This window comes from bacterium, assembly GCA_036382775.1.
Lineage (GTDB): Bacteria > Hydrothermota > Tepidihabitantia > SM23-42 > JAOAFX01 > DASVHD01.
The window spans coordinates 1-57671 of the sequence record DASVHD010000028.1 but is presented as its reverse complement, the minus strand read 5'-3'; the positions used below and the strand labels follow the sequence as shown (position 1 = coordinate 57671).

46 protein-coding genes and 1 other RNA gene (1 of these 47 running past the window's edge) are annotated in these 57671 nt (G+C 50.8%); 32 read left to right on the top strand and 15 right to left on the bottom strand.

The genetic code is table 11. The annotated features are described in order from the left end of the window. Positions 1 to 500, top strand: the 3' portion of a protein-coding gene (locus tag VF399_04960) for an NAD-dependent epimerase/dehydratase family protein (GenBank protein HEX7319689.1). 586 nt of this gene lie to the left of the window's left edge; the window shows 500 of its 1086 coding nt (coding positions 587–1086); its start codon lies off the left edge, out of view; it ends in the stop codon at positions 498 to 500. A 54-nt stretch (positions 501 to 554) separates the two neighbouring features. Here the strand turns inward: VF399_04960 and VF399_04955 are convergent, their stop codons facing one another. Then, positions 555 to 1466, bottom strand: a complete 912-nt coding sequence (locus VF399_04955; GenBank protein ID HEX7319688.1) for an Omp28-related outer membrane protein — start codon at positions 1464 to 1466, stop codon at positions 555 to 557. Positions 1467 to 1936: 470 nt separating this feature from the next. On the opposite strand from VF399_04955, the gene VF399_04950 reads away from it, so the two are divergent. The 3 genes from VF399_04950 to miaA are packed head-to-tail and all read left to right on the top strand — an operon-like array spanning position 1937 to position 4056. Beyond that, entirely contained in the window at positions 1937 to 2365 is a 429-nt protein-coding gene (locus VF399_04950; protein ID HEX7319687.1) for a hypothetical protein, read from the top strand. Then, positions 2362 to 3132, top strand: a complete 771-nt coding sequence (locus VF399_04945) for a prepilin peptidase (GenBank protein HEX7319686.1) — start codon at positions 2362 to 2364, stop codon at positions 3130 to 3132. The genes VF399_04950 and VF399_04945 overlap by 4 nt, the downstream gene beginning before the upstream one ends. A gap of 21 nt (positions 3133 to 3153) precedes the next feature. After that, positions 3154 to 4056, top strand: coding sequence for a tRNA (adenosine(37)-N6)-dimethylallyltransferase MiaA (miaA, locus tag VF399_04940; protein ID HEX7319685.1), 903 nt, complete (start codon positions 3154 to 3156; stop codon positions 4054 to 4056). Between the two features lie 68 nt (positions 4057 to 4124). On the opposite strand, the gene cmk is transcribed toward miaA, so the two are convergent. Next, positions 4125 to 4820 carry a (d)CMP kinase gene (gene cmk / locus VF399_04935; GenBank protein HEX7319684.1) on the bottom strand — a complete coding sequence of 232 codons (696 nt, stop codon included), beginning with the start codon at positions 4818 to 4820 and terminating at the stop codon, positions 4125 to 4127. Between the two features lie 365 nt (positions 4821 to 5185). On the opposite strand from cmk, the gene VF399_04930 reads away from it, so the two are divergent. The 10 genes from VF399_04930 to VF399_04885 all read left to right on the top strand — a co-directional run bounded on the left by VF399_04930 (position 5186) and on the right by VF399_04885 (position 16235). Next, entirely contained in the window at positions 5186 to 6403 is a 1218-nt protein-coding gene (locus VF399_04930; GenBank protein ID HEX7319683.1) for a tetratricopeptide repeat protein, read from the top strand. After that, positions 6404 to 7396: an ABC transporter substrate-binding protein gene (locus tag VF399_04925; protein ID HEX7319682.1), complete on the top strand. Its 993-nt coding sequence runs from the start codon at positions 6404 to 6406 to the stop codon at positions 7394 to 7396. 10 nt (positions 7397 to 7406) lie between these two features. Beyond that, positions 7407 to 7745: signal recognition particle sRNA large type (gene ffs, locus VF399_04920), an RNA gene on the top strand. A 91-nt stretch (positions 7746 to 7836) separates the two neighbouring features. After that, entirely contained in the window at positions 7837 to 9303 is a 1467-nt protein-coding gene (dnaX, locus tag VF399_04915; GenBank protein HEX7319681.1) for a DNA polymerase III subunit gamma/tau, read from the top strand. A gap of 10 nt (positions 9304 to 9313) precedes the next feature. Continuing rightward, positions 9314 to 9601, top strand: coding sequence for a YbaB/EbfC family nucleoid-associated protein (locus tag VF399_04910; GenBank protein ID HEX7319680.1), 288 nt, complete (start codon positions 9314 to 9316; stop codon positions 9599 to 9601). A 212-nt stretch (positions 9602 to 9813) separates the two neighbouring features. Next, on the top strand, positions 9814 to 10404 hold the full coding sequence (locus tag VF399_04905; GenBank protein ID HEX7319679.1) for a hypothetical protein: 591 nt from the start codon (positions 9814 to 9816) through the stop codon (positions 10402 to 10404). 11 nt (positions 10405 to 10415) lie between these two features. After that, on the top strand, positions 10416 to 11687 hold the full coding sequence (locus tag VF399_04900) for a TolC family protein (GenBank protein ID HEX7319678.1): 1272 nt from the start codon (positions 10416 to 10418) through the stop codon (positions 11685 to 11687). 4 nt (positions 11688 to 11691) lie between these two features. Next, the gene (locus tag VF399_04895) at positions 11692 to 12573 is read left to right on the top strand and encodes an efflux RND transporter periplasmic adaptor subunit (protein HEX7319677.1); all 882 of its coding nucleotides are present in this window, start codon (positions 11692 to 11694) and stop codon (positions 12571 to 12573) included. A gap of 9 nt (positions 12574 to 12582) precedes the next feature. Continuing rightward, positions 12583 to 15657 (top strand): efflux RND transporter permease subunit, encoded by a 3075-nt coding sequence (locus tag VF399_04890; GenBank protein HEX7319676.1) that lies wholly within the window; start codon positions 12583 to 12585, stop codon positions 15655 to 15657. Next, the gene (locus VF399_04885; GenBank protein HEX7319675.1) at positions 15654 to 16235 is read left to right on the top strand and encodes a TetR/AcrR family transcriptional regulator; all 582 of its coding nucleotides are present in this window, start codon (positions 15654 to 15656) and stop codon (positions 16233 to 16235) included. Before VF399_04890 ends, VF399_04885 begins: the two co-directional genes overlap by 4 nt. 10 nt (positions 16236 to 16245) lie before the next feature. Here VF399_04885 and VF399_04880 read toward each other — a convergent pair whose 3' ends face one another. The 8 genes from VF399_04880 to VF399_04845 are packed head-to-tail and all read right to left on the bottom strand — an operon-like array spanning position 16246 to position 25281. Next, positions 16246 to 16797, bottom strand: a complete 552-nt coding sequence (locus VF399_04880; GenBank protein HEX7319674.1) for a 4Fe-4S binding protein — start codon at positions 16795 to 16797, stop codon at positions 16246 to 16248. A 1-nt stretch (position 16798) separates the two neighbouring features. Continuing rightward, complete coding sequence (locus VF399_04875) at positions 16799 to 18724, bottom strand: transketolase (GenBank protein HEX7319673.1); 1926 nt, start codon at positions 18722 to 18724, stop codon at positions 16799 to 16801. A gap of 54 nt (positions 18725 to 18778) precedes the next feature. After that, the gene (locus tag VF399_04870; GenBank protein ID HEX7319672.1) at positions 18779 to 20251 is read right to left on the bottom strand and encodes an Rne/Rng family ribonuclease; all 1473 of its coding nucleotides are present in this window, start codon (positions 20249 to 20251) and stop codon (positions 18779 to 18781) included. Next, positions 20251 to 22677 carry a TIGR03960 family B12-binding radical SAM protein gene (locus VF399_04865; GenBank protein HEX7319671.1) on the bottom strand — a complete coding sequence of 809 codons (2427 nt, stop codon included), beginning with the start codon at positions 22675 to 22677 and terminating at the stop codon, positions 20251 to 20253. The genes VF399_04870 and VF399_04865 overlap by 1 nt, the downstream gene beginning before the upstream one ends. Before the next feature lie 10 nt (positions 22678 to 22687). Then, entirely contained in the window at positions 22688 to 23224 is a 537-nt protein-coding gene (locus tag VF399_04860; protein HEX7319670.1) for a 2-oxoacid:acceptor oxidoreductase family protein, read from the bottom strand. After that, a complete protein-coding gene (locus tag VF399_04855) occupies positions 23221 to 23973 on the bottom strand; it encodes a thiamine pyrophosphate-dependent enzyme (protein HEX7319669.1) in 753 nt (250 codons plus the stop codon). The genes VF399_04860 and VF399_04855 overlap by 4 nt, the downstream gene beginning before the upstream one ends. Continuing rightward, a complete protein-coding gene (locus VF399_04850; protein HEX7319668.1) occupies positions 23970 to 25019 on the bottom strand; it encodes a 3-methyl-2-oxobutanoate dehydrogenase subunit VorB in 1050 nt (349 codons plus the stop codon). Before VF399_04850 ends, VF399_04855 begins: the two co-directional genes overlap by 4 nt. Before the next feature lie 52 nt (positions 25020 to 25071). Next, on the bottom strand, positions 25072 to 25281 hold the full coding sequence (locus VF399_04845; GenBank protein ID HEX7319667.1) for a 4Fe-4S binding protein: 210 nt from the start codon (positions 25279 to 25281) through the stop codon (positions 25072 to 25074). A 361-nt stretch (positions 25282 to 25642) separates the two neighbouring features. On the opposite strand from VF399_04845, the gene VF399_04840 reads away from it, so the two are divergent. From VF399_04840 to dapF, 8 genes are all read left to right on the top strand, one after another. Then, positions 25643 to 26416 (top strand): S8 family serine peptidase, encoded by a 774-nt coding sequence (locus VF399_04840; GenBank protein HEX7319666.1) that lies wholly within the window; start codon positions 25643 to 25645, stop codon positions 26414 to 26416. A gap of 564 nt (positions 26417 to 26980) precedes the next feature. After that, a complete protein-coding gene (locus VF399_04835) occupies positions 26981 to 27613 on the top strand; it encodes a Crp/Fnr family transcriptional regulator (protein ID HEX7319665.1) in 633 nt (210 codons plus the stop codon). Positions 27614 to 27695: 82 nt separating this feature from the next. Further along, positions 27696 to 28760 carry a peptide chain release factor 1 gene (gene prfA / locus VF399_04830; GenBank protein HEX7319664.1) on the top strand — a complete coding sequence of 355 codons (1065 nt, stop codon included), beginning with the start codon at positions 27696 to 27698 and terminating at the stop codon, positions 28758 to 28760. After that, a complete protein-coding gene (locus VF399_04825) occupies positions 28732 to 29544 on the top strand; it encodes a HemK/PrmC family methyltransferase (protein ID HEX7319663.1) in 813 nt (270 codons plus the stop codon). The genes prfA and VF399_04825 overlap by 29 nt, the downstream gene beginning before the upstream one ends. A 2-nt stretch (positions 29545 to 29546) precedes the next feature. Then, positions 29547 to 30329 (top strand): NAD(+)/NADH kinase, encoded by a 783-nt coding sequence (locus tag VF399_04820; GenBank protein ID HEX7319662.1) that lies wholly within the window; start codon positions 29547 to 29549, stop codon positions 30327 to 30329. Continuing rightward, positions 30322 to 31980, top strand: a complete 1659-nt coding sequence (gene recN / locus VF399_04815; GenBank protein ID HEX7319661.1) for a DNA repair protein RecN — start codon at positions 30322 to 30324, stop codon at positions 31978 to 31980. Before VF399_04820 ends, recN begins: the two co-directional genes overlap by 8 nt. Next, positions 31977 to 32600, top strand: a complete 624-nt coding sequence (locus VF399_04810) for a CDP-alcohol phosphatidyltransferase family protein (GenBank protein HEX7319660.1) — start codon at positions 31977 to 31979, stop codon at positions 32598 to 32600. Before recN ends, VF399_04810 begins: the two co-directional genes overlap by 4 nt. A gap of 64 nt (positions 32601 to 32664) precedes the next feature. Next, a complete protein-coding gene (gene dapF, locus VF399_04805; protein HEX7319659.1) occupies positions 32665 to 33468 on the top strand; it encodes a diaminopimelate epimerase in 804 nt (267 codons plus the stop codon). On the opposite strand, the gene rocD is transcribed toward dapF, so the two are convergent. The 4 genes from rocD to VF399_04785 form a co-directional block, all read right to left on the bottom strand. Beyond that, positions 33465 to 34667: an ornithine--oxo-acid transaminase gene (gene rocD, locus VF399_04800; protein HEX7319658.1), complete on the bottom strand. Its 1203-nt coding sequence runs from the start codon at positions 34665 to 34667 to the stop codon at positions 33465 to 33467. The genes dapF and rocD overlap by 4 nt on opposite strands. A gap of 29 nt (positions 34668 to 34696) precedes the next feature. Then, positions 34697 to 36997 carry a YfhO family protein gene (locus tag VF399_04795; GenBank protein HEX7319657.1) on the bottom strand — a complete coding sequence of 767 codons (2301 nt, stop codon included), beginning with the start codon at positions 36995 to 36997 and terminating at the stop codon, positions 34697 to 34699. Positions 36998 to 37219: 222 nt separating this feature from the next. Next, positions 37220 to 38140, bottom strand: coding sequence for a lysylphosphatidylglycerol synthase domain-containing protein (locus VF399_04790; protein ID HEX7319656.1), 921 nt, complete (start codon positions 38138 to 38140; stop codon positions 37220 to 37222). 8 nt (positions 38141 to 38148) lie between these two features. Beyond that, complete coding sequence (locus tag VF399_04785) at positions 38149 to 38835, bottom strand: methyltransferase domain-containing protein (protein HEX7319655.1); 687 nt, start codon at positions 38833 to 38835, stop codon at positions 38149 to 38151. A gap of 136 nt (positions 38836 to 38971) precedes the next feature. On the opposite strand from VF399_04785, the gene VF399_04780 reads away from it, so the two are divergent. The 5 genes from VF399_04780 (at position 38972) to VF399_04760 (ending at position 49715) form a co-directional block, all read left to right on the top strand. Then, a complete protein-coding gene (locus tag VF399_04780; GenBank protein ID HEX7319654.1) occupies positions 38972 to 41071 on the top strand; it encodes an FG-GAP-like repeat-containing protein in 2100 nt (699 codons plus the stop codon). Positions 41072 to 41123: 52 nt separating this feature from the next. Beyond that, entirely contained in the window at positions 41124 to 42926 is a 1803-nt protein-coding gene (locus tag VF399_04775; protein HEX7319653.1) for an FG-GAP-like repeat-containing protein, read from the top strand. After that, positions 42923 to 46936 (top strand): FG-GAP-like repeat-containing protein, encoded by a 4014-nt coding sequence (locus VF399_04770; GenBank protein HEX7319652.1) that lies wholly within the window; start codon positions 42923 to 42925, stop codon positions 46934 to 46936. Before VF399_04775 ends, VF399_04770 begins: the two co-directional genes overlap by 4 nt. A gap of 31 nt (positions 46937 to 46967) precedes the next feature. Next, positions 46968 to 48701, top strand: a complete 1734-nt coding sequence (locus tag VF399_04765) for a PorV/PorQ family protein (protein HEX7319651.1) — start codon at positions 46968 to 46970, stop codon at positions 48699 to 48701. Between the two features lie 201 nt (positions 48702 to 48902). Beyond that, entirely contained in the window at positions 48903 to 49715 is an 813-nt protein-coding gene (locus VF399_04760) for a methyltransferase domain-containing protein (protein ID HEX7319650.1), read from the top strand. On the opposite strand, the gene VF399_04755 is transcribed toward VF399_04760, so the two are convergent. After that, positions 49699 to 51117 (bottom strand): T9SS type A sorting domain-containing protein, encoded by a 1419-nt coding sequence (locus VF399_04755; GenBank protein ID HEX7319649.1) that lies wholly within the window; start codon positions 51115 to 51117, stop codon positions 49699 to 49701. The two genes, VF399_04760 and VF399_04755, sit on opposite strands and share 17 nt — an antisense overlap. Positions 51118 to 51334: 217 nt before the next feature. On the opposite strand from VF399_04755, the gene VF399_04750 reads away from it, so the two are divergent. From VF399_04750 to VF399_04730, 5 genes are all read left to right on the top strand, one after another. After that, on the top strand, positions 51335 to 52741 hold the full coding sequence (locus VF399_04750; GenBank protein ID HEX7319648.1) for an aminotransferase class III-fold pyridoxal phosphate-dependent enzyme: 1407 nt from the start codon (positions 51335 to 51337) through the stop codon (positions 52739 to 52741). Continuing rightward, positions 52738 to 54087, top strand: a complete 1350-nt coding sequence (locus tag VF399_04745) for a phosphomannomutase/phosphoglucomutase (GenBank protein ID HEX7319647.1) — start codon at positions 52738 to 52740, stop codon at positions 54085 to 54087. The genes VF399_04750 and VF399_04745 overlap by 4 nt, the downstream gene beginning before the upstream one ends. An 84-nt stretch (positions 54088 to 54171) precedes the next feature. Continuing rightward, positions 54172 to 55878: an agmatine deiminase family protein gene (locus tag VF399_04740; protein ID HEX7319646.1), complete on the top strand. Its 1707-nt coding sequence runs from the start codon at positions 54172 to 54174 to the stop codon at positions 55876 to 55878. Between the two features lie 25 nt (positions 55879 to 55903). Next, positions 55904 to 56740, top strand: a complete 837-nt coding sequence (panC, locus tag VF399_04735) for a pantoate--beta-alanine ligase (protein HEX7319645.1) — start codon at positions 55904 to 55906, stop codon at positions 56738 to 56740. Positions 56741 to 57032: 292 nt separating this feature from the next. Further along, a partial coding sequence (locus tag VF399_04730) for a hypothetical protein (protein ID HEX7319644.1) occupies positions 57033 to 57671 on the top strand: 639 nt, incomplete at its 3' end.

Below are 57671 nucleotides of genomic sequence, written 5' to 3'. Positions count from 1 at the left end.
ACGGCCGGTACTTTAACATGAAGACGGTTTGTTTCCGCGGCGGCTGCCTGACCGGTCCGGCGCATTCAGGCACAAGGCTGCACGGTTTCCTTTCGTATCTGGTGCGGTGCGGCATCGCCGGGATAACGTATCATGTATTCGGTTACAAAGGTAAACAAGTCAGGGATAACATCCATTCATACGACTTGGTGAACGCGTTCTATCATTTTTTCCGCAAACCCAGGGTCGCCGCGGTCTACAACATGGGCGGCAGCCGGCATAGTAATTGTTCGATCCTCGAAGCCATCGACGATATCGAGGAGTTATCCGGCAAGAAGCTTGTCTACAAGTATGAGGATAAGAACCGGATCGGCGATCACATCTGGTACATCAGCAGCGTGAAAAAATTCCAGCATGACTATCCCGGCTGGCAGTACACCTATGATATCAAGCGGATGATCAAGGAGATCTACGAGTTCCAGAAAGAGCTTCCGCTGGATCAGGTGCTGTCAAAAGAATAAGGCACAGGATCTGGATCCCTGTGCCTTAGCCGAAAAATAACTGCGATCAGCCGATCAGCGAACGACGATCTTCCCGGTTGCAGCGCTGTTGCCGCTGTCAAAACGATAAAAATAAACGCCCTGAGCCACGGCATCGCCATGTTTGTCTTTAAGGTTCCAGTACACGCGTTCCCGGGTATCGCGCGCGGTGCCGGTGTAAGTCCTGATCTCACGTCCAGCAATGTCAAAAAGACGGATCGAGTAGCGCTCGCCCGGCGCCAGGCTGAACAAGAACGACGTGCCATCCACGCAAGGATTCGGCGCCGGCTGCAGGATCGACCGCGCCGCCGGTGCTCCATGCTCAGCGATCCCGAGTTCAACGAGTTTTACAATGGCGCTCTGCCAGATTTCTTTTGTGGAGTCGGGCTGCTCGATATCGTTCTGGATCCAGGCCAGCAGGTTGAGATTGGCATCGACCCAACCGGAACTTGCGATGATAGCCTGCGTTACGGTGACCGAATCACCGGCCGGGATGGTGACGGTCGTTCCGCTGTCGTCCGGGATATAATCCCTGGGCACGCTGTTGTGGACCATCACTCCATTGGGAGCCGCATAAACAAGGCTATCTTCGGTGATGACGATGATCACGCGTCCGGAGATCTCTGCCGTCGAATCATTCCGGATATTCACGAAAACCGTACCGGTGTCATCGCCGGTCGAATAAGCACCGTCCATGGTTATGGTCACGGGCGCTTCTTCGCTCATGCGGTCTACGATGAGTGATTCCCAGATCGAATAATCCATGCTGCTGTGGTTGTTACCGTCGAACCACATCCATGGCGGCACGTACATGCCGGCGAACGGCGGTGGATAGTATTGAATTCGTTCGGTCGCTTCCTGCAGGTAGAAATGATTGCCGGCCGGGTAATGCACGTCAACGGCGGCGATCTGACCGGGATGGTTCCATATGATCTGGTCTAGTGCCATACTGGCACTGCCGCACGCTGTTCAAGTTTCGTCCGTGATCATTTCCACGGCTACGACGCGCTGGGCAGCAAAGGTCAAGCACAGCAAAGCCGCCAGCATGATAATAACATTCAGAAGATTGACAGAATTTTTCATACCGCTCCTTTTTTATATCTATATTTAATATAATAAAAAAGACCTGTTTGTCAAGACCCGCGAGGCGCCAACAAAAATTTCTGGATTATCTGGAAATCTTAAAATAGTTCTTGACAAAATATGAATGATGATTATACTATTGCATAAAGGAGGTATAATGAAAGCGTGCGGTGCAAAGAAAAAAACTAAGAAGAAAACAACAAAGAAGAAAAAGAAACGGAAAAAGTAATTTATAGCTAAAGGGGGAGGTTAATCCTCCCCCTTTTGTTTTTTTAAACCCCCACTCCGCTTGGAACGCATTGACAAGGGCTCTTTATCACATATAATTAGCGTAAATGAACCTCGGTATATCAAGGGCGCAGTACGACAGAATGCTGAAAAATATTGAAGAGATCAAAGCCACCATAAAAAAACCACCGGAAATGAATTCTCCCCAGAGTGTGAAGGTGATCGAGAAAGTGAAATATCTTTTTTACGGTATGATCAAATCCCTGGTTGACATGGGTAACAGGATCATTGAGGAAAAAGAACTGAGAAGACCGCGAAACAACGCCGATGTTTTCATCAGCCTGGCCGAGCATGATATCGTTGCTTCAGCGCTTGTCCCGGGATTGAAGAAAGCCGTATTTTCCATGCCCAAGATGAGTCACTGTTCATATGAGGAAGTGCTGGCAACCATTGGTGAGAGCATCGAGGCGGTCCACAAGTGCCTGGATTCCTATACGGTCTATTTCGATTTCCGGTTGCAGAGCCCGAAAAAGTGACGATTCTCTACACGGTTTTTTCCTTTATATTCGGGCTCGTCTTCGGTTCATTTTTAAACGTGCTGATCTACCGGCTGCCGCGGTCGGTGTCGATCATCCGTCCCAATTCGTTCTGCCCCCACTGCCGCAAGCCCATCCGCTGGTATGAAAATATCCCGCTGCTGAGCTATGTCTTTCTGGGCGGAAAATGTGCGCATTGCCGAAAACCGATATCATGGCAGTATCCGCTGGTCGAACTTCTCACCGGTTTGGCGTTTTTGTTCTTATACCATCAGTACGGTTTCAGCCTGGCATTGATCTTTTACCTGGTCTTCATTTGCAGTCTGATCGTCATCTCGGGGATCGATTTTACCCACCAGATAATACCGAGCATTATTTCCCTGCCCGGGATCCTGCTGGGATTGGTGTTCCAGATTTTGTATGGCAATTTCTGGCTTGGTCTTATCGGCGCGTTCTTTGGCGGGGGGCTGATACTGCTCATCCGCGTGCTGGGCGGCTGGGCATACAAAAAAGAGGTCATGGGCATGGGCGATGTGTTCCTGACCGCTATGATCGGCGCATTCATCGCCTTTCCCCGTATTATCATCGCCGTTTTCATCGGCGCTATTGCGGGGTCCTTATTTGGCATTGTCTACCTGCTGGTCACTAAAAAACACCGCGAAAGCCCTATCCCATTCGGCCCTTTTTTAAGCCTGGGCGGGCTGGTAATGGCGCTATTCGGCGACCGCGTCATACTTTTTCTTAGAATGCTGGGCGTCTACATTTAGCAGCCGTCCAGGTCCATAGCATTGAACGATCCAGTCATAACGATAATCGGTCCCACCGGAGTCGGGAAGACACGGATCAGCATCGCCCTGGCAAAGGCTGTCGATGCCGAAATCATTTCCGCGGATTCCCGCCAGGTTTACAAATACCTTGATATCGGCACGGCGAAGCCGACGCGCCTAGAACGCAGTGAGATCCGATTTCACCTGATCGATTTCCTGGAACCCGATGAATCATACTCATGCGGGCAATTTGCGCGGGACGCGCACGCATTGCTGAGCGATATCCCCGGACGCGGATCGGTTCCGGTCGTATGCGGCGGTACGGGTCTGTATATCAAGGCTCTTTTTGAACCCCTGCACGAACTGCCGCCATCGCAGAAGGTCGTCAAAGAGCGGCTCACCCGTGAACTGGCAGTGCTCGGGACCGCCGGTATGTACGAAAGGCTGGAGCGCATCGATCCGGCATGGGCAAGGGCGATTAAACCTGCTGATAAACAGAGGATATTACGCGGGCTCGAAGTCTACGAGATCACGGGTCGGCCATTGAGTTCATTCATAGGCGGGAAGAAAGCAACTGCGCCATTTAGACCGCGGTACATCGGATTGCACTTGCCCCGGGAAGTGCTTTACCGGAGGATCGACCAACGTTTTGACGCGATGATCCAGGCGGGTCTGGCGGATGAGGTTACGTCGCTTTCAAAAATCGGCTATCCCTGGACATTAAGCATATTCAAGACCATTGGTTATAAGGAGATCATTGACCATCTCGAGGGACGGCTGACGCTGGAACAGGCGATCACGGCGGCAAAACGGCGAACCCGGAATTTTGCCAAGCGGCAGATCACCTGGTTCAACCGCGTGCCCGGGGTCGAATGGTATGATGCGGATAAAATAGACATAGATCACATAGTAAATGGCAATTAGTAATTAGGTTATTAGTAGATTGAAGGAAATGTAAAATTCATTATATTTGATTTTTTATACACTAATTACTATTTACTATTAACTAATAACTTCAGTTTGTTTTTTACGATCTTTTCCACCAGCGAAATCTCTTCTTCGATCGTCAGGTCCGTGGTGTCGACCACGATCGCATCATCAGCTTTTTTAAGCGGCGAATGGTCGCGGCTGGAATCATACTGATCGCGATACGCCAGGTTTTCATACACCCTAGCCAACTCGACCTTGATGTTCTGTCCTGCCATTTCTAGCGCCCTGCGCCGAGCCCGCACTTTCAAATCCGCCTGCATGAAGATCTTTACTTGGGCGTCGCGAAAAACCACGGTACCGATATCCCGCCCCTCGCATACGACATTTTTTCCCTCGGCGACGGCGCGCTGCTTTCCGACCATCCAGGCTCTGATCTCTGGAACTGCCGATACTGGTGAGACAAGTTCGCTGACCGCCAGCGAACGGATCTCGGCCGATACGTCCCGGCCATCCAGGAACACGCGGATATCACCGTTGGATCTTCGCAGGTCGATCTCGGTATGAGCGATGATGTCCTTTATGATTTCCATGTCCATTGAAGACGGATCGCCTTTTTTCATGATGTATTTAAGGGCGGCGGCGCGATACATGGCGCCGGTATCGAGATAGAAAAAGTCAAGGCGTTTTGCGACTCCTTTCGCCGTCGTGCTCTTGCCCGACCCGGCACCCCCGTCGATAGCCACGATAAACCGCGCCATCCAGTATTTTAATCAGCGCTTTTCCGTTGTCAATGAGATGACTCCTTTCCTTAATACCTTCACCTTGATGACAGCATTACCATTTTTTTATCCTCCCCCCTAGTGAGGGAGGGCAAGGGTAGGGGGATAATAATTGGTGCCCCGTTAGGGAGGGAGGATGAAGGTGGGGTTGACGGTTGTATAATTTTATTGGGTTTTTAGTATTAATCACCCTCCCCTTTATTCCCTCCCATCTTAGGGAGGGAATTTATTGTAGGACAATGCAGACAAAAGTGAAGAGAAGTTATGTTGATGAAACCGAATGGGGCTCTTAATTATTGACTTTTTTAAAAAATTATATACAATTGGAGCATAAGGAGGCTTCAATGAAAAAACGTTGGTTAAGTGTGTTGCTGCTGGCGGTGCTGTTCGTTGGATGCCCGCCGACACGGAAGAACGCCACAAAGATATATATTACTCAAAATCAGTATGAAAAAGCCAAAGAACAATGTCTGCTCGGCATCGAAGAGGCGCCAGCTGATTTTGAATATCGCTGCCTCTTGGGACAAATCGAGATCCAGCTGGGTAACTCGCAGGCAGGAAGCAAGGCCTTTCAGAATGCCTTTAAAATAGACACGGCGTTGACCATGAAGTGGTTCACGGTAACCGAAAAGAACAACCTGACTGCATATTGGGGGACTTTTATTAAGGTCGCTTCTGAATTGCTTTTAGAAAAGAAATATGACGAAGCGCTGGTCAATCTGCAATTAGCCAGGAAACTTGATCCCACCGCTGCCCAGCAATTTATAATCGAGGGGCATGTCCGGACCGAGATGGGCGATAAAGAAGGGGCGACCGCCGCCTATAACAGGGCTTTGTCCATCGATCCGGAAAATCCCGAAGCTTACTTTAGCATAGCGGGTACCATGTTCGAAAAAAAGGATTATGAAAAGGCGATCGATCAGTTCTCCAACGCGATAAAATATTTTATCAAACGGTATGATCAGCAGAAGGGTGGTTTGTTCCAGAATGTCGCGTTCGACCGGGCAGTGGCAAATGAGATCGTGACGCTGTACAACGATAAAAAAGAGGAAGAGTTGAACCGGGTGCTCAAGACCAAGCTCGGCATTGAACAACCCGAAGCCCAGAAACGAAACGTCGAGAGGTTCGCCATTACCACGGAGTATCTGGGCATGAGTTATTATCACCGCGGGATATCGAATTATAACCTTAAAAAAGACAGCCTGGCGCTCAACGACTGGAATGCCACGCTTGAAATCCAGCCGAACAACTTGAACGCCATGTTCTCTGTTGCCGAAATACTCGTTAAGTTTAAAAAATACGATGAGGCTCGTTCTTACTATGAAAAGATCATCACCCTGAAAGGCGATGACTTCGCGGCGTGGTTCATGATCGCTGTCTGTTATTCCCAGGTCAAGAATTTCCAGAAGGCGATCGAAATATACGAGGACAAAGCGCTCAAGCTTGAGCCGAAGAATATCGATGTTTTGACCAACCTTGCTTACGCATACCGGGAACTGAAAAACACCAAGAAATCGCTTGAGTATTTGATGATGATACAGGAATTGGAGAAGGGCAAATAATTGAACCGTAGAGTCACGCAGGGAATGTTGAATATCCTGATATTCCTTGCGGTACTGGCATTGATCGCTGTTGTTGGTTTTCCTCAATACCGGGAATTAAAGCCGTCGTCCGTACGGATCGGCGTTGAAAGGGCGTTCGGCGGTCTGCCTTTCTACCTGGCCGAACTTGACACCTCGCGTCAGTACTACAAACTGGAAAAGGTCAAACCGCTGTTCGTAGATATCGAGAGCGGGTCGCTGGAGAAGCTCAAAAGCGGCGAGTGTGACATAACGTCCGTATCGTGGTATGACCTCCTGCTTTCGCCCGTGGTCGATAATGACACGATCAAGGTGCTCGGTTCCCTGGAGCTGCGCGCCGCCGCAGATGCCATCATCATTCCCAAAGATTATGGAAAAATAAGGTCGCTGAAAGATCTGGCGGGAAAGAGGCTTGGATTTCTTGCCGGCGATGAATACCTTGTGAATATGGTGCTGCAGAAAATGGAGCAGAAGGATGAAATAAAGAACATCACCCGGATCCCTCTGCGGGCCGGCGAGATCGCGACCGCACTGAAGGATAACAAGGCTGACGCGCTGTTCGTACTGGATCCCTACCGCAGTTATCTGTTTTACCTGGGCTGCAGCGTGCTGCTGGAAGGTCTGGTTAACACTTATCTGATGACGGGATTCCCTTATCAAGCCGTCGTTATGAAGAAAAGCTTTGTGGTCAAGAACAAAAAAGCGGCCTTGCGCATGAAAAATACTTTTGACGCGGTGCTGGGGTTCATAAAAGTGCATCCTGAAGTCGCAAGGAGCGCTGTGGTCACGAAAAATGAATGGCCGCTTGACGGCACCATGCTGCTGAACATCAAATTACCGGAATATTTAAGGCTTTCCGAGATCGACACGAAGCGGGTCGAACAGCTGCAGACATTAATGGTACTCTCGGGTGCAGGATCCTGCGGCATGAACGTGCAGGATCTGATCTTTAGGGCGGAAGTTTTCAAAAACTGAAAAATACCGGTCGTGCTAGATGGGGAGCCAGCGGTGCCCTGAACCCCGCACCTAATAATGACCGTAAGACATTATCTGAAGGAAGGCAGGAATTGAGATGACTGTTAAGGTGCGGGGGGACCCGAAATCCGCTATAGCGGGATTGAATGCCCTGTTGAGTCAGGATTTTCAGGGGCGACAGCCGGATGCAAAAGGCGTTGACGATTGGGCCCTATGATAGCACCGGCTACAAACCCCGCCAGGTCCGGAAGGAAGCAACGGTACGTAGCAAAGGACTGGTTATGGGAAAACCTGGTCCGAGTCTTTTCCTCTTACTGTTCCTGAAGGCATTGGCGAAGAGGGCGCACGACCGGAATTTAAGCAATGGACATTGTTTGCTAGAAAATAGAAAACAGAGAATGGAAAATAGGAAAAACAGGAAATAAGGAATAAAGAATATTATGTCGCATAAGGTAATATCGCTGAAGCACCGGCCGCAGAGCTTTGACGAGCTGACCGGGCAATCCCATGTGGTGCTGGCGCTCAAGGGCGCGATCAAGAGCAATGCCATCGGGCACGCTTTTTTGTTCGCCGGTCCCCGCGGCGTTGGTAAAACCACGACCGCTCGGGTCTTTGCCAAAAGCGTTAACTGCATCGAAGGGCCGACCGTAACGCCATGCCAGAAGTGCCAGGCGTGCGTTGAGATAACGGCCAGCCGCAGCATCGATGTGGTCGAGATCGACGGGGCGTCAAACCGCAAGATCGATGATATCAGGGACCTGCGTGAAGGCGTTCGCTATGCCCCGCTCCACTGTCGTTACAAGATCTATATTATTGACGAGGTCCATGCCCTTACCGATGACGCTTTTGATGCCCTGTTGAAGACCCTTGAGGAACCGCCGGCGAATGTCATTTTCATTCTTGCCACAACAAATCCTACCGATGTGCCGGCTACCATCCTTTCCCGCTGCCAGCGGTTCACTTTCAAGAGGCTTTCCTTGAACGAACTGACCCAGCGGTTGAGCGCGGTTGCCCAAAAGGAAAATATCAAGATCGACCGCGATGCTTTGCGTTACCTGGCAGTGCGCGCGGACGGGAGCGTCAGGGACGGCGAGAGCATCCTGGAACAGCTGGGTTCTTTTATCGATGGCACGATAACCAAGGATGATATCTTCAAATTCGTCGGTTTCCTGGGCAGTGATTTTTACCGCGACCTGCTGGGAAAGATCATCGCCCGCGATCTAACCGCAGTTCTCATGGGTCTGAACAAGGGGATCGAAGACGGCGGTGACCCGCTGGAAATATACCGTGAACTGGTCGGATATTTAAGAAATTTGCTGTTGCACAAAGCCGGTCTCAGGGAGGAGTACCTGGAGCTGAGCCAGGATGAACTTGCTTTGCTGGATAAGATCCCGGTGTCGCGCGAGAACCTGATCGACATGATCGAGTACTGCTTGAGATCCGAAAATACTATCCGGCGTTCGGTCAATCCCAGGGTGGCGATGGAACTCCTGCTGAGCCAGCTCGTAGTACAGGGATCGACCCGGATTCCCTCTTCAAACCCGGGATCCGGTCAAGACGCGCAGGACGTATTGGTTGTGAAGGACAGCGCCGCCGATGCGGCGCCGGCGACCCTGGACCTCAGACAGGGGATGCTCGATGCCCTCGCTAAGAAAAGCCCGAGGCTGGCAGGTACGCTTACCAAGGCCGAAATTTCCCGGGAAGGAAAGGCGGTTGTGATCAAGGCCGACACGGAATTCTCCAAAAAGGAACTGCAGCAAAATCAAAAGATCTTGCTGGAGATAATTAAAAAGTTGGCAGGAGCTGACTTCGAGCTGTCGATACGGCGGGAAGACGCGGGGAAGAAGGATATCGACACAATGACCCAGAAGATCAAGACCATGTTTGACGGTGAAGAAGTAAGATAGGCAGAACCACGTGAAAAATCTCATGCAGGAGGCCATGAAACTGCAGTCAAAGCTGCTGGAACAACTCAGGCAGATAAAAGTGGAAGGGAGCGCCGGCGGCGGCATGGTGAAGATCGAAATGGACGGCGAGCAGAACGTCGTCGCCGTCAAGATCGAACCGCAGGTGCTCGCCGATAAGGACGTCAGCATGCTTGAGGACCTGATCATGGCCGCCCTGGCCGATGCCCGCAAGAAGGTTTTAGAAAAAACGCAGGAAAGTTTTCAAAACATCACCGGATTCCCGATACCGCCTAAATAATCTGATTTGCATATATCCTGAGTAATCTCCATTGTTTGTCTTTTTTCTACAACAAATATCCTCCCCCTAACGGGACACCAGCTGTTATTGAATGCTGATTTATAATGCTGCCATCGAGGAAGGGGATTCAGACAAATACCCCCTTGACAAAGAGCACTTTACATATATAATGACTGACCAGTCAGTCATTATTTCTAATTAAAGGAGGCTGTATGAACGTACTGCTTATGGCAGTTTCTTTATGGGCAAGTTTGAATTATAAGCCGCTATCCCCGCAGGTTTACGCGGGTCCCGATTACGGTTTTTATAAATTATATCAGGATTCGCTCGAAACCGGGTCGCGCTGGCAGTTCGGCGGGGAGATCGGTGTTGAGAATATTATCCCGAATATAGGGATCCGGGTCCACGGCACGTACCTGCGATATGAAGTGCCGATGGCCGGTATGGGAACGTATGTTTATGACTATATCCCGATCTCGTTCTGCACCGAATTCAATATGCTCCCTTTTATCCGCACCCGGCGCGCAGCGATCTATCTGGTGACCGGTCTTGGCTGGTATCTGTGGAAAGCGTCATTCGATGGCGAGACGATCACCCTCCCGTCCGGCGGGAAAATGGAAGAAAAGGATCTTGGTTTTATCGGTGGGATATCGCTCCGGATCAAACTGCTGAAAAACGTAGGAGTGGAGGCAGTGAGCCGTTATCATTATATGGCGAGCGCCGATCTCGATAAATATGGATATTTTGATAAGGATGATAAATTATGGGAAAACGGCTTCAGCCTTAAATTCCTGTTTCCTTAAGGGAGGATGACATGATATCTTATGCGATTCTGATCCTAATGTCACAAGCATTACATGATACCGTTCGCTTTGACCGCGGTGACGCTATTGAATATGCGCTGCTGAATAATCCCGAGATAATCCAGCTGCAAATCGATATTGATAAGGCTGAAGCCGGTATCGGCGAAGCAAGGTCCTCATTTTATCCGACACTTTCACTAAGCGGATATTACGCATACATTACTGATGTTTCGGTCTTCATGATGGACAGCATTCCGATCCCGATCGGTCAGCATGAAAACTATGACCTGCAGGTATCGTTGCAGCAGGTGCTATTTACCTGGGGCAAGGTCTATAATGCCTACCGGATCGCCGGTTTGAGCCGCGATATCGCGTTCATGTCCCTGGATAGGAAAAAGCAGGAGGTCACGTATTCCGTGACCACGGCCTTTGACGGCCTGCTCGTGCTGGAAGAAATGGTGAAACTAATGCGCGAAAGCCTTGACCAGTTGCAGCGGCATGAAGAAGCCGTGCAAAAGCGCTATGCGGCCGGCCTGGTTTCGCAATTCGAGCTGCTGCGCGCTGGTGTCCAGGTGGCTAACTTCAAACCGACAGTGATACAAACGGAAAACGGGTTGAACCTGGCGCGTGAGGGTTTCAAGATGCTGCTGGGTTTGCCCCTTGACCGGGAATGCGTGGTGGATGGAGAATTGCAGTACACTGAACAGGCATATGATCTTGAGGAACTCACGACCGCAGCGCTGGCAAGCCGAGCCGAGATCAAAAATCTGCAGAGTGTCGAAAAAATTGCGCTGGCCGGCAGGTCAATAGCGCAAACCGCGAACTTGCCTTCGATCGTGGCGGGCGCGACCTATGACCGGCAAAAGCCATTTGGACTGGGCGGCAGCGAGTGGGGTTCAAATATGACGTTCTCGCTCGGTTTCCAGTTGCCCTTGTTCAGCGGGTTTAAGAGCCTGTACGCGTACAAATCAGCTGCGTTAAAACTCAAGGAAGCGCGGCACGCGCGGGAAAATCTTGAAAAGGCGATCAGCCTTGAGGTCAAGCAATCCTATCTGAATTTTCTTGCCTCTCAAGAAGCGCTCAGTGCCGCGCAGGAGAACGTGAACCAGGCGACCAGGGCGTTCGAGATCATGGAAACGCGGTACAAAAGCGGCCTGGCAACGAACCTGGAGTTCATGGATGCGCAGCTGGCGGCGACCCAGGCAAAAACGAATTACTTGAATACGTTGAAGGAATACCACGCGGCAAGCGCGGGAATTCGCAAGGCAACAGGAAAGGAGTGATGCGATGAAGAAAAAGTTGATCATTATAGGCCTGATTCTGATCGTGTGCGTAGGCATCGTGCTGCGTGTTTTCGTGTTCAAAAAATCTTCCGGCGCGGACCGCACCAAGGTCAACAGTTCGGTCGAATATGTCGTGGCGCAAAAAACCAATGTGATAAAGTCTTGCGAGATGATCGGCGCGATCATGGCGGATAAGACCGCGCAGGTTTTTCCGGAAACCATGGGCCGCGTGCTGAAGATCATGGTATCCGACGGCTCGCGGGTAAGCAAGGGTGACCGGCTGATGGTGATAAAGAACGAGACCGTAGGTTTTGATTTTGAAGAAGCGTACGTCACCTCACCGATCAGTGGCGCCGTCGCCCGGATCTTCGTGGATATCGGCTCGATGGTTACCCCCCAGGCGCCGGTCATGCAGGTGGTTGACTTCGCCCGTGTCAAGGTCGCTTTCAATGCCGCCGAAACCGAGGCGGGTTGCTTCAGCAGGAATAAAAAAATAGTCCTGTCCGTAGATGCCCTGCCGGATCAGTCCTTTACCGGCTCGATCACGGAGATCAGCCCGGTGATCGACCCCATGACACGGACCGTCAGCATAAAAGCGGCTATCGAAAATCCGCGGCTGGTTCTGAAACCGGGGATGACCGCCCGGGTATTGATCACCGTGGCCGAACGCAAGGATGTATTGGCCCTGCCCCCGGACGCGATAATCAATGATTTTTTATTCATAGTGAACGCGGACAGCTCAGTTACGAAAAGAAAGGTATCTACCGGTCTGGTCGGGGATGATCAGACCGAAATCCTTTCCGGACTGGCTGAGCATGAAATGGTCGTCGTCGTGGGCCAGCAGCGTCTTGCCGATGAAGAAAAGATCATTCCGGTGAAAAGGTAAGGTTTAAAAATGAAGATAACCGAGACTGCAGTTCGCAGACCGCTGGCAATATCCATGGTGTTCCTGGGGCTTCTTGTTTTTGGCGTTGTTTCGCTCAGCAAATTGACCGTGGACCTGTTCCCCAATATCACGTTCCCCATGATGGTCGTGCTTACGACTTATCCTGGTGCCGGACCGCAGGAAACAGAACGCCAGATCACCGAACCGTTCGAGAAAGTGCTGGGCACGCTCAACAATATCGAAGATATCACATCGACGTCATCGGAGAACACGTCAATGATCATGCTTCGTTTTGCCTGGGGATCAAACCTTGACGCCGCGTCAAATGATGTGCGGGACCGCCTGGGCATCGTGCTCCCTTATATTCCGGATGACGCGGACCAGCCGTTGATCTTCAAGTTTGACATATCCCAGCAGCCGGTAGTGATGTTCAGCGTAAGAGGAGACATTGACCCGCTGGAACTGGATAAGATAACGGAAAATATCGCCGACCGTATTCAGCGCGCGGACGGCGTTGCCGGGTCCTATGCCCAGAGCAATACCTTTACCGAGATCCACGTGACCTTCAATCCCGAGAAACTGGTAAGCACCGGGATAACGGCTGACCAGGTGGTCAGTGTCCTGCAGGCTCAAAATCTCAATTACCCGTTGGGTTCGGTCGAAAGCGGCGATAAGACTTACAGCCTGAGGATCATCGGCGAGTACAAAAATCTTGACGACATACGCAAGACCATCGTCGGCAACAGTAATGGCGTGCCGGTCGCGCTTGGCCAGCTCGCGGACATCCGGCTGGAACCGTCGGATGCGGCCGTTTATTCCCGCACTAATGGCGTTTCATCGATCTGGGGAATGGTGCAGAAAAGGTCTGACGCCAACACCGTTAGTGTGTGCGGCAACGTGATGAAGGTCATCGGCGAGATCAGAAAAGAACTGCCGGCTGGGATCGCGATCGATATTATCTTCAATCAGGCGGATTTCATCAACCGCTCGGTGAAAAGCACGGCGGACACGCTGTGGATGGGCGCGCTCCTCGCGGCGATCATCCTCTTCCTTTTTCTGGGCAATCTGCGCGCCACGGTTTTTGTCGGCGTAGCCATGCCCATTACGATATTTTTCACGCTATTCCTGATGTTCATCTTCAATATGAGCCTTAACATCATTTCGCTGGGCGGTTTGACGATCGCGATCGGCATGGTGGTCGACAACGCGATCGTGGTTTTTGAGGCGATATACCGCCACCGCCAGGAAAAGAAAGAGATGCCGGATATAGCCGCGATCGTCGGCACAAAGGAAGTCGGCATGGCGATCACGGCTTCGACCCTGACCACGGTCGCGGTCTTTTTGCCCCTGCTCCTGGTGCGCGGGTTCGCCGCGATCTTCTTTACCCAGCTCGCCCTGACGGTCACGTTCGCGTTGATATCATCGTTGATCGTCGCGATCACGATCGTCCCGATGCTGATGTCAAAATTCCTGCAGATCAAGGAAACCGGACTTTCAAGAACCATGAAAATATTCTACACGAGACTGGAGAACTATTATTCAATCCTCATTAAGTGGGCGCTGACACACCGCAAGACCGTAGCGTGGACAAGCCTTGGTCTTTTCATAATCAGCCTGGCATTGTTTCCGTTCATCGGCGCGGAGCTGAGCCCGAATGTCGACCAGAATGAAATTCAGGTCGAGGCCGAAATGCCGATGGGCACCAAACTGGCGATTACGGATTCAGCGGTCAGCCGGCTGGAAAAAATCATCCAGCAGGAGGTACCCGAATTGGAGAATTCGTTCGTGACCGTAGGCACTGGTTCAGGGTTTACCGCGCTGTTCGGCGGCGGCAGCGGACAGCACACCGCGACTATCTGGATCGGGCTGGTTGAACGCGAACAGCGCAAGCGCTCGGTGACCGATATCCAGCGTGACCTGCGATTAAAGATGAACGGGATCCCCGGGATGGTGACGCGGTTCACTTCTGACCAGTCGATGCTTTTTGGCAGCGAGAAACCGATCGAAATAAAGATCATCGGTTATGACCTCGCCAGATCCAAGAAGATATCAGACCAACTCATGGACATGCTCAGGGGTATTCGCGGTGTTGTCGATATTGAGAGCGATTTCAGCGAAGGCCGGCCCGAGATCCAGTTCATCGTTGACCGGTACAAGGCCGCCCAGTTCGGCTTGACCCCGTACCAGATCGGAAGCATCCTGCGCAGCCGGATCGAGGGAACCGTCGCCACGCAGTACCGGATCGAAGGCGATGAATATGACGTCCGGGTCAGGTTCGGCGAGAAATACCGCGACGCACCGGAAAAAATACGGTCCATGACGGTCACCACGCCGCTGGGCGAGGTTCCATTAAGGAATTTTCTTAATGATACCACGACGGTCGGTCCGGCGCAGATAGAACATGAAAATACGAACCGCATCGTCAAGGTCAGCGCGAACGTTGAAGGCCGGGATCCGAACGGCGCGGCGCGAGAGGTGCAGAAAAAGCTAAAAGATTACCCCAGGCCATCGGATTTTGAGATCAAGCTTTCCGGCGGTTTTGAGGAGATGCAGAACACTTTCCGCGATATCGGCCTGGTCATCGTACTGTCGTTGTTCCTGGTGTATATCATCATGGTCGGCCAGTTTGAATCATTAAAGGAACCGTTCATCATCATGTTCACGATCCCGCTGGGGATCATCGGCGTTCTTTGGATGCTGTTCTTTACCGGGACGACGTTCAATATGCAGAGCCTGCTCGGCGTGCTCATTTTGGGCGGTGTGGTCGTGAACAACGCCATTGTGTACATCGATTACGCGAACCAGTTGCGCCGGAACGAAGGGCGGTCATTAGTTGATGCGCTCGTTGAAGCGGGCCGGGTTAGGATGCGGCCGATCCTGATGACCGCGTTGACCACGATCTTCGGTCTGATCCCGATGGCATTGGGTATTGGTTCGGGTAATGAGATGCGCGCGCCCATGGCGCGTTCCGTGATCGGCGGCATGATGGTGGCTACGTTCCTGACCTTGATCGTGATCCCGGTGCTGTACGCGATGTTCGAGCGCAAGAGCGAAAAAAAAAGGCTCAAACCTGATACGCGATGAAAAATCTTGAAGTACGGAAAAAAATAATCGGCGCGGCGGTGAGGGTCTTTACTCAACGCGGGTTTTTTGAAACCCGGGTCGAGGATATAGCACGCTGCGCCGGGATCGCCAAGGGCACGGTCTACCTGTATTTCAAGGACAAGCCCTCACTTTACGCCGGTATCATTGACGAGTACTTCAACGGCGCGGTGACCATGCTCAAACAGACAGTCAGCGAAAATATTTCACCGACCAGAAAGCTTGAAAAGATCGCCAAAGACTGGGTCCGTTTCATGCTTAGATTCAAGGGCGGGATCGGGCTGGAAATGATCGATAACATGAACCTTACGAGCCGCATCATGAAAGCGATCCACCGTCAGGCGATAGCGAGGGTCGATGAGATCGTCGCATTGATCAGCCGTATCATCAGCGAGGGCGTTGAAAAGGGTGAATTCAGAAAAACCGATCCGCGTATCGGAGCGTACTTTTTCTTGAACGCGGTCCGGGCGGCCTTTTCACTGCATTTTTTCATACCCGCGGTGGCAGGCAAAGAGCAGGAGATCATCAGGATCACGCTGGATGGTTTGAAAAGACGCTGAGGAAAAAGTTTTACCTTTTGGATATTTTTACGGCCTTGGCCGGACAAACCCGGATACATAAGCCACAGCCATAGCATTTGGACCGCGTGATCTTCAGGCGGCCGCCTTTGAGCCTGCGCGCCTTGAAATAGCATACATCAACGCAGCTGCTGCAGCCGGTACACAGCTTCATGTCGGTCTTTTCCACATATTTCCCCTTATCGCAGATCTCTGTGGGATCGAGAAAATAACCGCAGCAGTCATTACAGCAGAAACATATGCCATCGACGATCTTTTTATTTTTATCATTGCGGAACGGACGGCTCACAAGCCATTTGTCATATGCTTCATGCAGAATGCCTTCGGCAAACCGGCGCGTCTTTTTTTTCAGTTCTGATCCGCTGCTGCCGACGTCACCGCGGAAAAAAAGGCAGACATCGATGCGGGAGCGCCGGCATTTACCTTTTTCACGGCTCTCGCGGCAACCACAGTTGCAGACCCAGAAATTCTTGTGCTGCCGGATCAAGTCGGCGGCTTGTTCGAGCGTGCTCACGTAGTGGATCGGTATGGTTTTGTTTGCCATGTTACAGGTTCTTTTTTATTGTCTCGGCCACGGACCCTGCGTCAAGCGAATATTTTTTGTATAAAACATCGGCCTCGTCCGACCCGGCATACTGGGTCACGCCGACTTTTGCGAATTTTGTCCCGCTCTGGATATCGGCCAGGCCATGAGCGATCGTGCAGCCGAGTCCGGTCATGGGGTTGTGGTCCTCATAACTCACGACCAGCCTGGTCGAAGCTGCGGCTTTGATGATAACTCTTGCGACCTCAAGCGGTGATGAGACCGCATATACCCTCGCTTTAATGCCGTCCTTCTTGAGAAGGGCACGGGCCTCGATCGCCTGATCGACCATGGCTCCCGTTGCGAAGATCGCGCAGTCTGATCCTTCGCGAACAATATCCACGGCACCGTAAGCATAAGCATAGCCACCGCCGAATAACGGCTTTCTGGCTTCATCCGTGATAACCGGGAGTTTGGTACGGCCAAGGGCCATTACGAAATTGCCGGGTTGCTGCAGCATGAACCTGGCAATACGGTCAGCCTGGTTGGGATCGCAGGGTACCACGACCTTAAAACCGAATAAATTCCTGAGCAGGCCCAGATAGTCAATGCAGTGGTGGGTTTTACCGTCCGGGCCGACATTATACCCGCAATGGGTGGCGACGATCTTGAGGCTGGTATTATTGATATCATTGATCCGAAGCTGGTTATAGACCTCGTCGACGGCAAAAACGCCGAAGTCGGCCCAGATCGAACACACGCCGTTCAGGGACAACGCGCCGGCAATGGTCGCCGTGGTATGTTCGCTGACCCCGGCTTCAAAGAAATTATGCGGCCTGATGCGGAAAAAAGTCATGGTGCCGACCGATTCAGCAAGATCGCAGTCGAATACCGCGAAGGTATTTTCCGGGTTGGCTTTGGCCATGTCTTCCAGGGCATTGCCCCAGGCCAGCCGCAGATCGGTTTTGTCGGTGTAAGTCCGCGCTAGCGCTTCATGGATAACAGGCAGCGGCATATCTTTGCGGTGAAATCCTTTTATCACGCGATTTTTTGCGTCCGCGGTCAACTGGTCGATCGTGTCCTCAACCCCCAGTTCTTTCAGCGCCTTCGCGCATTCGTCGCGTTTGAGGGCCTGGCCGTGGTAGAACGCCTGGCTCAGCGGTTCGCCCGGGTACTTTTCCCGGTTCTCCATGAACGAAACGCCTTTGCCCATGATCGTGCGACACAAGATCATACGGGGGTTGTTCGCATCAGAACGCGCCCGTCTGATCGCTTCGTGCAGCTGGGCAAAGTCGTGCCCGTCAACCTCGTCGACCTGCCAGCCGTCAGCCAGGTAGTTTTCCTTGATATTTACCGGCATGATATTGCGGGTTCGTCCTGATATCTGGAATTGGTTATAGTCGATAAGCACCGTAAGATCGGTCAGACCGTATTTTTTCGCAAAACGCCTTGCTTCCGCGACCTGGCCTTTCGCCTGTTCGGCATCGCTCATGACCGCGTAGGTGTCGTACTTCAACTGCTTGATCTTCGCGGCCAGCGCAAACCCGCATGCCGCGGACAGACCCTGGCCCAGGTTGCCGGTCGTCCATTCCACGCCGGGCAGGTGGCGCTCGATGTGGCCCTCATAGGGGCCGCGGATACGGCGAAATCCGGTCAGGAGATCTCCATGGTCAATGAAACCAAGACGGGCAAGGCAGGCATAGACGCCAGGCGATGTATGGCCATGGCTGACGATGATCCGGTCGCGCTGCGGGTCATCGGCATTTTCCGGTGAGCTGTTGGCGCAGGAATATAGCGTGAGGTATATGTCAAGCGATGACATCGAGCCGCCGGGGTGTCCGGAACCGGCGATGGTCGTCATGACCAGGATATCGCCGCGGCATAGACGGGCAAGCTCTCGCAGGTGGTCGATCTCTGGTCCGGAAATAGGGCGGTTGAAATCCGGCATGATCAGTTCATTATAATCATTTTCAGCCCTTTGTCACGTCCTCAAGAGCTGCTGCTAAGTGACCAGCATTTTGAAATCATCCTCGGGCACAGCGTAGTCGGCTTTTAACCTGATGATAAGGTTGCCTTCCTTGCCGATCTTGGCCAGCGTGTCAGAATGGTATAAGCTCAGGTAATCGATCACTCTCGGAGAGGCGCGCAGTTCAATGACTTTGTTCTTGATCGTTTTCGCGTTATTCATGAACCATCGTTCGATATTACCGATCATGCTCGACTTTGACAGGATCCGGCCGCGTCCCCGGCAGATCGGGCAGGCTTCGCCGAGCTGATGCGTCAGGCTCGTGCGCGACCGTTCACGGGTGAACTGCAGCAGGCCGAATTCGCTGATCCCGCCGACCCGGTAACGGGCGCGGTCCTGGTGGATCATGCCCTTGAATTCCCGGAGCATGCGGTCGATGTTCTCCTTTTTTTCCAGATCGATAAGGTCGACGACGACCAGTCCGCCGATGTCCCGCAGCCTCAGCTGGCGCGCGACCTCCTTGAGGGCCTCAAGGTTGGTCAAGAGCGCGAGTTTTTCCGCCTGTTTTTCCCTGGACGATTTACCCGTGTTCACGTCGATCGCGAGGAACGCTTCGGTCTGATCGATAATGATGTATCCGCCGCCTGGCAGCCAGAGCTTCCTTTCAAAGATGTCTTTCAGCTGATCCTCGACCCCGTATCGGACGAAGATCGGTTCGTTGTCGCGGTACATCTTGACCCGCGACCTTATGCGCGGCGAGACCTTGCTCAGGTAATCATTGATCAAGCGGTATTTCAGGTCGTTGTCCACGATCAGGTTGCGAACCTCATGATTGAACAGGTCCCTGACGATCTTGATCGTGGTGTCTGGTTCGCGGTAGGCGAGTAACGGCGCCGGCTTCTCCGCTAGGTGCATGCTTTTTTCGTATTCGTTCTTCAAATAGCGCACCTCGTTCTTGATTTCGTCGGGTTTTGCCGATGCCGCGGCCGTCCGGATGATCAGCCCCATGCCATGGGGCCTGACCTCCCGGCCGATCTTGAGCAGTATTTCCCGTTCATGCCGGTTCCGGATCTTCCTGGACACGCCGACATTGCGGGCATTGATGAGCAGCACGATATACCGTCCGGGGATCGAGATGTACGACGTGACCCGGGGGCCTTTGATGCCGTAAGCATCCTTGGTGACCTGAACGACCGTTTCCTGTTTTTCTTTGAGCTTTATGGTTTCCGGGCGGTAGGCCGTGTCCATCTCGACTTCGTTCTCAAAAAGATCGGAGAATTCCTGGAATGGGATCTCATCGAGCGGCAGAAAACCGTTCTTCTCCATGCCGAGGTCCACGAACGCGGCTTTAAGTCCCGAGATCATATTCAATACTTTGGCCTTGTAGATGTTCCCGACCAGACTGCCCTGCTCTGGGCGCTCAACATGATATTCCACGAGCAGGTCGTCTTCCATGATGGCGATCCGGGTTTCCATGCCGGAAACATTTATGACGATATCTTTTTTCATTACGTTACCTCCATTGGTGAGGCGAGGAGACCTTCTTTCTTGATGAACATCGCAGTCCGTGTTATCTTGCATGCCTTGACCTGGTCCACAGGTTCACCGGTCAAGTAGGAAAGAAGATCATACACATTTATCATACCCGGTCCGAAATAGAGACCACAATTCAATGTCTGTTGCTGCACAGAAATGGTTTCGATGGATTCCCTGATATTCTTCGATCCTGATTTGGTCGGGACATACAGGGGCCTTGGATCGTTCATATCGATCGGATTTTTCAATCTTTCGGGCGCGATGCCGATCTCAAAGTAGATCACGTTGATCGAACTGCTGAGCGATGGTGTTTTATGAGGGAGCGAGCGTACGTCCAGGACCCTGATCCCCGGCGGAAAACGGCTGTTAAGTTCCCTCGATATATTCGAGAAATAATCACCGACCAGATAGCAGTCGAAAAAATCGCCTTTGGACACGATGCCCACGCTTTTTGGGGGTGAGAATGAGACCCGGGGCAGGGGCGAATAACCCTGGGTGTATTCAATGGGCAGGTCTGACCGCCGGAGCGCCCGGTAGATCGTGCGTGTTATGTCAAGATGGGAAGCGTACCTGAATTGCTCGCCGACTGAATATTTGACGCGGAACGCCTGCGATGATATGTCCCGTTTCGGGTAGCGGCCGTAGTTCAGATATTTTTCCGGCAACGTTTGCTCGCTGTGCCGCGGTATATTCTGGCCATCAGGGCACGCGCCGCACGGCGTACAGCCGTGATAAAAACAATTGTCAGTCGCTTCCCCGGCCGACGAGCGGGTGAGTTCCTGCTTGAGAAAATCCTTGGTTACGCCAACGTCAATGAAATCCCATGGATAGCGGTCAAGCGGCTTCAGGTACGCCTGGGGATCGACGCCGGTTTTCTCAAAAGCTTGCTGCCAGCGCTGAAAATCGAATTCCTCGCGCCATTCCTCGAACCGGCCGCCGCGCTTATATACCTCCTCGATGACCTCAAAGCCCCTGTCGTCGCATCGGGAAAGGAACGCTTCGATGAACGAGACTTCGGGTGACTGGTAATTCAGTTCCAACCGGGGTTTTTTCAACCGGCGGATGGAATTTATCTTTTCCGTCAGCTCCGCGACCGGCAGGAAGCCGGTCGATTCGAAAGGCGTATGCGGTTTGGGGATGAAGGGAGATAACGAGAGTTTGATCGTGCCTTTCGGGAACGCCTTGAGGATATCGGTCACCAAATCATTGATGGCCCGCACGTCCTGGTCGTTTTCACCGGGCAGCCCCACCATGAAATAGAGCTTGACCTGTTTCCATCCCTGACGGTTAGCGATATTGATGGACGATATCATTCGCTCGTTGGAAAATGATTTATTGATCCGCTTTCTAAGGTCATCGCTGGCTGTTTCCGGGGCAAAGGTAAGACCGGTTTTTTTTACTTCTTTGAGCAGGACCGCAAGCTCTTCACTGAACAATTCGCCGCGCATGGCCGGCAGCGATATGCAGATGTTCTTTTTTTTCAAGATCTCGTTAAGCCTCCGTACGAGATTCAAGAGACCCGGGTAATCCAGGATGGAAAAGGATAAGAGCGATACCTCCTCCCAGCCGGTTTCGCGAATGCCGCGCTCCACCGCCCGGATAATGTCATCGGCCGGGCGTATCCGCAGGGGACGGTTCACATAACCCGACTGGCAGAAGCGGCAGCCCCAGGTGCATCCGCGCATAACTTCAATCGCCAGCCGGTCATGGGTTATATCGCTGATCGGCAGGATCGCCGGCGAAGGCAGTGCGTCGTCGGTCAATTCCGGGACCACGCACTTCTTTATGACCTTGGACTTGCCGTGGATCTGTGGCACCCATATGCCTTCGATGTTCGCGAGCGCCGAAAGCCGTTCATGTTTTTTGATCTTAGGGATACCCAGCAGTACTTCGGAGATCCGGAGAGTGACTTCCTCGCCGTCCCCCAGCACAAAGGCATCAAAGACCGGGCTCAAGGGATTCGGATTGAGAGCCGCCGGCCCGCCGGCGATCAGGAGCGGGTGTTCGGCACCGCGCTGCGCCGCCCGGAAGGGTATCTGTGAAAGTTCCAGAACGTACAGGACCGTCGTATAGCTCAATTCGCTCTGCAGGCTGAAACCCAGCAGATCGAATTCCTTGACGGATTTTTTTGACTCCAGGCCGAAGATCGGAATGTTGCGGGTTCGGCACTGCTCACCGAAATCAGGCCAGGGGGCAAAGATCCTTTCGCATTGGATGTCCGGTACTTTGTTGAAAAGGTGATAGATGATCTTTATGCCGAGGTTCGACATACCGATCTCGTAGATCTCGGGAAAGACGATCCCCACGTGAACGGGGGTACTGGATTTCAGGGTTATGTTGTATTCGCCCCCTGTGTATCGAATTGGTTTTTTTACGAGCGGCAGGATTTCGTCGAACATTACGGGGATCTTACTTAATTAACTCATATCCCTTCGCCAAAGCTTTTTCGTTCAATTTCAACTGCTCTTCGGTCGCCCGGCCGAACCTTTTGCGCTGGGCCTTATAAAGCGTCTCAAGTTTCAGCAATTGGGTCTTTTTGACCATTGAACCCAGCATTACCATGTTGGCGATGCGTCCCGTGCCGAGCTCTTCCGCGATCGCGTTGGCGTCGATGGCGAACACTTCGATGTCGGTCCTTTTCGGCTGGGATTTGATGAGCGTGCGGTTGAAGAACAGCAATCCGTTCGCTTTAAGCATGGGTTCGAATTTCAAAAGCGAAGGTTCGTTCATGATAAGCACGATGTCGGGGTTAGCTACGACCGGCGACGCGATCGGTTCATCGGCAACAACGACCGAGCAGTTGGCGGTGCCGCCTCTCATTTCGGCGCCATAGGAGGGGAAGAAGGTCACGTGCTTGTTCTCGAGCAGGCCAGCATAGGCAATTATGATGCCGGACGAAACGATCCCCTGGCCGCCGAATCCCGATAAGATTATTTCCCTGGTCATTTCTTCTCCTCCTTACCGCGGTTCCGAACTTCCCCGACCGGATAATATTTCATCATTACATCGTTGATCCATTTTTTTGCCTGGACCGGCGTAACACCCCAGCCCGTGGGGCACATTGACAGGACCTCGATGAGCGAAAAACCCTTGTTCTGAAGCTGATAATTGAAAGCGGTCTTCAGGGCTTTCTTGGTCTTGATGATGTCCTTGGGCGTGTGCACGGTGGTGCGTTCCAGGTAGATCGGTCCATCCAGCGCGTTGATCAACTCGACAACCTTGATGGGGTACCCCTGTTTGGCGATATCCCTGCCCTTGACCGAGGTCGTTGATTTCATGCCTGGCAGTGTCGTCGGCGCAAGCTGGCCGCCGGTCATGCCGTAGATCGCGTTATTGATGAAGATCACGCTGATATTTTCGTTGCGCGCTGCGGCATGGATGGTTTCCGCAGTGCCGATCGCCGCCAGGTCGCCGTCGCCCTGGTAACTGAAAACAAAGCACTCGGGCCGCGCGCGTTTTATACCGGTGGCGACCGCGCAGGCACGGCCGTGCGGGACCTGGATCATATCGCAGTTGAAATATTCGTCGGCAAAGACCGAACAGCCTACCGGCGCAATGCCCACGGTTTTTTCCCGGACATCCATTTCCACCAGCAGTTCACCGATGAGCCGGTGGACGATGCCGTGCCCACAGCCGGGACAGTAGCGCTGGTTGACGGATGTCAATCCCTTGGGACGTATGAACATCGGCTTCATTTCGCACCCCGCGGTAATGAGATCAGTTTATCGCAGATCTCCTGGGTCGTGGGTATGCCGCCGCCCGGCCGGCCGTGGAAATACACGGGTACGCGGCATTCGATGGCCAGTTTCACATCCTCGATCATCTGGCCCAGGCTCATTTCGACCACCAGGATATTTTTAGCGCGTTTCGCGATGGCATTCAGGGCGACGGCCGGAAATGGCCATAGACTGATCGGCCTGAACAAGCCCGCTTTGATACCTTTGTCGCGCGCCATCTTAATGCCGGCAGCCGATACCCGCGCCGAGGTGCCGTAAGCGACGACCACGACTTCCGCGTCGTCACACTGGATCGCCTCATGCCTTTGTTCGTTCTTTATAATGGCCTGGAACCTTTCATTGCGGCGCCAGTTCCATTCTTCGAGCTTGCCGGGTTTCAGGTCATAGGAACGCACGACCCGGCGTTCGCGACCCTGGCACCCGGTAAGCCACCAATCTTGAGGGGGAAGGTTCTTGGGATCAACCGGCTTGAAGCTGAATACGATCGGTTCCATTATCTGCCCCAGCAATCCATCGGCAAGAATGACCGCGGGCACGCGGTATTTCTCGGCCAGCTCAAACGCCAGTTTGGGGAACTCGAACAGTTCCTGGGCTGAATTGGGTGCCAGGACGATCGTGTAATAATCGCCGTGTCCGCCGCCCCTGGTCGATTGGAAATAATCCGATTGCGCAGGCGCGATATTGCCCAGACCAGGACCGCCGCGCACAACATTGACGACCAGGACCGGGATGTCAGAACCGGCGATATAGGACAGACCCTCTTGCATCAAGCTGATACCCGGCGACGACGACGAGGTCATGACGCGCGCGCCGGTTGCGGCTGCTCCGAACAGCATATTGATCGCCGCGAGTTCGCTTTCCGTTTGCAGAAATACACCGCCGACTTCATTCATGCGGATCGACATGTATTCGGGGACTTCATTCTGGGGGGTTATGGGATAACCGGCAAAGAACCGGCAGCCCGCCGCGATGACCCCTTCCACGATCGCATGATTACCGTACATCAATTCTTTTGCTGCCACTGTGCCTCCTAAAGAATGGGAATTAGGTTAGGGTTCACTTATATACCTCGACCGCCGGTTCAGGGCATACAATGTAACAGTATCCGCATCCGATGCACTTGCTCATGTCAGTCACTTCAGCCGGGTGATAACCGCTTGAATTTATCCGGTCGGGCGACAATCTCAGGATCTTCACCGGACAGATATCATCACAACAAAGACCACAACCTTTGCAGATATCTTCCAAAAATTTCGCTTCGGGCATTAATCCTCCTTGGATCGACCCGTATTGATCGCAGTTGGACAACTCTGCGCTATTTCAATTGTATTGTTATGTTCATGTGAAGTTGATTGTAAACTGCCGGTTTGAAATCGTATAATGGACATGCTGGATCTTGTTATTATACCCAGGCGGGGGTAAATGTCAATAGAAAACATACTTGTTTCTATCAACTAATTATTTGGTCATTCTATAATAACCATCCTCATTTGATGATGAGGATATACTTAGTATCAAACTGAAAAACGGTAGCAAGTCAGTATAATAAACCCTTGACAAATATAAAGATCGACGATATAACGTCAAAAGGCAATAAATGTATACAATTTATGTTTTTAGCCTGATTATGTTATCAACTATACATCCTGATTTATTGGAAAAACTGTCGTGCATGGATGAACATCAAAAGATCGATATTATCGTGCACATGAAAAACCAGATGATGTTTTCTCAGGCTCCTGTCAATCTCGCCACCGCGATGAAAGTCAAATTGCTACAAGATCATGCGCAAACATGTCAGGAAGATATATTAAACTACCTTGCCGCGTTTTCTGACCAGGTCGAGGATATCAAGTCTTTTTGGATATTCAATGGATTATCAATGAAAGCCACCAGAACTATAATTGAAATGATGGCTGAACGTGAAGATGTCGCATTCGTAACACTCAATGACAAAATCTACCTTGACGATGACAACACATACACGCCAGTCGAGGGCGTAAGGACACCGGAATGGAATATCAGCAAGATCAAAGCGGATTCATGCTGGCTGGAAGGTTATACGGGTACTAACATCATTATAGGTACTTTAGACAGCGGCGTTGATACTTCTCATGTTTCTGTCAAGGGAAAATGGATCATCGGCGGTTGGTTTGACGCAGTCTACGGATATCCTTACCCTTACGATGATCAGGGGCATGGTTTATTCACGACGGGGATAATCTGTGGCGGCGATGGAACAGGACCAATGGCCGACGATATCGGCGTAGCACCGGGTGCAAAATTCATTTGCGCAAAGGCATTTGACTATTCGGGGTCTGCAACTATCTCGGCTATTCACAGTTGTTTTCAATGGTTCGCCACGCGGGAAGCTAAGATCCTGTCAGACGGCACTTTATAAAGTGGCTATCATAGATTTAGGAATTACCAACGGATCCAGTGGGATAACATTCGATCTCGTTATTGATAGTATTTATATTCGCACATATAAAAACAATGCTGGGGGATATGTCCTTTTTGGACAATCGGATATACTGCGATTTAGTGGTGTCGGTGTTAGCAGGAAAGAGTGTGCATCTTTTAGAACTTCGATTGATTATCCGCATACCGACAATGATCGGGCAACTTACATTGTCAAAATTCGTATATTCGGTTCCTATGAGTAGATAACAGCGATTGAATTTTTTCCGAAATTGACGTTTTTCTAAATACTGATCGCCCGACAATAGAATCATAATCGACGCGCGTAAGGCAACGCAATCAGTGCGTGCAGGGTTGGGTCGCAAGGCTGTTCAATTTTACCCTGACATGAAGGTGGTAGCCCGGCAGCTAAGTTTTTTCGATTTTTTCGCGTGATGTTTTAAAGTAATATTTAAAAAAAACGTAGAAAACGACACTGTTGACTTTGCAGGATTTTTCTATAATATTATGATAGAATCAGGGACATTTATGAAGGAGGACGCACATGGTTGAAGGAATGGAAAAGAAACTAAATATGGGTGAAGTTCTATTTAATGAGGGAGATAAAGGTGACGCGATGTACTTGATCAGGGAAGGGAAAATAAAGATCTCGAAGGGTAAAGGCGTCGATGAGAAAGTCCTGGCGATCCTGAAGGACGGCGATTTCTTCGGCGAGATGGCGATCATTGACGGGTCGCCCCGTTCCGCCCATGCCGTTGCCGTCGCTCCCACATCATTGCTGGTGATCGACAAAGAGACTTTTAAGGCAAAGATCAGGGAAAACCCGCTCATTGAATATGTCCTGGAGACCCTGACCAAGCGTTTGCGCAACACTGACGAACAGATAAAGCTTTTGACCATCAAGAGCGAAGAACGCCGGGTTGTCGCATATATCATAACTAAGGCGAAGGAAACCGGGAAAACGGTAGACGGCGGCATCGAGATCAGCCCGTTCAGCGTCGAAAATATGGTCCAGACCACCGGTATCGATGACACAAAAGTACAAGATTACGTGAACAAGCTGGCACAAGTTGGATTGGTCACGGTTAAGGAAAACAGTATGGTGATCCGCGGTGTCAGCGATCTTGATGACTATCTGCGTTATATCGCATTGAAGGAGAAATTCGAAAAACTGTAAAAGACAGCCGCGGCTGCGACCGAACATGCTCTAGGATCATCACCATAATCCGTATTGGACCACCGTATTAATCCCTGCTCATATGAATTTGTATAATGAACGAAGCCGGAAAATAGAAAGATTCGAGGAACTCGGGACATTGCTTTCAAAACCGGACGTGTTGAAGAATTCCAAGGAATATGCGGCGCTATCGCGGGAATATAAAAAGCTGCAGTATATTCTTCAGAAATACAACGAACAGGACGCCATCAATCAGCATATGATGCAAGCTCAGGAGATCCTCGACCAGAATGACGCGGAGTTACGGGCGCTGGCGGAAGAAGAGATCAATAATCTGAAAAACCGCCTGCAGGAGCTCGCAACCGAGATCACCGACCTTTCCAATCCTTTTTATGAAGAATACCAGCGTGACTGCATTGTTGAGATCCGGGCGGGCGCCGGCGGCAACGAAGCTTCCTTATTTGCCGCCGATCTTTTCAGGTTGTACACGAAATTCATAGAAAGCAAGCATTTGAAATGTGACGTGCTGTCGTCCCATACGAGCGAAGTCGGTGGTTACAAGGAGATCATATTCGCCGTTGAGGGTGAAGGTTCGTTCGGATTGTTCCGATATGAAATGGGCGTGCACCGCGTGCAGCGGGTCCCGGTGACCGAAGCGAGCGGCCGCATTCACACTTCGACCGTGACCGTTGCCGTGTTGCCCGAGATTGAAGAATCCCAGGTCAACATCAATCCCGACGACCTGAGGATCGACACTTTTCGGGCTGGTGGTCACGGCGGTCAGAACGTCAACAAGGTCTCGTCGGCGGTAAGGATAACGCATATGCCGACCGGGTTGGTCGTGACCTGCCAGGATGAGCGATCCCAGCATAAGAACCGCGAAAAAGCCATGAAGATATTACGGGCGCGGCTGGCTGCGATCGAGGAGGAAAAAAGAGATAAGGCCGTGACTTCGCAGCGGCGAAAGCAGATCGGCTCGGGTGACCGGAGCGAGAAGATCAGGACGTACAATTTTCCCCAAAACCGCCTGACCGATCACCGGATCGGTTTGAGCCTTTACAATCTGCAAACGATAATGGAAGGCCATCTCGATGAACTGATCGCCGCGCTGGAGCAGTATGAAAGAACTGATCAGGAAAGTCAGTAGCGAGCTTAATATATCGCGGTCCGAAGCGGAAATGGTCGTGGCTTCGCTATTAGACCAACCCCGATTTGAAATGTATTTCCGCGACCGGCTTGATGACGACGCCGAGTTCTTACTGCACGTGCGGCTGGAACAATTCAAACGCGGCGTGCCGCTGGAATACCTCACCAAGAGGGTACAGTTCATGGACCTGTCCCTGCATATCGCCCCCGGTGTATTTATTCCCCGCCTGGAGACCGAATATTTCGTTACCTTGATCGGACAATATGTGCCGGACCAGCCTTTAAAAATCCTCGACATCGGCACCGGCTGCGGTGCCCTGGCGATAAGCCTGGCCCGGCAGTATCCCGGCGTCCAAGTTATCGCCACTGATATTTCCCGGCGGGCATTGGACTCGGCGCGCATCAACTGTTTTTCATACGGAGTGAGCGAACGGGTCTCGCTGGTGCAGACCGACATGTTGAATGCTTTAAATACGGCGTTCGATCTGATCGTGTCAAATCCCCCATACGTGCCCTCCGAACGCCTGGGATCCCTGCCCCGGAGCGTCAAGGAATTTGAACCGCTTAAAGCGATCGATGGCGGCGGGACTTGCGGAACCGGGTTTATCCGCGCCCTGATCGACGCGGGCATGCACCTGCTCGCGGCGCGCGGCATAATGGCGATCGAGATCGACGAAGATCAGGCCGAACTGCTGGACAAGATCATTGACCCGGCGCGGTTTCGGCACGAGTTTAAAAATGACCAGTTCGGACGGGTACGTTATTTGTTTTTAAAGAGAGCGTGATCATGGAAAAGATTAAGATAATCTTTAATAAGAAAAAACCAGTGGCACGACGTGTTGCTGCCGTGGTTAGACGTCTGCTGGCAAAAAAAGGATTCAAATTTTCGGAGCACCCCGATTTCATTATCGCCCTGGGCGGCGACGGGACACTCCTGGCAGCAGCTGCAAGCAGCGGCAAACGGGGGATTCCGATCCTGGGTGTCAATCTGGGAGCTCTGGGATTTCTAACGGACGTGACCATAGCGCAGCTGCCGGTGATCCTTAACGCCGTGCAGCACGGACGATACCGTTTTGAAAAGCGCATGGTCATCCAGGCTACCTACGGCAAAACGGTCCTGTACGCCCTCAATGAACTCACGATCAGCACCTCAGTACCAGGACGGGTGGTGGAGTTCTCCGCGACCATCGACGGCGAATACATGTGCCGTTTTGTCGCCGACGGCATAATAATCGCGAGCCCGACCGGTTCGACTGCTTATTCGCTGGCGACCGGCGGACCCATCCTGCTGCCGCACACGGAGGGCATCGTGCTCACGCCGATCGCGCCCCATACTCTGTCAGTGCGGCCCCTGGTCTTGCCTGCCCGCAGCAAGGTGGACATTGAGATCGGTCAGAAAGGCAAGGCGATCCTTGTCGCCGACGGCCAGCGCCGGCGGCGGATCCGCAATGGCCAGCGCATAAGGTTCGAAAAAGCGGATTACTGCATAAGATTGATCAAACCGCTGCAGGCGACGTTCTTCAAGACGCTGAAAGAAAAAATGAAATGGGGCGGTCGAGAGGATGCTTAAGCACATTCATATAAAGAATTTCGCGCTCATGGATGATCAAGCCATCGATTTTGAGCCGGGGCTTACCGTAATCACGGGCGAAACCGGCGCCGGTAAATCAATGGTCGTAGAGGCGATCGCCGCGTTATGCGGAGAGAAGATCGAAGACCTGTCGATCCGTAGCGGTAAGGATTTTGTAGAAATATCAGGGATCTTTGAACCTCCCGAACCGGCGCGCGAACTTTTAAAGGCATCCGGCATCGAAGCCGGTGATGATCTTGTTATCCGCCGCCGCTCGGAACGGGGCAAGAAACAACAGTCATATGTGAACGATCATGTCGTCAGCATCGGATTGCTCAAGGATGCGGCGAAGAAGATCATTGACCTGGTAGGTCAGTATGAAAATCAATCGCTATTTTCCCCCCACAATCACCTGCTTCTGCTGGACCATTATGCCGGGTTTGATGAACCGTTAACTGAATGCCGAACGCTTTTTCAAAATTACCGCGAGCTGCTGCAGCAGCTCACGGACCTGACCGCGGCGGCAAAGGTAAAGGGCGATCGCCTGGAAATACTGCGCCATGACATCAATGAGATCGAGAAGGCAAACCTGCGCGCGGACGAGGAAGAAAACCTGCTGCTCGAGAAAAGCCTCCTGGCCAGCGGTGAAAAAAGGTCAAAGCTGTCAGCCGAGATCCTGGGTCTGCTTTACGAAGGGGATGAAAATCTCTATGGCACTGCGGCCAGGATCAAGAAACTGGCCGGCGATCTGTGCCAGCTCGACCCACGGCTCAATGAGTTCGCAAAGAAGATGGAATCGTTATCAACGCTTGCCGATGATGTTTACCGGGAGATATGCGAGTATCAGCAGAAGATCGATTTTTCCGCAGAACGTCTGGAATACGTTCTGGGCAGGCTGGAGACGATCACCAGGTTAAAGAAAAGGTTCGGTCAATCGATCGCTGACATCCAGGCCTATGCTGAGATCTCGCGGCAAGAACTGGCGGCGATCGAAAATTATGACGAAGCGATCCAGTCCCTGAATCAGCAAACCGCGGAAAAAAAATCAAGGCTCATAAAACTGCAGGAGAAACTCTCGCAGAAGCGCAAAACAGCTGCCCGGGCACTGGAAAAGAAGATCGGTGATGTCCTGCATCACCTGGGCATGGAAAAAGCGCAGTGCGCGTTTTATTTTACCGGCAAGGATATGGACGAAGACGGGAAGGATGAAGTGGAATTCTACATATCGACCAATCCCGGAGAAGAATTGAAGCCTTTGCGGAAGATCGGTTCCGGCGGCGAGATCTCGCGCATTACACTGGGCTTAAAGACGATCCTGTCGGCGGCGGACGGCATCCCGACGGTCATATTCGACGAGGTCGATACCGGGATCGGAGGCCGGATCGCCGAAGCGGTGGGCGAACTGCTGTCCCAGGCCAGCAAAACGCACCAGATCATCTGCGTCACCCATTTGCCGCAGATCTCCATGTACGCCGATACCCATTACGCCGTCCAGAAGGAAACAAAGACAAAAGAGACATTTGTCCGGATCGTGAAGCTGGACGGCGATATGCGCACCGCCGAGATCGCGCGGATGCTGGGCGGGAAAGAGATCACGAAAAAAACCCTCGAGCATGCGGCCGAGATCATGCAGAAAGGCAGGCGCCGATGACAACCGGGGCAACTGATCTGCAGACCGGACGGCGGGGGAACCGGATATGGACCGCGGCTAACGCCCTCACCGCATCCCGTATTCTGCTCCTGCCGTTTATCATCGCCAGCATAATCACGCAGCACCGGATCACAGCCCTGGTCATCATGCTGATCTCGCTGGGGACGGACATTTTTGACGGGTATATTGCACGGCATTTCAACCAGGAAACAGAATTCGGCAAGATCCTGGATCCGGTCGTTGACAAAACGTGCCTTGCCGCGATCCTGATCGCCCTGCTGGCGGTCCATGCCATACCGCTCTGGGTGGTGTTGATCATTATCGCGCGCGATCTTTTCATCCTCGGAGGCAGTTTTGTCATATGGCGGCAGCGGAAGTTTGTCTTCAAAGCCAATAACCTCGGCCGCGTTGCCGGGTTGTTGTTCGGCGCGCTGGTATGTGCCTTTACCATTAATTGGACGATCGTTGGGATCGTGATCCTCGCCGCCGCGGTGCCGGTGATGATGATCGCGTTCTTAATATACCTGCAACGGTATATCTCGGCCGCCAGGGACGACTCCAAAGATAAAGATGTCGAAGGCAAGCGCGGCGAAAAAGACATTAATGAAAAACCAGTCTAGCTGGTTTGTCGTTGTATATTCAGACCAAGTTTAATAAGAAAGCCGTGAGCAGGAAAGGAGAAGCATGAAGCCATTGTTTTTCACGAAAATGGAAGGCACGGGCAACGATTTCGTCATCATCGATAACCGGGAAGGAACGGTCAGGGAGGCGATCGGTACGGCCACGCTGCCGGATTTTGCCATTAAAATACTAAACCGTCACACGGGGGTAGGAGCCGATGGGCTTATCCTGGTTGAAAAATCGGATGTCCTGCCGTTCGCCATGCACTATTTTAACCAGGATGGGAGCGAAGCCGACCTTTGCCTGAACGGAGCCCGCTGCCTGGTGAGTTACGCGTACCGGCTGGGCATTATTGATGAAAAGGGCAAATTCATCGCACCGTCCGGTCCGGTTGGTTTTTATTATAAGGACAATTCGAGCGTGAGCCTGGAGATGGCGGCCCCCACCGATATCAAGCTGAATTTCAGCATCACCGTCGCGCGGAAAAAGTACCGGGCGCATTTTTTGAAACTGGGCGTGCCGCATTGCGTGATCTTCGTTGACTCCTACGACAAGCTCAACGTGGAGGAACTGGGCAGGGTGGTCCGGAATCACAAACAGTTCAAGCCTGATGGCACCAACGTCAATTTCGTGAAAGAAGAGGCGAGGCATCTTTTCATCAGGACCTACGAGCGCGGGATCGAAGCGGAAACAATGTCCTGCGGCAGCGGCGTGCTGGCTTCCGCTTACATCGCCACAAAACTATTCATCACTCAGTCCCCGGTCGTCTGCAAGACGAAAGGCGGAGAGCTGCTGGCGACAATGAAAGATAAGCTTTATCTCGAAGGCCCGGTGAATCTGATCTTTGACGGTATATTCTACGTTTAACGCGGATGAGACAACAACACTTTCTTTATCCTGGGTAAAGCCCAGGCCAGTTCCTTTTTACTGATGACCAAAGGCGGCGCGAATCTGACGACCAGGTCGTGGGTTTCCTTGGCGAGGATCCCCTGTTTCATGAGCGATTCACAGTAAGGGCGCGCTTTCTTCGTGAGCTCGACCCCGATCAGCAAACCCTTGCCCCGGACCTCTTTTATGACCGGGCTTTTGATCTTTCGGAGTTCGGCCATGAATTCATTACCCATCGTATACGCGCGTTCCGGCAGCTTTTCACGGACGATGACATCCAGCGCGGCGGTTCCGATCGCGGCCGCCAGCGGGTTGCCGCCGAACGTCGAACCGTGGTCGCCTGGTTTGAGAACGTTCATGATGGCGTTGTCGCAGACAATGGCGGAAACCGGATAAAAACCTCCGCTCAGCGCCTTGCCGATGATGACGATATCGGGCCGGATATGCTCGTAGTTGAAGGCAAAGAGCCGGCCCGTCCTGCCCAGTCCGGTCTGGATCTCGTCGGCTATGAACAGCACGCGTTCACGCCGGCAGATCGCGAAACATTCCTTTAGATAACCTTTATCAGGTACCAGCACGCCGCCTTCGCCCTGGATCGGTTCCATTAGAAAAGCGGCCGTGTTCCTGGTGATCGCCGCCTTGAGGGCGGCCGGGTCGTTAAATGGGATCATCTTAAAGCCCCGCGTGAACGGTCCGAAACCGTCACGGTACTGGGCTTCGGACGAAAAGCCGACGATCATGGTCGTGCGTCCATGGAAATTATTTCTGCATACGATGATCTCGGCCCGGTCGCGCGGTATCCGTTTCCTGTAATATCCCCATTTGCGCGCGACCTTGATCGCGGTCTCCACGGCCTCGGCGCCCGAGTTCATGGGCAGCGCTTTTTCGTACCCGGCAAGCGTGCATAGTTTCTTTAGAAACAAACCCATCTGGTCATTGTGGAACGCGCGGGATGTCAGCGTTATGCGCTTTGCCTGGCCGGTCATGGCGCGAAGAATGCGGGGATGGCAGTGCCCCTGGTTCAGCGCCGAATAGGCGCTGAGCATATCAAGATATTTTTTTCCTTCCACGTCCCATACCCATGCTCCCCGGCCGCGGCACAGGACGACCGGCAGGGGATGGTAGTTGTTGGCGCTGTATGTGTCCGTTAACTTGATGTAGATCTTATTTTTTTTCATAATAACTCCGTGTGATTTCATCCTTTCGTTTAAGGCGGCGGTTGCGGCGTACGGTTCCGCAGTAAGGCACCGCTCCGTGATACCAGCAGCCAGAGCAGCCGCGGCAAGAAGATCGCGAGAATGATCGCGATCCCGATAAGCGTGATGACACTGCCCAGGGCGAAATAATATGATCTATATGCGAAGGTAACTTCGTGCTTGCCGGCCTCAACACGGACCGCGCGGAACGTGTAATTGGCGCGGTATAACTTGCTTTCCTGACCGTCCACAAAGACCTTCCAGTCCGGATGCCAGTTATCGGCCAGCACAAGAAAACCAGCGAACGGGCTGTTCGTTTCGCATACCACTTTATTAGCTGTATAGTCCTTGATATCGGCCGCGACGTAGCGGTCTTTTGCGGGCGGGTGCGGAACACCGGGATCTTCTTCGAGCACGACCGATGAGTAACGGTCGAACGATTCCGATCCCAGCCGGTTCAGCACTTCGGTTGCTTCCATCGTTTCAAAATCACCGACGACATAGGCACGCGGCAGCACGCTGTCGTTCTGGTACACTGAATATTGGTTCCCGGCGAAAACGGGCCGGTATTTAGCTAGAAAAATTTTAATTGGCTGGACCGTGCGTTGAATACCTGGATCATATGCGCTCATGTCGGCAGGGAGGTTCGCCGCGATCAGGTATTTGAGATTAAGCATGTCGATCAGCGCCGGATACTGATAAAGACGGATCGGAACGAACATGACGCTGGCCCCGGCACCGATAAGATCCTGGTATCTCTGTAACGGGTTCGGCGCGTATCCGCCGGCGCTTTGAATGCCCTGGTATAGAAGGTAAGCATCCTTGGCGTGGGCATATCCTACGTCCCCGTAAGGGGTTGGAAAAACACAGGGGAACACGCGGTATATCGAACTGTCTTTTTTTATGAACCTTGAGACATCATCGACGGCGTAGTATTTTTCTGGCGCGGGAGCCTTGGGTAAAAATTTCCGGACAATGAACAGTTGGGTAGAAAGGCTTAATATTATCAAAATCAGCGCGCTAATACTGATCTTGAAGGATCTTCGTATGCCCGCGTAGATCAACGAGAGACAGACCGCGATAATTATCAGCGACCAGGCGGCACCTTGATATAACCGGCCCAGATTATCTTCAAATAATTTTTCTCTCGACGCCGCTATATTTTTGCCGATCGGCGTAAAGATCAAGAGCATTAGTATGAAGATGATGATGGTCGAGAGCGCGGATATTAAAAATTGACGTTTGGATAGTTCTTTTTTTTGAAAAATATTGTCGAAACCAATGCTGCTGATGCAAATGAAACTGAAGACGGCTAGATAAAATGCCAGGGCCGGCGCGCGGGTTAATTTGAACAGGGGGATCACGTAATATGCCATTTTAAAGAACGGCGTTGACCCGCCGATCGACACGAGGATGGAAGCGAGGGCTAAGAACGCGAAGAATTTGATATATGGTTTTCGCCAATACAGGATGACGGTCATGACGGCCATCAGCAATACGATTACGCCGAAATATTCGGTATGCAGCTTGAAGGCATTTGATCCCCAGTAATTATCGAGGATGCCTGAAAATGTCGGGACCATCAGGTCTATGAGTTCCAGCGGCGGCAGGGCCCAGCTTATTGCATACTCGTAGCCCCGAGCTGATCCGCGGGCAACGAGCTTAAGGCTGTTCAAGACCGGCAACCACACGACCGCCATTAATGCGGCGATCATTACGATGGAACACAGGCCGTATCCCAAAACCTTTATAAGTTCGTGTTTCCGGATATTTTTTCTATTTGCGATCAGATAATAGATCACATAGCCCGCTATCGTAAGTAAAGCATAATAGGTGAGCTGAAAATGCCCTTCATAAAAAGCCAATGCCGTGATCAGGCTGAATATCATGAAATAAGATAATTTTTTAGTCTCCAGAGCCTTGTGGATAAAATACAGCATGAAAGGAAATAGCGCAATGCTCGAGGCGCGTCCCAGGTGCCCGGCCATAGGGGCGGATGCCAGATTGCCCGCGAACTGATAGGCGATGGCGCCAAAAGCAGCCGCGTACTTTGATATGCCTAAAGCTTTTAAATAATGGTAAGTGCCAAGTGCGGCGGCGAAGAGCATCAGCATGAAGCTCAGGGTTAAGGCAACCTGCGGCGGAACTATGTGCCGCAGCTGGGCGAGAGGGGCAAGCGGGCCGCCGACCGGCTGTCCCAGCACTGGATAACCGCTGAACACATGCGGGTACCACAGGGGCATTTCACTTTGTCCGAGCGTCCATTTTTCGAAAGGATATCCGCCGATCAGGTAATCCGATCCTCCAATCATTATTCCCGGGGACAGGAAAGAAAAAAAGTAAAAAAATGGCAGTAATGCAAAAAGAATAATGAACAACAGGTTCCAGTACCGTTCGATAAGGGTTGATGGTGTTTTAGGGGAAGGTGCTGCAACCGGTATTCTTTTGTGCTTTCTGCTCACGGCGTAAGTATAGTGATTTCACGTTGACAGTCAAGACAGCCTGGCAAAAAAAGAAAAACTTGTTCCGTTTATTTATTCGGTATTTGCTCTTTTCTTCGTGTTTTTCTGGATTATGAGGCCCATAAAAAAGACAATGACTTCGAACACAGTGATCCAGATCCGGGAGATCAGGCTGATCGCGATCGCAACCGGTAAGGGCATAATGGTCGATAAATACAAGGTCATCGTACCTTCCCGGATTCCCAGCCCGCCGGGTGCAAAGATTGCAATAAAGCCAATGGTCCATGATAAGATATATGCCACGGCAACTGCAAATATCATTGTCAGTGGAAGTGGATATATTGAGCAAATTAAAAAATAGAAACCCAGTATTTGAGCTATCCAGAAACTAAGAAAAAATGATGACAACTTAATTAAGCTCCAATAGCTTATATTAAATTTCACGGTTGGTTTTTTTATAAGCTTAAGAAAAATATTAATAATTACTGTCAATAAATATGGATGAAGTAGAACCAATGAAATAAGAAGAACAATAATTATATAAATGACATTTATTTTTATGTTTACTGATTTGGTTAATAATAGTAGAAAAAAAATCACGATACCGGCTATCATAATCAGACAGGTTTCTAATATCACGCTGATAGTAGTATTTTCACCTGCCAGTTTTTCCTTTTTGGCCAAATAGATGCGGCCTACTGCATACCAAATGCCGCCGGGTAAATACTTTGCTATTTGCGATGTTGCTATCATCCAAAATGAGTTAGCAAAACCTACGATTACATTTAATTTTTTCAAAAGTGCTTTCCAACTGAAAACATAGATAATAAAATGAATTGTTAAAAAAATATAAGACAAAAATAACATGAAAGGATTAAAATGAAGATCCTTAAAAGGTATTTTTATCCAATTTAATATTAAATTGCGGATTAGAAAGATGAAGATTGTTAATATAACCAATATTTGGAACGTTTTTTTTATGATTTTACTCATTGACTGTGTTAATGCTTATCGGTCTGTTTTTTTATCGAAAAAATAAAACAATATGCAAATGCGGTTGGTAGAAAAACTGTAATTTTCAGTAGAAAGCGTTTTATTATTCCAAATAGATTTTTATTCTTTAAAACTCTAGGCCCGATATCTTTTTTAATGCTGTGAATTTCGAAGCCACTGTGCTGAATATATCTAACCCACTCGGTGATAGTAGCCATCATTTCCTGTTCCTGTTCTGTGCCCTTGTATAATCCAAGTTTGTTGAGAATTCCATAGGAATTGGGAACGACAATAATTACCTGCCCATTTTTTTTAATGACGCGATTTATTTCCTCTAATCCTTTCTTGGGAGAATCGAAGTGCTCGAGTGTTCCTAGGGCTGACACTAGATCGAAGCTTTCGCTTATAAAAGGTAATGATTGACCATCGGCTAAAACCAGATATGGATTAAAATTTAATATTCTTTTCGTCAGTTCAAGAGATCTGATTGATATGTCAACGCCAAAAGGAATAGTGCCTTTATTTATACAGTATTTTAATGACCAGCCAACTCCACATCCTATATCCAGATATTTTTGATTTTTTTTGAATTCTATATCTGTAAAATACTTTGCTATTCTTTTGTTATCTATACCTATATGAAAGTCTTCTTCAAAATGATACTTTTCATTGTAAAACTTAATACTTTTTTTCATTCCTCCATTATAGTTTAAATGAGCTTAAAATCAAGTCCAAAGAAAATCGAAAGATGTAAACAAATGTTCACTTGACAATGAGCATGAAAGTAGTATAATAATATATAGAGATAGTTGTTTCAGTTGAGGAGGAAACATGAAGATAAGTAAATATGCGTTTTTGTTGGTGGTCGTTATTTTCTCGATCGCAGATGCCGGCAATGTCTGGATTGAAACTACAACCGAAGATTTCCAGGATGGGATCTTTAACACCACGTTGTATGCTTCGCACGCTGCCGGCGGCACGGTTGAATATGTACCACGCTATGATCTTAACAATGACGGATACATTGATATCTTTTCAAGCTCGTCATCTGCGATCTCCATTTACTGGGGAAGCGGTCAGGGCTACTCATTGAGCAATAAGATCTCTTTTGCGAGCGACGGCACGGGCGGATGCGAAGGCGCCGATCTGAACAATGACGGCTATCCCGAGTTCATTGCCAGTTACGGCAATGGCGACGCCCGGCTCGTGATATACTGGGGCACGCCGAGCGGTTATACCTATACGAACAACTTCAGTATACCGACCGTGACGAACGAAGCCCTGTATGTATCCGACCTTAATAAGGACGGATACCTTGACATCTGCGTTGCTACTTCGCTCAATTTTTCCACGAGCTCCATTTACTGGGGCGGTCCCAATGGATATTCATCAACGAACCGGCAGGACCTGCCGTCCGTGTACGGGGCGCATAATTTTGAGGCGTCCGATCTGAACAAGGATGGTTGGATCGACCTGATCATCGTGAATAATAATGCTTCTTACAATTATATTTACTGGGGTAGTTCAAATGGGTTTTCATCTGCGAATCGAACAACTCTCAATCTCCCGGGCGTGTCGATACCTCATGGCACGACCGTGGCCGATTTCAACAATGATGGCTGGCTTGATATCGTATTTACCGCCGTCTTTTCTAACGGCGCGTATGTTTTCTGGGGCAGCGAGAACGGCTACCAGAATTACCAGCTGCTGAATCCAGGAAGTTGCTACGGCGGATCATCGGCCGTGGATTTCAACGCGGACGGCTTTGTCGATATCGTCTTTTTCAGAGGCCGGACCGGGAACAAACCGGTCGTCTATTGGGGTTCGGCAAGTGGATTTTCCGAGACGAATAAATGGGAATTTGGGTCATATATAAGCGGATCAGGTGGATTCATAGCGGATCTCAACAGCGATTGCGCGCTGGACGTGTTCGTTGAGAATTATGAAGGCAGCAGCCAGATCTTCTGGGGTCCCGGTTACACCACTTCCTTCACCATGCCCACGAACGGCGATCACCATGCCATGTTCCGCGAAGTCGGCAATACATATGACCGGCAGTACTACGAGGATTATTGTTCCAGCATATTCGACGCCGGGACCATTGTCGATTGGGACCGGGCCGAGTGGGATGCTGAGACTCCAGCGGGTTCAGTCCTGACGTTCTACGTACGGACAGGGAATACCGCAACGCCCGACGGCTCGTGGAGCGATTGGTGTGAGGTAAGATATGGAACATTGATCCCGGAATGCTTGAATGCCAGGTACCTGCAATATCGGATGAGACTCGGATTTTCAACTCCGGCATGTTTGCCGAACCTTCAAGAAGTACGCATTTTCTATTGCGGCGCGGGTACTATTGCCGCCAACATAAGGATCGAACCGGAAACGATCAACCTGAAAAGTCAGGGAAAATTTTCGGCTTGCATCACACTGCCTGCTGGCTATAATCCCGGCGACATAAATGGGTCGACAATTACCTGCGAAGGTGCGCACGCTGTCTTCTGTGAAGTCACTCCTGGATTTCTGGTGGCGAAGTTCAATGTGCAGGATCTGACCGGTGTTGGCACCGGTCCGGCAGTGCCGTTCAACGTGACCGGGCAGCTGTATAACGGGACCTCTTTTTATGGTTGTGATACGGTTCGCGTCCTTGATCTCGATCTGATCCGCATCAGGTGCACGCCCAATCCTTTCCAGGATCGCACAGCGATCAGCCTGACTCCTGTTTCCCAGCGCCCGGTAGCGGTGAAGATCTTCAATCTTCTGGGTGAACTGGTACGCGATCTGTCGATCGAGGGTAACCGACCTACTGAGAACAGGATCGTATGGGATCGCAAGGATAATGCCGGCCGCACCGTGCCAGCTGGTGTGTACATGCTGGAGGTTCAGGATTCAGGAACAAAGGTTACGGAAAAGGTCGTCATATTTAAATAACTTCAATCCTTTATTTTTAAAGTTAATAAGACGGGTGCTATAAGGAGATGGAATGCTTGTTGTTTTTTTGATTTTTTGTCAGACCACATGGATCGAGACCACGCAGAGCGACTTTAGGGATGGTTGGTTCGAAGGCAACCTGTACGCATCTATCTACAATGGGGGAGCTGTAGAGTTCGTGTCAAGGTGGGATTTGAACGGCGATGGATATCTGGATATCGTCGTATGCAATGAGCAATCGAGCATATCATATATATACTGGGGCAGCACAATCGGGTATTTGGTGCGAACTGAATACCCGGTCAATGGCGCCCAGGGATGCGAGGTTTCTGATGTAAATTTGGACGGGTATCCCGAATTGTTTTGTACTGATCCCGGCGCGGGTTCATCAATAGTCAGAATGTTCTGGGGAAGTCCAACCGGACCTGATCCATCGAGTTACATAGATTATACCGTTCCTTCATGGAATGAGAGTTGCTATCTTAATGATTTTAACAAGGATGGCCGTATCGATTTGGCCATCGGTCGGTACAGCAGTGGTATAGGAGTGATATTCTACCTTAGCCAGACCGGATCGATAATCGGGGCAGATACGTTCCCCAGCTTTAATGGTATAAATCATCTGGAGGCCGCTGATTTCAATAAAGACAGCTGGCTTGACTTACTCAACATTAATGGAAATAACTGTGCATATCTTTTTTGGGGTAGCCCACAAGGCTATACTCCTACGAACCGCACCGATCTCGCCCGCCCTTCCGGTACGCCACGCGGTCCTGCGATCGCAGATTTTGATAACAACGGTTATCTTGATATCGTGATACCGGTATGGAACGACGGAGATTCCGCATACGTCTATTATTATGATTCAATCCAATTTTTATTATCTGCAAAACTCCACCCGGGACATTGTCTTGGCGGGGCGACAACTGCAGACCTTGATAATGACGGATACCTTGATATATTGTTTCTTAAGGGCTATGGTTTTCAGGAATTCCCGTATATTTATTGGGGATCGGCTACCGGGTTCACTGATGCGAACCGTTCGCCGATGGGCAGGTCCATTGATTGCAGCGGAGCATTGATCGCTGATTTTAATCGTGATGATCACCTGGACGTCCTGTTGTGCAACTATAGTGTTGGAAGCTATGACTACATATGTTACGGATCGAATTTCGCTATGTGCGACTCGGTTGCGAATATACGGGATAACCATAGCCGATTCAAGGAAATCGGCAATACCTATGATCGGACCTATAGAGAAGATTACATCTCTTCCATTTATGACGCTAATGGGATCGCCAACTGGGGCACTGTTGAATGGGATGACAGCTTGCCGGCCGGCAGCGCGATCTCGTTCAACATCAGGACTGGTGACACACCAAATCCCGATATGCTATGGTCTGGATGGATAGTACTCAGTAACGGCGATTCAATCCCTGATTCGCTCAATGCTCGTTTTGCCCAATACAAGGCCGTATTCTCATACGCGGATCCGTGTTTTTTACCCTGTTTGTATGAAACCAGGATCTCGATCGGTGAGTCTGCAGTCAAAGAGCACCAATGTCGTCAAATAACAAGGCCACAGGTCCACATCGTGCCTAATCCGGCTGTTGGGTGCGTCAATATTAATTGCTATTTTATGAAAGAAGGCGAGGATATCGCACTGAGGATCTATAACAATTCTGGCCAGTGTGTTGCTTCAATGCTTGAAAAAGATCATGAAAAGGGGCGGCATACACTTTCGTGGTCCGGTCGTGATGATAATGGCGAGAAATTGCCGCAGGGCGTTTACTTTGTCGAAGTAAGGCAGTCTGAAAGTTATTTGCGCAAGAAGATAATACTGTTAGTACCTTGAAACACTTCGGGATAATCGGCAGCATATTACTTCATTGGCTGTTCGCTCAGGGTACATGGGTCGAGACCACTCAGGATGATTTCCGCGATGGACAATATGAAGTGAATATTTACGGTTCGCAGCGCTTAGGTGGCACCGTGGAATTTACTTCCCGTTTTGACCTGAACAACGATGGTTTTATTGATCTGTTCCTCTCCAACCCCAGTGGTATTTCCATTTGTTGGGGAAGTGGCAGCGGATATTCCAACAGCAATAAGTACAGTTTCCCTTCTAATGGTTCAGGCAATTGCAACGGCGGTGATCTAAATTTCGATAATTGGCCGGATTTTATCGTATCCCATGGTAATGCGTCTTCTCGGCTTGCCATATATTGGGGTTCGGCAAGCGGGTTCAATCCTGGCAACAGTACCAATATTTCCATGATCAGTAACGAAGTCTGTTATACCGCGGATTTAAACCGAGACGGTTATATCGATATCATCTGCGGTACGACTGTGAACGATAATACGGGTTCAATTTTTTGGGGTAGTGCCGCCGGTTATTCATGGAGTAATCGCATCGATCTGCCAAACGAGTATGGCGCTCATAATACAGAAGTCGCCGACCTGAACCGCGACGGATATTATGATATCATTTTCGTTAATAATTATGGCTCTGAAAATTACATTTATTGGGGAAGCATAAGCGGTTATTCAACCGGGGATATGACTGCACTTCCGGCACCTGCCAGCACTCCTCATGGAGCAACCGTCGCCGATTTCAATGGCGACAATTACCTTGATCTGGTATTCACGTCGGTCAGCGGATCCGGTTCGTTTATTTATTATGGCAGCGCTTCCGGTTATGGTTCATATCAGTCTCTTAACACGGGTTCGACTTACGGCGGTTCGTGTGCATGCGATATCAACCGCGACGGGTATCTGGATCTGACCTTTTTCCGAGCCGGAACACCGTCAATAATTTACTGGGGATCAGCTTCCGGTTTTTCTGACAGTAACACACTTGTTTTCGGATATGCTGTTGAGGCTACGGGTGGATTCACCGCGGATCTTAATGGCGATAATGCATACGATATATACGTAAATAATAGGTATGGAAATAGTCCCATTTTCTGGGGTCCAAACTACACTTCCAGTTTTGCATTTGCCGGCGATGGCGATCACCATGCCATGTTCCGTGAGATCGGCAATGTCTATAACCGTCAATACAATGAGGATTACGTTTCTTCGGTGTTCGATGCCGGAGAAGAAGTCAGGTGGGGGATCATTGACTGGGACGATAGCCTGCCTTCGGGATCGAATATCGTCATGTACGTGCGCAGCGGCGATTCGCCGGTTCCGGACTCAACCTGGAGCGGCTGGGATTCGCTGGCCAAAAACGACGATATCGCCGACAGTCTAGATTCCCGGTACCTGCAATACCAGGCCATACTGATATACGCGAATCCATCATATCTGCCTTATTTATATGAGGTCCGCATTGAATACGGGCCCTCGATCCGGTTGATACTGCAACCTGACCAGGCCGACAGCACGCTGCCCGCGGTCGCGGCGGATTATAATGTTTCAGTCATCAACATCGGTATCGGACTTGACACCGTTGATCTGACCTATCTCCATAATACGTCATGGCCAGTCGGACTGTTCGATTCATCCGGAATAAATCCCCTGATTGATCATAACGGCAACAGCTTGCCGGACGTAATAATCGATATCAACGATACGGTCGATATCGTGGCTGAGATCACGCCGCCCATCAATGCCCAGGGTGGCGAGATCGATACGCTTCGATTATATGGAACATCTGACCTGATACCGGCACTTCAGGATTCGGTCCGGCTCATTACCTCGATCCGCCGCGTGATCGAGATCCTCGTGGACCCTGACCAGTCAGACACGACCATGAACGGCGTTCCGGTCGGTTACTTCCTGCGAGTGATAAACCACGGCACGAATATTGATACTGTTGATCTTTCAATACAGCACAACACGATCTGGGGGATTTCACTGCTGGATTCAACCGGCACCATGCCATTAGCAGACCACAATGGGAACGGATTGCCTGATGTAACGGTTGATAACGCGGATTCTATCGGGATCATCGCGATGGTTTACCCCCCGGGCAATGCTCAATTAGGAGACGTCGATACCCTGGTCGTAACCGGCCGTTCCAATAACGACCAATCGGTCAGCGACAATGCCACGCTCATCACGGTCATCGGGTATTCGGTGGGTATCCGCATTGATCCCGATCAGACGGGCAATACTTATGCCGGCTTTGAGATACGGTATGATATGCGGGCGGTCAATACCGGCGCATTCCAGGACACATTCGATCTTACCTATGCTCATAATAAGACCTGGCCGATCATCCTTTATGACAGCACCGGCATTGATACGCTGATCGATCATAATGGAAACAATATCGGCGATCTGGTCGTTATGCCTCATGATTCAGTCAGATTTATCATTTCTATAACCCCGCCGGGCACGAGTGTCCCGGATGAGGTTGATACGATGATCATGTCGGGCCGTTCCACGATCAATAGCACGTTAACGGATTCCGCGATTGTCCAAACGATCCTGGAGGCTTTCGGGACCATTATCGTATACCCCGATCAATCGGGTAGCGGATCGCCTGGTTCCTGGTTTACTTTCCCGCTGGTCTGCCGCAATAACCAGAGCATAGTCGATACGATCGATGTGGAATATCTTGACCGGCTGGGTTATACATACCAGCTATTGGATTCACTGAATAATCCCTTGATCGACCACAACGGCAATAGCATGGTGGATATTCCGGGGGTTGCGGCGCTGGGCGGCGAGGTCGATTTCAACGTGCGCGCGCTTGTGCCGTCCTCAAGCCCGGCTGGGGTTTCGGATTCGATCGTACTGCATGGCTATTCGGGCGCTAATGCGTCGATCCAGGACTCAGCCCTGCTGATATTGACCACTGGTGTCTTTTCGCAAGTGTTGATTGCGCCTGATCAGAGTGACTCGTGTTTTTCAGGAGATTCCATTGATTACTGGCTGTATGGTCAGAATCTCGGGAATGCTCCCGAGGTGCTGGATCTCGCCTGCATCGGCGGCAATTTCAGTTATTCGCTTCGTGATCCTGCGGGCGCCTTGCTGACCGATACGGACAGCGATGGTTTGGTCGATCTGGGGGTCGTCAACGGCTTTGGCAGCGGCGAGAGTTTGATCGCGCGGGTGAAGGTGCCATCAGCAGCCGCGCCGGGCGAGACCGACACGTTGATGGTGCGCATCTTTTCCAGTTATAATCCGTCCATCACTGATGACGCGCGGATTATCACGAAGGCGATCGGCGGGGTCTGGAGTTTATTGATCGATCCGGACCAAGACGCGTTGATCGAGACCAGCCAAACGATCGACTTCAATGTACACGCCCTGTTGCAGGCCAGCGTTGCCGATGTCGTGGATATAATCTTGAACCCGACCGGCGGCTCTGATTGGCAGGTAGAGGCGGTCACGGAATCCGGCAGTTCATTGACCGACAGCGATGGCGATGGCATGGTCGATCTGGGCATGGTAATGCCCGGCATACAAGATCCGTTCAAGATCAAGGTGCACGCCCCCGATCATTTTGATTTCACCGGTTTGGTGGATACTCTGATCCATTGCGATATAATAGTCTATGGCCAGTGCAGCATGCGCGAGGATGTGCGTGACAGCACTGTCCTGAGGGCGATCCTGGTGCCGCCTTTCGATGTTCATAATTTCCGCAACCCTTTCCGAAGCCAGACACAGTTCATTTTCAGCATACCCAAGGATGGCCGGGTCACCCTCGAGATCTATAACCGCGCCGGTGAGCTGGTAAGAAAGCTCATTGACAATGAGCACTATCGTTTTGGCGTGCATTATTATCCATGGGATGGCCGCAATGACAGTGGGGCCATGCTGGCACCGGGTGCCTACATCTATATCATGGACTTCCGGGCCAATGACGGCGAGCGGCTGACCGCCAAGAAGAAAGCGGTGATCTTGAAATGATGCGCAGAATAAGATCGGCTCAGGTAAAGCTGTGATCATAATATTCTATATTACCGCCCTGCTCTCGGGAAATGATGTCGGCACCACCTTGTATCCGTTCCTCAAGATCGGTTTGGGTCCAAGGCCGGTGGCGATGGGTGAAACCTTTACCGGCCTATGCGATGACGTTAGCGCGCTATCCTGGAATCCGGCCGGATTGGCGTGGATCAATGAGTTGCAGTTCTCATTATCGCACCAGGAATGGTTCCTGGATTTCAGGGACGAGTACGTAATCTTTGGTCTGCCGGCATTCAACGGGTACCTGGCAATGGGCGGATTGTACTCCACGGTCCGGGATGTCGAGATTTGGGATGATAACAACAATCCTCTGGGCAGCGCCGATCTCTGGAGCGGCATCCTGGCACTTGGCTACGGCCGGAAACTCAGGGAAAATCTTGGCGCCGGGATCGGACTGAAGATCGTGGCTGAAGATCTGTACGAGCAATCATTTTATGACCTTGTTCTGGATTGCGGCGTCCGGCTGAGATTAAATGAAAAATGGTCACTGGGCGGAGCGGTAAGGGATCTGTCATACAAATCAACTTTGCCGTCCGACGTGAAATTGGGAATCTGCTTTAGCGGTATCAAAAATGCAAACCTTCTGCTGGATCTCACGATGCCGCGTGACAATGTGCTGCGGATAAATACCGGCGCCGAGTATTATATTAATCCGGTATTCTGCATCCGGGGAGGATGGCGCAGCGGACCGTATTCTTTGGGTGAGCTGGGCTGGCTTTCGGGCTTCACCACCGGCTTCGGGATTAAATATGCTGGCATGGAGTTCAGTTACGCGTTCGTTCCCTATGGTAAACTCGGACTGACACACCGTATCGGATTGAACGGAAATTTAAGCGTGATCGAAGGACAGAACAGGTTAACCATCAGGGTCTGTGATGGAGACACGAAAGTCCCGCTGGTCGCCGACATGATCCTTACCGGTATCCGGGAAGAGCAGATCAAGACTAATCCGACCAGCATCTACGAAGCAAAAAATTTACCTGAAGGATGGTTGTACATAAGCATCTTTGTTGCCGGTTATCCCCAGAATTATGACTCACTGTATATTCTACCCGCGGGCCGTCATGAAAAATACATCTATTTATACCAGACTAAACCGGGTATTCTGCGCGGGGTTGTGTTTGATGCGGTCACCAAAAAGCCGATCGGTGCTAAGGTCGTTTATCAGGGTATGGCGTACGGCACAGTCAATAATGATTCCCTGACGGGTAGTTTTGTTCTGCGCAATCTACCGCCGGGTGTTTATACCTTGATCGCAGCAGGCACGGATCCGCGTTATATTGCGCAAACATGCTCGCTTGTCATAGAACCGGGCAAACTTACTGAACGGGAATTTTATCTGATCAAAAAGCGCGAAAAGATCGTGCTGCGTGGCGTCAATTTTGACACGGGCAAGGCCGATCTGAAACCCGAAGCATTCAGCGTGCTGGACGAGGCAGGCAAGATCCTAACCGACAATCCAGATATCTCAGTTGAAGTCGGCGGCCATACGGATCCCCGCGAGATCCAAACCACGGAATATCCGTCAAACTGGGAGCTTTCTTTTGCCCGGGCGGCCGCGGTCTGTAAGTATTTGATCGATAAGTTCAATGTAGGCCCGGAGCGGCTCGTTGCCCGGGGGTACGCGGATACCCAACCGATCGCTCCCAATATAACTGAAGAGGGTATGGCGCAAAACCGGCGGACTGAATTCAAAGTAATTGAATGACGGGTTTTGTTTCATATTGTTAATAAACCACTAATACTGATTTTTTGTCACTAGGTTAAACTTTTGATGCACACTAAGTTGACGTTTCCCTGACTTCCTATCTTCTTAAAGCGGATCACACATTTTTTCAAATAGGAATCTCTTCAGAATATCATATTCTGCTAATTATTGACATTATTAGGGATATCCTTATAATTTCAAATGGAAAGCAGGATCAATGAGATCTGGTATGCGCTCAAAGCAAAAGCATCGGTCGAGGAACTCGCTTTCCTGAAAAAATGTTTCCGCGCATATTCTTCTAAAGGCCATCTTGCCAATGTCAAAGCCGATCTGCAATTCATGTACCGCATGTCGCCGCCGCCTCAACGCGTGCTGGATTTTGGGTGCGGCATCGGATTACAAGCCTACCTGCTGGCGCATGCCGGTTATGAGGTCTATGGACTGGAAACGATAGAAGACAAATCGCTCGAGGGTTTCTTGAAAGGGAAGGCAGAAACTCATATCAAAACTCGCGACGAGAGCATGAAGAACGTGTGGGATGTGATCAGGACCCGGCAGAAGGTGGAATTCGGGTTCTATGATGGTGTCGTGATCCCGTACCAGGATGGTCTTTTCAATGCGGTGGTAGCGTATGCGGTGGTCGAGCACATCCCGCCGGCCGAGGTGAACGGTGTTATGAAGGAGATCAACCGGGTATTAAAAAAAGGGGGGTTGTTTTATATCTTCCAACTGCCCCAACGCAGTTCCTATACCGAATTCATTGCCCGGAATCTAGGTTGGGAATCACACGAGTATCTCTGGAGCTTGAGCGAAATACGCAAAGCTCTCAAAATTGGCGGTTTCGATGTGTTGAAATGTGAAAAAGCCGATATGGTGATCAATCACCCGTATCAAGTGATCAATCCGGTCTTTGGACTATTGAAGATAGTTAACCGTTTCTTAATACACACGCCACTAAGCTATTTCGCTCATCACCTGACGGCGATCGCGCAAAAACCTAGCGCAGGATCGTGATCTTGCTGGTCAGTGTGTTATCACCTGATTCGCTTACGCAGAAATAAATCCCCGGCGGCACACTTTTTCCGTGTTCATCCGTCAGATCCCAATCGATCTCCGCGGATGACGTGCCGGTCAGCTTTCTCACCAGGCAACCGGAATTGTCATAAACTCTGATGCGGACATTGCCGGCGTCGTTTAAATTAAAGGCGGCGTCGGTATTTGTTGACGAAAACACAATATGATCACGGCAGGGATTGGGTTTTGAGGTCAAAACATACGCTCCAGGCATGATAACCCGGACCGTGTCGATGCCAAAGAAATGCGTTCCGTCATAGAACTGACCGGTGAGAAGGAAAGGCACGATGCCTGGACCAATGCCCGCCAGGTCTTGAACGCGGAATTTAGCGACATAAGCACCAGGTGTCACAAAGCCTTCATATGCCTTTGCACCTTCGCACTGGATCGTCGTTAGATCAACGGTTCCGGGATCATAGCCGCCGGGAAACGTTATGAACGCGGTAAAGACCCCCTGGCTCTTCAGGTTTATGACCTCCGGTTCGATCCGCAGCAGGCAGCTGACCTGGCTGCACGAACCTTGCCAATAAACAAAAGTCCGTTCGGTGGAGCCGCCGGAATTCACTTCACAGCGCAGGGTGCACGGCTCGGGAAGGTGCAAAGTCCCCCAGATCGCCCGCGTATCCGGTGACTGGTAATTATAACCATCCCAGCACAGAACTGCGAAGTTATCAAGCCGGCTGACAAAATCATCAAAGACATAGACGGCTTTGAACATGATATTATCGGATCCAGTCAAACCGGTAAAGCTGTCGGCAAAAACGCTCTTGTACTGCTGTAACTTATCGAGCACATATTGTTTTGCCTGTTCGATCGTGGTCATGCCGTCATTCCAGACCGCGAGCAGGGCGGTTTCGCCAAGATAGTTCGAAGATATACCGCATTTTTTCCACAATTTGTAACGATTTATGCCGTAAATGTCGTTGAGACTGACGATGCGTTCCAGGATGGCATACTGTGATTCCCAGTGCGTCACGATCGTCCCGTTGCTGTTTTCATAATAACTGTACATGGTGTCATAATAAGTGTCGATGTAGTTGAACTCATCCCAGTTGGGCATTGACGGTTCGCCGGTATCAAGGATGCGATTGCCGTTTTCCAGGATCACCTGCCGTAATTTATGGATCGACATGCAGGTGCGCGCGGTATTCCAGGCGATGAAATGGGCTGTCGGTAAATAAACGTAGGGGATATTATGTTCGCCATTGATACCGATCACATAATCAATGCCCTCATCTGAACCGTCGCCGTCCACATCAGCATGGCTGGTAGTCCAGACACCGGCATATATTGTTTGCGTAAAACATGATGCAAGAATTATTGATATGCATAATTTTAACATTTTTGCAGACATCCCATCCTCCTTTGATTATTGCTACAAAATTATTTATATTTCAACTATTATATGTATTGTATGATACTTAAATCCAGGGTATTTGTCAATAGGCAACGTGAAATCTGTCGAAATATCATGCGGTAATTCGTGTTGTTGACATCATGCTGAATTTCCAATATAATGGTATATAATAAAAATAAAAAATAAAAGGAGATATTTTAACGTGAACATACAATATACCTCGCCCAAAATATCCAAAAAAGCGCAGAAGCTCATTGCCCGCGATGAAAAAGTCATGTTCGGGGCGCACACGCGCACCCGGGAGATCCCGCTGGTCGTGGACCACGCCAAAGGGGCCCGGGTGTGGAGCGTTGACGGCAGGGAGTACCTTGATTTCGGCGCTGGGTTTGCCGTGGTCGGCACCGGGCACTGCCCGCCCGAGGTCATCAGCGCAGCCCTTGAACAGATGAAGAAACTCATCCATATTTCCGGCAGCGATTTTTATTATGAATCGCAAGTCACCCTGGCGGAAAAACTCATGAAGATCACGCCCGGCCGCCATGCCAAGCGCATTTATTTCGGCAGTTCGGGCGCGGAATCCGTTGAAGCGTCCTTGAAGATCGCCCGGTATTATACGCGCCGGCCCAGGATGATCAGTTTTATCGGCGCTTTTCACGGCCGGACCTTTGCCGGGATGACAATGTCCGGCAGTAAGAAGATCCAGCGTGCTCACTTTTCATCGCTCATCCCCGAGGTCCACCATGTGCCGTATCCTTATTGCTATCACTGCATTTTTAACGACACTTACCCGGAGTGCATCGTCAGAGACTATGAAGGCGTGCCTTTGCTGCGCTGTCTGTCATATCTGACCGATGTCGTTTTTGAGCGGCTTATCGATCCCGATGATGTAGCTCTGATCATGGTCGAACCGATCCAGGGCGAGGGCGGTTACATCGTGCCGCCCAAAGAGTTTTTACCGGCTTTAAGAAGGATCGCTGATAAAAACGGCATAATCCTCATCTTTGACGAGATCCAGAGCGGCCTGGGCAGGACCGGGAAATGGTTCGCCTGCGATCATGTCGGTGTTGTTCCGGATATCATATTGGTGGCCAAGGCGATCGCCTCGGGTCTGCCCATGAGCGCGACCGTGGCCAGAGCCGAGCTTATGGATCCCGGGGTCGACAACCGCGCCTGGGTGCCCGGCGCTCATGGTTCTACTTTCGGCGGAAACCCGGTCATCGCGGCGGCCGGGATCGCTTCTCTGAAACTCATCGAGAAAGGATTGATCGCCAATGCCGCAAAGATCGGCGCTTTTATGAAACAGGAGTTGACCGAGCTCGCAAGTGAACACAAGATCATCGGTGAGGTCAGGGGTCTGGGTCTGATGATCGGGCTGGAACTTGTGCAGAACAAGGCGACTAGGGAAATTTTTCCGAAGACCGTGACCCGCAACGGAAAGAACATCAAGGAAGTGATCACCGGTGAATGTTTCAAACGCGGCCTGATCCTGTACGGCGCCGGTTTTAACTCTCTCCGCATCTCACCGCCGCTTGTGATCACCAAAGACGACGCGCGCTACGCGCTCGAGATCATTGAAGAAGTGATCGGTCTGGTCGAGGCGCAGCTTTGACCGCGGTCAATCCCCTGATCTTCCGCGAATACGATATCCGCGGCATCGCGGAGCAAGATCTCACGGATGAAAAGGTAAACCTCCTCGGCCTGGGTTTTGGCACGTATTACCGGCGGCATAAAACCGATACCGTGGTGATCGGTCATGACGTGCGCTTGTCTTCGCCGCGCATTTCAGAAGCCCTGCAAAAAGGGTTGACCGGGACCGGCTGCAACATTATCGATATCGGCATGGTGCCGACGCCGGTGCTTTATTTCTCAATGTATCATCTCAATTGCGATAATGCCATTATGATCACGGCGAGCCATAATCCCAAAGAATTCAACGGGTTCAAAGTTTGCGCCAAAAAAAGTTCGATCTTTGGCGAAGAGATCCAGGGATTGAGAAAGCTTGTTGAAGCAGGCGAATTTTCTAAAGGCGACGGGAAGATCGAAAGAAAGAATATCGTACCAGAGTATATAAAATACATCACCGGGAAGGTTAATATAAAAAAGGGATTGCGGGCCATCTTTGATACGGGCAACGGCACGTGCGGGCCGATGATGGATGAGATCATGGGAAAGGTCGGCATTGAACACGATATCCTGTTCAAAGAACCGGATGGCAGTTTCCCGAATCATTTACCCGACCCGACGGTTGAAAAATACATAAAGGATCTTATTGAAGGTGTGAAGGCAGGAAGGTATGATGCGGGGATCGGGATCGATGGCGATGGCGACCGGATCGGCGTGATCGATGAGCGCGGGGATATCATATGGGGTGATGTTCTGCTCGCGATCTATGCTGAGCAGGTGCTTAAAAGATCGCCTGGCGCCAAGATAGTATTCGAGGTCAAATGCTCAAAAGGGCTGGTAGAGAGGATCGCGCAGCTGGGCGGCACACCCGTCATGTACCGTACCGGCCATTCTTTGATTAAGGCCAAGATGAAGCTTGAACATTCACCGTTGGCCGGGGAGATGTCGGGGCATATTTTCTTTGCCGACCGCTATTTTGGTTATGACGACGCGATCTACGCGAGCCTGCGTCTGTTGGAAATACTCGGCAATGGTGTCGGACTATCGGACCTGGCAAAGCGCGTGCCCAGATATTTCTCAACGCCGGAGATCAGGATCGACGTGCCGGACGAGAAAAAATTCGGTATTGTCAAGGAATTGACCGGAGCGTTCAAGAAGGATTATCCGGTTCTCGATATTGACGGCGCGCGCGTGGATTTTGGCGACGGTTGGGGACTGGTACGCGCTTCCAACACCCAGCCCGTCCTGGTGTTGCGGTTCGAGGCTAAGACCGCCAGCCGGTTGAACGAAATAAAAGATATATTCTTTGAAAAACTAAAGGGACTGACCTGAAACTCGTATAAATGCCGGGCTGCTTGCCTTGACTTGGCAAGTATATGATATATAATAGCTGCGAAAGAAAATAAAGGAGGATGGATGAGCGCGATCATTTGTTTTGTTCTATTTTCAGTCCAACTTGACAATAACGTATTTCTGCCCAAGTACATGACCGCCGAGGAAAGCCTGAGGATCGACAAGATCGGCCAGGGGCATGTGATCACGGCGCCGCCCGGCGGCTGGGTCGAGACGCCGGCTGAATTCGAACCGCTGAGAGGCGTCTGGGTGACGTGGATCTATGGTTCATATAACACGGTGGAACGCGAGATCGTCCGTGGAGTGGTCTCGTCCTGCAAGGCGTATATCATTCCCGGTTATGCTTCGGATACAACAAGCATAAAAAGCTATTTGACCAGCGGCGGTGTTCCGCTTGACAGTGTAAGGTTCTATGTCTTCCCCAACAACTCGGTCTGGATCCGCGATTATGGTCCATGGTTCATACGCAGGCAGGATGGAACCGAAGGCATCATCGATTTTCAATACAACCGTCCCCGGCCTTCCGACGACACGATCCCCTGGCGGATCGGTCAGGCATGGGGGATCCCGGTCTACGGTTCGCCGCTCGAGCATCCGGGCGGTAATTTTATGGTTGATGGCCTGGGCAGGGGATTTTTCAGCAGCCTGATATACGAAGAAAATCCCGGTTATTCTGCCTATACGATCGATACGATGATGCGCAACTATAGCGGCTTGGAACTGACCGCGCCTATGAAGCGAATGCGAACAGAATATACGGGTCATATTGACCTGTGGACAAAGATCCTCAATGACACGCTGGTCATGGTCGGCGATTACGAAGCCGGACATGAAAACGATACAGTGCTTAACAACCGGGCCGATTCGATCACGCACATGAAGAACCGCGAAGGATTCAATTACCGGGTAGTCCGGGTCATCATGCCCTGGACAACTTCGGACGCGCCGCCGACCTATCTGAATTCGCTGTTCGTCAACAATAAGGTATTGGTTCCTACCTGGAGCCTGCCCGAAGACCCCGAGGGTCTTGCCGCTTACCAGAACGCCCTGCCCGGCTATGAAATAGTCGGCATCAACTGTTCGTCCATGGCGAGTTCGGGCGGCGCGATCCACTGCATCGCCATGCAGGTGCCGGCATCCCAGTATGTTCATGTCAGACACTATCCGTATCCCGATACCAGCGACCTGGTCAGTACGTACCGGATACGGTGCCGGATAATAACGTCAAGCAGCCTGCGTGCCGAATCCACGCTTGTATTCTACAAGGTCGGCGCGAACGGTTCGTACAGCACCCTGGCGCTGAACTCGGTCGTTGACACGCAGGGCGTGTACGCCGCGTACATACCGCACCAGACGGCTGGCGATACGGTGTATTACTATATTCTCGCGAAAAACACGCAAAATATCCGCCGGACTTCACCAAAGGACGTGCCGCCGCACCTGTTCAGATTCCGCATCTACAGCGGCGTAACGGTCGGCGAGTTCGGCTCAAGCGCGCTGGCACATTTTTCCGCGTTTCCTAACCCTGCGCGTCATTTCTTGAATATCAGTTTTCGCATTTCAGACCAGGCTGACCTCAGGATCGCGATCTACAACGCGGCCGGACAAAAGGTCAAGACCATCGTTGACGGATCATGCAGCCCAGGTCATTACACGGAGTACTGGGATCTGAGCGATGACGCCGGCAAAGACCTGCCGCAGGGCGTCTATTTTTGCTCGGTTGTCGCCGGCAAAGATAAATATACGGGCAAACTGCTGATCGTAAGATAGCCGGACATTGTTCTTTTGACACGATATGCTGATCGTAAGACACATAGATCAGGTTAAAAAGATCATCGGTCTTGAGCGCCGTAAGGGCTTGACCATTGGTTTTGTACCGACCATGGGCGCATTGCACCGGGGTCATCTATCCCTGGTAAGAACTGCCCGCAAAAAGAGCGACCTCGTTGTCGTTTCTATCTTTGTTAATCCAACCCAATTCGGACCAAAAGAGGATTACAAACGTTATCCGCGAGATCTCAAACACGATCAGTCGCTCTTGAAAGGCGAGGGCGCGGACATAATATTCTATCCGACGGTAAAGGAAATATACCCGCATGGTTACAGAACTTTCGTTGAAGTGCAAGGATGGAGCGGAATTCTATGCGGCGCGTCAAGACCGGGTCATTTCCGGGGAGTGGCGACGGTAGTGCTGAAACTGTTCAATATCATTAAACCCCATATCGCCATATTCGGAAAAAAGGATTTCCAGCAGCTGTTGATCATCAAAAAAATGGTAAAGGACCTTAACCTCGATATCAGGATAATCGCCGCACCGACGATCAGGGAAAGTAATGGCCTGGCAATGAGTTCGCGCAACAAATATCTGACTGAAAAAGAAAGAAAAAATGCCGCGGTGATAATTAAAAGCCTGCGCTGGGTAAAGCGGCTCTGCCGGAAAGAATCATGCTCCGCGGTAAAAGCTCTTCGGACCATGAGAAAAATGATCAAAAACAAGGGAGGCAGGGTCGATTATATCCGGGCGGTCGACGCCGAAAACCTGACCGATATGAAAAGGATACAAAAGGGGGTGCTTATCGCCGCCGCGGTTTATTTCGGGAAGACCAGGCTGATCGACAATATTGTTGTTTGATATTGGATCAAAAGTGCTGAAAATTCGATAAAAAACAGGGGTTGAGCGGATTAATAGGTTTTTAATAAGTTGTGTGTATAATATAAGGCAGTACCGCACTGCGTGATCTTTGAAAATGCCTGCGATAAAAGGTTGCCAGTGAAACGCTTTTAATAAATTCTGGCGCCATCAACGCTTGACAGGCAAATAGATTTAAGTATAATGATATAAGAATAATCAACATTGCATTACGAAATTGGGTGTTTAATAAAGTGAATCGTGATAAATTTTATAATAACTTAAGGAGGATTCCATGAAGTACTTTGCTCTGTTGCTAATACCATTTGTCTTATTCGGACAATATGATCTTGTAAAAGACGTTATCTCTTCGGGCGGTACAAAAGCCACTTCTACCGGTTATATTCTTTATGGCACAATAAGCCAGACCACGATCGGCAGTGTCGCGGGCGGCACTTACAAGGGGATCATCGGTTTCTGGCAGCCCTTTGACTGGATCGCGCCCATTCCTCCGGACGTGGTGCGCGCTATCAAGTCAAGCGACAACGTGGTGCTAACGTGGAATAAAGTCTTGACCGATGTCAACGGAAACCCCGAAATCATCGAATATTACTCGGTATACCGGAACACAACACCGAATTATATCCCGGGTACGGGAACTTATGTCGGTAACAGCACGGGACCGGATACGAACTACACCGATGCCGGCGTGGTTGGGTCTGGCACGAGCTATTATTACCTGGTGAAAGCCGTTGATTATGGACGGAACCTGTCCTATCCATCCAACATGGGATTCAAGTTTCGGCAGGTATTAAACGAGAATGTATCATTAACGGACAAGAACTGGGTGTCGTTGCCATACCGTAACAATTATCCGAATATCTCGGATTTCTATACGGACATTGCTTTGAGTAATTGTTATGGGATCCGGAAA

Coding starts and splice junctions, on each gene's coding strand:
- VF399_04955 (HEX7319688.1), bottom strand. CDS start 1,466: ATGGCACTAGACCAGATCATATGGAACCATCCCGGTCAGATCGCCGCC.
- VF399_04950 (HEX7319687.1), top strand. CDS start 1,937: ATGAACCTCGGTATATCAAGGGCGCAGTACGACAGAATGCTGAAAAAT.
- cmk (HEX7319684.1), bottom strand. CDS start 4,820: ATGGCGCGGTTTATCGTGGCTATCGACGGGGGTGCCGGGTCGGGCAAG.
- VF399_04930 (HEX7319683.1), top strand. CDS start 5,186: ATGAAAAAACGTTGGTTAAGTGTGTTGCTGCTGGCGGTGCTGTTCGTT.
- dnaX (HEX7319681.1), top strand. CDS start 7,837: ATGTCGCATAAGGTAATATCGCTGAAGCACCGGCCGCAGAGCTTTGAC.
- VF399_04905 (HEX7319679.1), top strand. CDS start 9,814: ATGAACGTACTGCTTATGGCAGTTTCTTTATGGGCAAGTTTGAATTAT.
- VF399_04900 (HEX7319678.1), top strand. CDS start 10,416: ATGATATCTTATGCGATTCTGATCCTAATGTCACAAGCATTACATGAT.
- VF399_04895 (HEX7319677.1), top strand. CDS start 11,692: ATGAAGAAAAAGTTGATCATTATAGGCCTGATTCTGATCGTGTGCGTA.
- VF399_04890 (HEX7319676.1), top strand. CDS start 12,583: ATGAAGATAACCGAGACTGCAGTTCGCAGACCGCTGGCAATATCCATG.
- VF399_04885 (HEX7319675.1), top strand. CDS start 15,654: ATGAAAAATCTTGAAGTACGGAAAAAAATAATCGGCGCGGCGGTGAGG.
- VF399_04880 (HEX7319674.1), bottom strand. CDS start 16,797: ATGGCAAACAAAACCATACCGATCCACTACGTGAGCACGCTCGAACAA.
- VF399_04875 (HEX7319673.1), bottom strand. CDS start 18,724: ATGCCGGATTTCAACCGCCCTATTTCCGGACCAGAGATCGACCACCTG.
- VF399_04870 (HEX7319672.1), bottom strand. CDS start 20,251: ATGAAAAAAGATATCGTCATAAATGTTTCCGGCATGGAAACCCGGATC.
- VF399_04865 (HEX7319671.1), bottom strand. CDS start 22,677: ATGTTCGACGAAATCCTGCCGCTCGTAAAAAAACCAATTCGATACACA.
- VF399_04860 (HEX7319670.1), bottom strand. CDS start 23,224: ATGACCAGGGAAATAATCTTATCGGGATTCGGCGGCCAGGGGATCGTT.
- VF399_04855 (HEX7319669.1), bottom strand. CDS start 23,973: ATGAAGCCGATGTTCATACGTCCCAAGGGATTGACATCCGTCAACCAG.
- VF399_04850 (HEX7319668.1), bottom strand. CDS start 25,019: ATGTACGGTAATCATGCGATCGTGGAAGGGGTCATCGCGGCGGGCTGC.
- VF399_04845 (HEX7319667.1), bottom strand. CDS start 25,281: ATGCCCGAAGCGAAATTTTTGGAAGATATCTGCAAAGGTTGTGGTCTT.
- VF399_04840 (HEX7319666.1), top strand. CDS start 25,643: ATGTTATCAACTATACATCCTGATTTATTGGAAAAACTGTCGTGCATG.
- VF399_04835 (HEX7319665.1), top strand. CDS start 26,981: ATGGTTGAAGGAATGGAAAAGAAACTAAATATGGGTGAAGTTCTATTT.
- prfA (HEX7319664.1), top strand. CDS start 27,696: ATGAATTTGTATAATGAACGAAGCCGGAAAATAGAAAGATTCGAGGAA.
- VF399_04825 (HEX7319663.1), top strand. CDS start 28,732: ATGAAAGAACTGATCAGGAAAGTCAGTAGCGAGCTTAATATATCGCGG.
- VF399_04820 (HEX7319662.1), top strand. CDS start 29,547: ATGGAAAAGATTAAGATAATCTTTAATAAGAAAAAACCAGTGGCACGA.
- recN (HEX7319661.1), top strand. CDS start 30,322: ATGCTTAAGCACATTCATATAAAGAATTTCGCGCTCATGGATGATCAA.
- VF399_04810 (HEX7319660.1), top strand. CDS start 31,977: ATGACAACCGGGGCAACTGATCTGCAGACCGGACGGCGGGGGAACCGG.
- dapF (HEX7319659.1), top strand. CDS start 32,665: ATGAAGCCATTGTTTTTCACGAAAATGGAAGGCACGGGCAACGATTTC.
- rocD (HEX7319658.1), bottom strand. CDS start 34,667: ATGAAAAAAAATAAGATCTACATCAAGTTAACGGACACATACAGCGCC.
- VF399_04795 (HEX7319657.1), bottom strand. CDS start 36,997: ATGATTGGAGGATCGGATTACCTGATCGGCGGATATCCTTTCGAAAAA.
- VF399_04790 (HEX7319656.1), bottom strand. CDS start 38,140: ATGAGTAAAATCATAAAAAAAACGTTCCAAATATTGGTTATATTAACA.
- VF399_04785 (HEX7319655.1), bottom strand. CDS start 38,835: ATGAAAAAAAGTATTAAGTTTTACAATGAAAAGTATCATTTTGAAGAA.
- VF399_04780 (HEX7319654.1), top strand. CDS start 38,972: ATGAAGATAAGTAAATATGCGTTTTTGTTGGTGGTCGTTATTTTCTCG.
- VF399_04775 (HEX7319653.1), top strand. CDS start 41,124: ATGCTTGTTGTTTTTTTGATTTTTTGTCAGACCACATGGATCGAGACC.
- VF399_04760 (HEX7319650.1), top strand. CDS start 48,903: ATGGAAAGCAGGATCAATGAGATCTGGTATGCGCTCAAAGCAAAAGCA.
- VF399_04755 (HEX7319649.1), bottom strand. CDS start 51,117: ATGTTAAAATTATGCATATCAATAATTCTTGCATCATGTTTTACGCAA.
- VF399_04740 (HEX7319646.1), top strand. CDS start 54,172: ATGAGCGCGATCATTTGTTTTGTTCTATTTTCAGTCCAACTTGACAAT.
- panC (HEX7319645.1), top strand. CDS start 55,904: ATGCTGATCGTAAGACACATAGATCAGGTTAAAAAGATCATCGGTCTT.